Source organism: Anabaena sp. CCY 0017 (genome assembly GCF_963920885.1).
Classification (GTDB): Bacteria; Cyanobacteriota; Cyanobacteriia; order Cyanobacteriales; family Nostocaceae; genus Nodularia.
The window spans coordinates 403559-461229 of record NZ_CAWUDG010000002.1; the positions used below are offsets into that span (position 1 = coordinate 403559).

At 41.1% G+C, this 57671-nt stretch carries 54 protein-coding genes, 1 tRNA gene and 1 pseudogene (2 of these 56 running past the window's edge); 31 read left to right on the forward strand and 25 right to left on the reverse strand.

Translation table 11 applies throughout. The annotated features are described in order from the left end of the window. On the forward strand, positions 1 to 2220 hold the 3' portion of the coding sequence (locus ACM0OW_RS04045) for a tetratricopeptide repeat protein (RefSeq protein ID WP_414548745.1). It extends 348 nt beyond the left edge of the window; only the last 2220 of its 2568 coding nucleotides appear in the window; the start codon falls outside the window, past its left edge; it ends in the stop codon at positions 2218 to 2220. A 56-nt stretch (positions 2221 to 2276) separates the two neighbouring features. Here ACM0OW_RS04045 and ACM0OW_RS04050 read toward each other — a convergent pair whose 3' ends face one another. Further along, the gene (locus tag ACM0OW_RS04050; RefSeq protein ID WP_414548746.1) at positions 2277 to 2888 is read right to left on the reverse strand and encodes a type II toxin-antitoxin system VapC family toxin; all 612 of its coding nucleotides are present in this window, start codon (positions 2886 to 2888) and stop codon (positions 2277 to 2279) included. After that, positions 2888 to 3178, reverse strand: coding sequence for a hypothetical protein (locus tag ACM0OW_RS04055; protein ID WP_414548747.1), 291 nt, complete (start codon positions 3176 to 3178; stop codon positions 2888 to 2890). The genes ACM0OW_RS04050 and ACM0OW_RS04055 overlap by 1 nt, the downstream gene beginning before the upstream one ends. 283 nt (positions 3179 to 3461) lie before the next feature. Between ACM0OW_RS04055 and tumA the strand changes: the two are divergent. Next, positions 3462 to 3692 (forward strand): annotated as a pseudogene (gene tumA, locus ACM0OW_RS04060) (antitoxin TumA). A gap of 169 nt (positions 3693 to 3861) precedes the next feature. Here tumA and ACM0OW_RS04065 read toward each other — a convergent pair. Both ACM0OW_RS04065 and ACM0OW_RS04070 read right to left on the reverse strand, forming a co-directional pair. Continuing rightward, positions 3862 to 4194 (reverse strand): DUF86 domain-containing protein, encoded by a 333-nt coding sequence (locus ACM0OW_RS04065; protein ID WP_414548748.1) that lies wholly within the window; start codon positions 4192 to 4194, stop codon positions 3862 to 3864. Next, the gene (locus ACM0OW_RS04070; protein ID WP_414548749.1) at positions 4191 to 4481 is read right to left on the reverse strand and encodes a nucleotidyltransferase family protein; all 291 of its coding nucleotides are present in this window, start codon (positions 4479 to 4481) and stop codon (positions 4191 to 4193) included. The genes ACM0OW_RS04065 and ACM0OW_RS04070 overlap by 4 nt, the downstream gene beginning before the upstream one ends. 236 nt (positions 4482 to 4717) lie before the next feature. On the opposite strand from ACM0OW_RS04070, the gene ACM0OW_RS04075 reads away from it, so the two are divergent. From ACM0OW_RS04075 to ACM0OW_RS04110, 8 genes are all read left to right on the forward strand, one after another. Further along, positions 4718 to 6127 (forward strand): aspartate ammonia-lyase, encoded by a 1410-nt coding sequence (locus ACM0OW_RS04075; protein WP_414548750.1) that lies wholly within the window; start codon positions 4718 to 4720, stop codon positions 6125 to 6127. Between the two features lie 369 nt (positions 6128 to 6496). Then, on the forward strand, positions 6497 to 7468 hold the full coding sequence (locus ACM0OW_RS04080; RefSeq protein WP_414548751.1) for a DUF362 domain-containing protein: 972 nt from the start codon (positions 6497 to 6499) through the stop codon (positions 7466 to 7468). A 62-nt stretch (positions 7469 to 7530) separates the two neighbouring features. Beyond that, positions 7531 to 7656, forward strand: coding sequence for a hypothetical protein (locus tag ACM0OW_RS04085; RefSeq protein ID WP_414548752.1), 126 nt, complete (start codon positions 7531 to 7533; stop codon positions 7654 to 7656). A gap of 471 nt (positions 7657 to 8127) precedes the next feature. Then, on the forward strand, positions 8128 to 9237 hold the full coding sequence (locus ACM0OW_RS04090; protein ID WP_414548753.1) for an AAA family ATPase: 1110 nt from the start codon (positions 8128 to 8130) through the stop codon (positions 9235 to 9237). Then, a complete protein-coding gene (locus ACM0OW_RS04095) occupies positions 9234 to 9716 on the forward strand; it encodes a hypothetical protein (RefSeq protein WP_414548754.1) in 483 nt (160 codons plus the stop codon). Before ACM0OW_RS04090 ends, ACM0OW_RS04095 begins: the two co-directional genes overlap by 4 nt. 1462 nt (positions 9717 to 11178) lie before the next feature. Next, positions 11179 to 11691 carry an inorganic diphosphatase gene (locus tag ACM0OW_RS04100; RefSeq protein ID WP_414548755.1) on the forward strand — a complete coding sequence of 171 codons (513 nt, stop codon included), beginning with the start codon at positions 11179 to 11181 and terminating at the stop codon, positions 11689 to 11691. 141 nt (positions 11692 to 11832) lie between these two features. Further along, positions 11833 to 12216 (forward strand): aspartate 1-decarboxylase, encoded by a 384-nt coding sequence (gene panD, locus ACM0OW_RS04105; protein ID WP_414548756.1) that lies wholly within the window; start codon positions 11833 to 11835, stop codon positions 12214 to 12216. 12 nt (positions 12217 to 12228) lie between these two features. Then, positions 12229 to 13128, forward strand: a complete 900-nt coding sequence (locus ACM0OW_RS04110) for an MBL fold metallo-hydrolase (RefSeq protein WP_414548757.1) — start codon at positions 12229 to 12231, stop codon at positions 13126 to 13128. Between the two features lie 41 nt (positions 13129 to 13169). Here ACM0OW_RS04110 and ACM0OW_RS04115 read toward each other — a convergent pair whose 3' ends face one another. The 12 genes from ACM0OW_RS04115 to psbQ form a co-directional block, all read right to left on the reverse strand. After that, positions 13170 to 13883 carry an SDR family oxidoreductase gene (locus ACM0OW_RS04115; RefSeq protein WP_414548758.1) on the reverse strand — a complete coding sequence of 238 codons (714 nt, stop codon included), beginning with the start codon at positions 13881 to 13883 and terminating at the stop codon, positions 13170 to 13172. 6 nt (positions 13884 to 13889) lie between these two features. Beyond that, the gene (locus tag ACM0OW_RS04120) at positions 13890 to 14489 is read right to left on the reverse strand and encodes a GNAT family N-acetyltransferase (protein WP_414548759.1); all 600 of its coding nucleotides are present in this window, start codon (positions 14487 to 14489) and stop codon (positions 13890 to 13892) included. A 93-nt stretch (positions 14490 to 14582) separates the two neighbouring features. Continuing rightward, positions 14583 to 15458, reverse strand: a complete 876-nt coding sequence (locus ACM0OW_RS04125) for a helix-turn-helix transcriptional regulator (RefSeq protein ID WP_414548760.1) — start codon at positions 15456 to 15458, stop codon at positions 14583 to 14585. Positions 15459 to 15490: 32 nt separating this feature from the next. Continuing rightward, the gene (locus ACM0OW_RS04130) at positions 15491 to 16561 is read right to left on the reverse strand and encodes an anthranilate phosphoribosyltransferase family protein (protein WP_414548761.1); all 1071 of its coding nucleotides are present in this window, start codon (positions 16559 to 16561) and stop codon (positions 15491 to 15493) included. Between the two features lie 42 nt (positions 16562 to 16603). Continuing rightward, positions 16604 to 17527 (reverse strand): LysR family transcriptional regulator, encoded by a 924-nt coding sequence (locus ACM0OW_RS04135; RefSeq protein ID WP_414548762.1) that lies wholly within the window; start codon positions 17525 to 17527, stop codon positions 16604 to 16606. Between the two features lie 173 nt (positions 17528 to 17700). Then, a complete protein-coding gene (gene hemJ / locus ACM0OW_RS04140) occupies positions 17701 to 18291 on the reverse strand; it encodes a protoporphyrinogen oxidase HemJ (protein ID WP_414548763.1) in 591 nt (196 codons plus the stop codon). A gap of 226 nt (positions 18292 to 18517) precedes the next feature. After that, positions 18518 to 19366 (reverse strand): alpha/beta fold hydrolase, encoded by an 849-nt coding sequence (locus ACM0OW_RS04145; RefSeq protein WP_414548764.1) that lies wholly within the window; start codon positions 19364 to 19366, stop codon positions 18518 to 18520. Positions 19367 to 19407: 41 nt separating this feature from the next. Then, the gene (locus tag ACM0OW_RS04150) at positions 19408 to 20523 is read right to left on the reverse strand and encodes an NAD(P)/FAD-dependent oxidoreductase (RefSeq protein WP_414548765.1); all 1116 of its coding nucleotides are present in this window, start codon (positions 20521 to 20523) and stop codon (positions 19408 to 19410) included. A 108-nt stretch (positions 20524 to 20631) separates the two neighbouring features. Beyond that, on the reverse strand, positions 20632 to 21405 hold the full coding sequence (locus tag ACM0OW_RS04155; protein WP_414548766.1) for a LemA family protein: 774 nt from the start codon (positions 21403 to 21405) through the stop codon (positions 20632 to 20634). Positions 21406 to 21410: 5 nt separating this feature from the next. Continuing rightward, entirely contained in the window at positions 21411 to 22613 is a 1203-nt protein-coding gene (locus ACM0OW_RS04160; protein WP_414548767.1) for a TPM domain-containing protein, read from the reverse strand. 82 nt (positions 22614 to 22695) lie between these two features. After that, positions 22696 to 23958, reverse strand: a complete 1263-nt coding sequence (locus ACM0OW_RS04165) for a TPM domain-containing protein (protein ID WP_414548768.1) — start codon at positions 23956 to 23958, stop codon at positions 22696 to 22698. Between the two features lie 135 nt (positions 23959 to 24093). Beyond that, the gene (gene psbQ / locus ACM0OW_RS04170) at positions 24094 to 24561 is read right to left on the reverse strand and encodes a photosystem II protein PsbQ (RefSeq protein ID WP_414548769.1); all 468 of its coding nucleotides are present in this window, start codon (positions 24559 to 24561) and stop codon (positions 24094 to 24096) included. Positions 24562 to 24886: 325 nt separating this feature from the next. Here psbQ and ACM0OW_RS04175 point away from each other — a divergent pair, with 325 nt between their 5' ends. Further along, a complete protein-coding gene (locus tag ACM0OW_RS04175; RefSeq protein ID WP_414548770.1) occupies positions 24887 to 25315 on the forward strand; it encodes a hypothetical protein in 429 nt (142 codons plus the stop codon). 58 nt (positions 25316 to 25373) lie between these two features. Here ACM0OW_RS04175 and ACM0OW_RS04180 read toward each other — a convergent pair whose 3' ends face one another. Then, complete coding sequence (locus ACM0OW_RS04180; protein ID WP_414548771.1) at positions 25374 to 26402, reverse strand: leucine-rich repeat domain-containing protein; 1029 nt, start codon at positions 26400 to 26402, stop codon at positions 25374 to 25376. A 122-nt stretch (positions 26403 to 26524) separates the two neighbouring features. After that, positions 26525 to 26941, reverse strand: coding sequence for a thiol-disulfide oxidoreductase DCC family protein (locus ACM0OW_RS04185; protein WP_414548772.1), 417 nt, complete (start codon positions 26939 to 26941; stop codon positions 26525 to 26527). Positions 26942 to 27252: 311 nt separating this feature from the next. On the opposite strand from ACM0OW_RS04185, the gene dps reads away from it, so the two are divergent. The 5 genes from dps to ACM0OW_RS04210 all read left to right on the forward strand — a co-directional run bounded on the left by dps (position 27253) and on the right by ACM0OW_RS04210 (position 32683). Then, a complete protein-coding gene (dps, locus tag ACM0OW_RS04190) occupies positions 27253 to 27816 on the forward strand; it encodes a DNA starvation/stationary phase protection protein Dps (protein ID WP_414548841.1) in 564 nt (187 codons plus the stop codon). 355 nt (positions 27817 to 28171) lie between these two features. Further along, complete coding sequence (locus tag ACM0OW_RS04195) at positions 28172 to 28888, forward strand: pirin family protein (RefSeq protein ID WP_414548773.1); 717 nt, start codon at positions 28172 to 28174, stop codon at positions 28886 to 28888. 312 nt (positions 28889 to 29200) lie between these two features. Further along, positions 29201 to 30082: a hypothetical protein gene (locus ACM0OW_RS04200; RefSeq protein ID WP_414548774.1), complete on the forward strand. Its 882-nt coding sequence runs from the start codon at positions 29201 to 29203 to the stop codon at positions 30080 to 30082. 67 nt (positions 30083 to 30149) lie between these two features. Beyond that, positions 30150 to 31694: a pentapeptide repeat-containing protein gene (locus tag ACM0OW_RS04205; protein ID WP_414548775.1), complete on the forward strand. Its 1545-nt coding sequence runs from the start codon at positions 30150 to 30152 to the stop codon at positions 31692 to 31694. Positions 31695 to 31948: 254 nt separating this feature from the next. Further along, the gene (locus ACM0OW_RS04210) at positions 31949 to 32683 is read left to right on the forward strand and encodes a class I SAM-dependent methyltransferase (protein WP_414548776.1); all 735 of its coding nucleotides are present in this window, start codon (positions 31949 to 31951) and stop codon (positions 32681 to 32683) included. A 44-nt stretch (positions 32684 to 32727) separates the two neighbouring features. Here ACM0OW_RS04210 and ACM0OW_RS04215 read toward each other — a convergent pair. Next, positions 32728 to 32800: transfer RNA gene (locus tag ACM0OW_RS04215), tRNA-Arg, on the reverse strand. Between the two features lie 360 nt (positions 32801 to 33160). Between ACM0OW_RS04215 and ACM0OW_RS04220 the strand changes: the two genes are divergently transcribed. The 4 genes from ACM0OW_RS04220 to cutA all read left to right on the forward strand — a co-directional run bounded on the left by ACM0OW_RS04220 (position 33161) and on the right by cutA (position 36506). Further along, positions 33161 to 33820 carry an Npun_F0813 family protein gene (locus tag ACM0OW_RS04220; protein ID WP_414548777.1) on the forward strand — a complete coding sequence of 220 codons (660 nt, stop codon included), beginning with the start codon at positions 33161 to 33163 and terminating at the stop codon, positions 33818 to 33820. A gap of 471 nt (positions 33821 to 34291) precedes the next feature. Next, positions 34292 to 35143 carry a hypothetical protein gene (locus ACM0OW_RS04225; RefSeq protein WP_414548778.1) on the forward strand — a complete coding sequence of 284 codons (852 nt, stop codon included), beginning with the start codon at positions 34292 to 34294 and terminating at the stop codon, positions 35141 to 35143. Between the two features lie 17 nt (positions 35144 to 35160). Then, the gene (locus tag ACM0OW_RS04230) at positions 35161 to 36174 is read left to right on the forward strand and encodes a transposase (RefSeq protein ID WP_414548779.1); all 1014 of its coding nucleotides are present in this window, start codon (positions 35161 to 35163) and stop codon (positions 36172 to 36174) included. A gap of 5 nt (positions 36175 to 36179) precedes the next feature. Then, positions 36180 to 36506: a divalent-cation tolerance protein CutA gene (gene cutA, locus ACM0OW_RS04235; protein WP_414548780.1), complete on the forward strand. Its 327-nt coding sequence runs from the start codon at positions 36180 to 36182 to the stop codon at positions 36504 to 36506. A 225-nt stretch (positions 36507 to 36731) separates the two neighbouring features. Here cutA and ACM0OW_RS04240 read toward each other — a convergent pair whose 3' ends face one another. Next, on the reverse strand, positions 36732 to 37679 hold the full coding sequence (locus ACM0OW_RS04240) for an ADP-ribosylglycohydrolase family protein (protein ID WP_414548781.1): 948 nt from the start codon (positions 37677 to 37679) through the stop codon (positions 36732 to 36734). Between the two features lie 492 nt (positions 37680 to 38171). Here ACM0OW_RS04240 and ACM0OW_RS04245 point away from each other — a divergent pair, with 492 nt between their 5' ends. The 5 genes from ACM0OW_RS04245 (at position 38172) to ACM0OW_RS04265 (ending at position 44141) form a co-directional block, all read left to right on the forward strand. Then, positions 38172 to 38705, forward strand: a complete 534-nt coding sequence (locus ACM0OW_RS04245) for a hypothetical protein (protein WP_414548782.1) — start codon at positions 38172 to 38174, stop codon at positions 38703 to 38705. A gap of 298 nt (positions 38706 to 39003) precedes the next feature. Then, positions 39004 to 40923, forward strand: a complete 1920-nt coding sequence (gene sir, locus ACM0OW_RS04250) for a sulfite reductase, ferredoxin dependent (RefSeq protein ID WP_414548783.1) — start codon at positions 39004 to 39006, stop codon at positions 40921 to 40923. An 82-nt stretch (positions 40924 to 41005) separates the two neighbouring features. Then, a complete protein-coding gene (locus ACM0OW_RS04255) occupies positions 41006 to 42082 on the forward strand; it encodes a TIGR00341 family protein (RefSeq protein WP_414548784.1) in 1077 nt (358 codons plus the stop codon). 6 nt (positions 42083 to 42088) lie between these two features. Continuing rightward, entirely contained in the window at positions 42089 to 42796 is a 708-nt protein-coding gene (locus ACM0OW_RS04260) for a 16S rRNA (uracil(1498)-N(3))-methyltransferase (RefSeq protein ID WP_414548785.1), read from the forward strand. Between the two features lie 256 nt (positions 42797 to 43052). Continuing rightward, positions 43053 to 44141, forward strand: coding sequence for a tetratricopeptide repeat protein (locus ACM0OW_RS04265; protein WP_414548786.1), 1089 nt, complete (start codon positions 43053 to 43055; stop codon positions 44139 to 44141). Between the two features lie 18 nt (positions 44142 to 44159). Here ACM0OW_RS04265 and ACM0OW_RS04270 read toward each other — a convergent pair whose 3' ends face one another. Then, positions 44160 to 44624: a hypothetical protein gene (locus ACM0OW_RS04270; protein ID WP_414548787.1), complete on the reverse strand. Its 465-nt coding sequence runs from the start codon at positions 44622 to 44624 to the stop codon at positions 44160 to 44162. A 721-nt stretch (positions 44625 to 45345) separates the two neighbouring features. Between ACM0OW_RS04270 and ACM0OW_RS04275 the strand changes: the two genes are divergently transcribed. After that, a complete protein-coding gene (locus ACM0OW_RS04275) occupies positions 45346 to 46014 on the forward strand; it encodes an esterase/lipase family protein (protein WP_414548788.1) in 669 nt (222 codons plus the stop codon). On the opposite strand, the gene ACM0OW_RS04280 is transcribed toward ACM0OW_RS04275, so the two are convergent. Beyond that, positions 45944 to 46375, reverse strand: coding sequence for a VOC family protein (locus ACM0OW_RS04280; RefSeq protein ID WP_414548789.1), 432 nt, complete (start codon positions 46373 to 46375; stop codon positions 45944 to 45946). The two genes, ACM0OW_RS04275 and ACM0OW_RS04280, sit on opposite strands and share 71 nt — an antisense overlap. Before the next feature lie 362 nt (positions 46376 to 46737). On the opposite strand from ACM0OW_RS04280, the gene ACM0OW_RS04285 reads away from it, so the two are divergent. From ACM0OW_RS04285 to ACM0OW_RS04300, 4 genes are all read left to right on the forward strand, one after another. Then, positions 46738 to 47547 carry a TIGR00297 family protein gene (locus ACM0OW_RS04285; protein WP_414548790.1) on the forward strand — a complete coding sequence of 270 codons (810 nt, stop codon included), beginning with the start codon at positions 46738 to 46740 and terminating at the stop codon, positions 47545 to 47547. A 161-nt stretch (positions 47548 to 47708) separates the two neighbouring features. Continuing rightward, positions 47709 to 48467 carry a peptidylprolyl isomerase gene (locus ACM0OW_RS04290; protein ID WP_414548791.1) on the forward strand — a complete coding sequence of 253 codons (759 nt, stop codon included), beginning with the start codon at positions 47709 to 47711 and terminating at the stop codon, positions 48465 to 48467. Next, on the forward strand, positions 48416 to 51073 hold the full coding sequence (locus tag ACM0OW_RS04295; RefSeq protein WP_414548792.1) for a peptidase domain-containing ABC transporter: 2658 nt from the start codon (positions 48416 to 48418) through the stop codon (positions 51071 to 51073). Before ACM0OW_RS04290 ends, ACM0OW_RS04295 begins: the two co-directional genes overlap by 52 nt. A 553-nt stretch (positions 51074 to 51626) precedes the next feature. Continuing rightward, positions 51627 to 53105: a S8 family peptidase gene (locus tag ACM0OW_RS04300; RefSeq protein WP_414548793.1), complete on the forward strand. Its 1479-nt coding sequence runs from the start codon at positions 51627 to 51629 to the stop codon at positions 53103 to 53105. A gap of 37 nt (positions 53106 to 53142) precedes the next feature. Here the strand turns inward: ACM0OW_RS04300 and ACM0OW_RS04305 are convergent, their stop codons facing one another. The 3 genes from ACM0OW_RS04305 to xth all read right to left on the reverse strand — a co-directional run bounded on the left by ACM0OW_RS04305 (position 53143) and on the right by xth (position 56450). After that, positions 53143 to 54639: an HlyD family efflux transporter periplasmic adaptor subunit gene (locus ACM0OW_RS04305; RefSeq protein WP_414548794.1), complete on the reverse strand. Its 1497-nt coding sequence runs from the start codon at positions 54637 to 54639 to the stop codon at positions 53143 to 53145. 115 nt (positions 54640 to 54754) lie between these two features. Then, complete coding sequence (locus tag ACM0OW_RS04310) at positions 54755 to 55630, reverse strand: SDR family oxidoreductase (RefSeq protein ID WP_414548795.1); 876 nt, start codon at positions 55628 to 55630, stop codon at positions 54755 to 54757. 37 nt (positions 55631 to 55667) lie between these two features. After that, a complete protein-coding gene (gene xth / locus ACM0OW_RS04315) occupies positions 55668 to 56450 on the reverse strand; it encodes an exodeoxyribonuclease III (RefSeq protein ID WP_414548796.1) in 783 nt (260 codons plus the stop codon). Between the two features lie 457 nt (positions 56451 to 56907). Here xth and ACM0OW_RS04320 point away from each other — a divergent pair, with 457 nt between their 5' ends. Next, a protein-coding gene (locus tag ACM0OW_RS04320; RefSeq protein WP_414548797.1) for a glycosyltransferase family 4 protein crosses the window boundary here: on the forward strand, positions 56908 to 57671 show its 5' portion. The gene runs 304 nt beyond the window's last position; 764 of the gene's 1068 nt are visible here — the first part of the coding sequence; the start codon lies at positions 56908 to 56910; its stop codon lies off the right edge, out of view.

Consider the following 57671-nt stretch of genomic DNA (forward strand, 5'->3'; position numbering starts at 1 on the left):
GAAAATGCTAAATCTGTGCAAGTTGTGACTCCAGCTAATCAAGTTTATGATGCTGAACCTGTGAAGTTAGATAGACAAGATAATCAAGATGATGATTTATATGATTTAGCTAAGTTGAGTTTTAGCAGTAAGAATATTTATCTCGTGGCGGGACTGGCGGAAGAGGATATTAAACCTGGGGAAAGGGTGTTGGCTGGAGGATATGTTAAGGGGAATTTTAAAACTACAAAAGGTCAAGTTAAGTTATTTTTGAATGAGGCTTTAATTAAAGGTCATCAAATTGGTTATGACAATGATATTCAACAGGGGATGAGTGGCGGAGCGATAATTAATCAAGCGGGTAATTTGGTGGGAATTAATAGTAAAATTGCTCGTCCGGTTTTACAAAATGATTTTCGCTATGCAAATAATCAAGAACCTGATGAGAAGACTTTAAAGGAATGGGGTAATTATAGTTGGGGTATTGCGATTAATTTAGTCGATGAAGCTGCACCTGATTTAGCTTTGTTTCCTGAGAGGGTAATAGTTAAAAATGGTGGTGTTCCTGCTGAGGTTTTAGCTATTGCTCAAAAGTCTTCGGTGCAGATTAAAAAGGCTGATGGTGGTATTGGTAGCGGGGTTATTATTGCTCAGGATAATGATGTTTATTATGTGTTAACTGCTGCTCATGTGGTGGAAGATAAACAGGAGTATCAAGTTGTTGCACCTGATAAACAAGTATATAAGGTGGATAATCAGACTATTCGCACGAGAAAGGGACTTGATATGGCTGTTTTACAGTTTCGTAGTTCTCAGAAATATCAAGTTGCTACATTGGGTGATTATGAGTTAAAGGATGAAGTTGTTTTTCTCTATGGTTGGAAAAATCACGAAAAAAATCATCCTTCTTTGTTTAGTGTGGGATTTATGCAAAATGCAGTTGGTAGAGATTTTTGGGCTAAACCGAGAGGTTATGAATTAGCATATAGCAATGAAGCTAATTCAGGTATGAGTGGCGGGGGGATTTGGGATGCAGAGGGGAGATTAGTTGGTATTCATAATTTTGCTGAAACGGATGTTTTAGGATATAGTTTGGGTTTGTCTGTTGAGAGTTTTTTATTCTATCAAAAGGATGGGTTATGGCAGTTACCCCAAGCTAAATTAACTGTCGCTAAAAATGAACCAGAATCATCTGATATTAAAACTTTTATTTTAGCATTAGTACCAAATATTTCAGCACCTGACCCTGTGAATGGTAGTGGTAAAGATTGGCTGAATTATGGGATTCAATTATGGCGTATTGGTAATATAGATAATGCAATTGCAGCAATGGGAAATGCCATTGGCAAAGATCCAAATTCTTGGCAACCTTTTTATAATGTTGCTTGGATTTGGCAAGGACAGGGAAAATCTGATTTCGCTTTAGCTGCTATCAATGCAGCAATTAGAGAACAACCAAGTTTTTATCGTTCCTATTTATTAAAAGGTGTAATTTTTCAGATATTAAAACAATATCGAGATGCTTTGTCAGCACTGAATCAAGGGATTACGGAAGCTAAAAAAGACAATATAGATGATTTTGTACTGTATCAAGTGCGGGGAGAAATATTTGATGATTTGAAAAAATATGACCAGGCTATTGCTGATTATACCCAAGCTATTACCATTAATCCTCAACTTGTAGCAGCTTACAATAATCGTGGGGTTGCTTATGGTCAGCAAGGAAAGATAGAGTTAGCTATTGCTAATTTCACCCAAGCTATCACCATTAATCCTCAACTTGCAGCAGCTTACAATAATCGTGGGAATGCTTATGATGAGCAAGGAAAGACTGAGTTAGCTATTGCTGATTATACCCAAGCTATCACCATTAATCCTCAACTTGCAGCAGCTTACAATAATCGTGGGAATGCTTATGATGAGCAAGGAAAGACTGAGTTAGCTATTGCTGATTATACCCAAGCTATTACCATTAATCCTCAACTTGCAGATGCTTATAATAATCGTGGGGTTGTTTATGATCAGCAAGGAAAGACTGAGTTAGCTATTGCTGATTATACCCAAGCTATTACCATTAATCCTCAATATGCAAATGCTTACAATAATCGTGGAGGTGCTTATTATAAAAAAGGTAATAAACAACAAGGAATTAAAGATTTACAAACTGCTAAACAACTCTATCAACAGCAAGGAAATACACAAAAAGCTGAACGGTTACAAGCATTATTGAATCAACTGTAAGTTATATTTTTATTCGTGATTTTCCCTTCTATTCTCTACCTATAGGTTAAGCAACTCTAATCAAAAACAAGCAAACTAACACCACAACGAGTCGCTGCTTCTGCTAACCGAGTATCAAGAGTTGCTAATGGTAACTTTAACCGCAATGCCAATTCTAGATAAGCAGCATCATAAGCAGCTAAACCTTCCCGTCTTGCTAGTCTCACAGTTGAATCTAAAGCATTTTCATCTGTAGCGGTATCAACTTGAATTAAGAGAGACTGTAAGGGTGCATCCCAGTTCTTATTCCTCATTAGAAGAATAATCTTGTCATTGCGAGGAGGAACGACGAAGCAATCGCATGGACTCGTTCTTAGTGAGAGATTTTGCGATTGCTTCACTCCACTTCGTTCCGTAAGTCCTTCGGACACGCTACGCGAACGCAATGACGGGCTAAAAAAGTGGGATGCTCCCGACTGTAACAAAGTAATAGCTTCCTCAGATTGTTCTTGCGTCATGCGGTTACGTCGTTCAGCGACGACAAGAGTATTAGCAACCTCTAGCGACCAAATTCCTGGTACAAATGCTTCAGAATCTAGCATTATTGATAGTATGCAATTAGCATAATCATTATTTTCATCTACCAAGCACCAACTAATTGCTATAGAACAATCTAAAACAAACTGCATTAAAATCTTCTTCCTTCGTCAATCATTTCGCGGATTGAGTTTTTATCTAAGCCTACTTCTTGTTGTAGCTGTTGCATTTTAATAATTGCTGCTTGAATGGATTTTTTAGTGGTGGGTTTTCCCCAACCATTATATTTGGGTAAACTTGCCTCAGTTGGTGAATCTTCTGGATCATCTAATGGTTGTAAAACTACCAATATTTCTACAGATTTATCTTTAAAATTTGTAGGAGTTTGGATTTTTAATATACCATCTGTGCCAATATGTGCCAGCAATTTCTTTGTTTCCATTTCTTACCTACAGGAAATTACAAAAGGCTTTGTCTCTGATTATAGCAATTAATTAATGTGGCTTAATTTATTTATGATCAAAAAATTCAATGCGTAAACTCTTAAATGACATATAAGAACCCCACCCCCAACCCCCTCCCCGCAAGCGAGGAGGGGGCTATGATGTGATTTTTTCAAGTGCATATCGCTATAACAGTAAGTGTTTATCAATGCTAGAATATAGGATTTTTTAGATTTTGAGTTTATAATAGTGACAATTATTGAGATAAATATTAAAAAAACAATACGTAAACATACTATTGAATATACATCACCGTTAGATGCCTTGGTTGCTGTTACTAAACGATTAAGTATATATGAAAATTAACAAAAAATGGATTCTGAAGAATTTTTCTATCAATATAATCAAGGTCAATTATCAGATGATGCCCTATTTATAGAATGGGCAAACGATTACCGTCACTACCTGGGTTTGCGTCAGCAATTAGAGCAAAGATTAAACTATGCTGCCTAATATTATATCTGTTTACCTCAATCAAGTTGAGCAGTTGAGCAGACTAGCCCTGGCGACTAGAAGTCGCGGCTATACAGACTAAACCCGCCTGCGCGGGTTAAAAACCTTAATTTTTCATTCCGACATTTTTTATTTTTATTCGGTTTATCATTAAAATACTGCCAATTCGTTATAAGTTCTCTAAAATTTCTGCAACTTGTGTTTTTAATTCAGATAAATTCTGTTCAATAATTTGCCAAACTAAATTAATATTCACTTTTAAATAGTCATGAATTAAAACATCTCTTAAACCTGCCATCTGTTGCCAAGGAATATCGTAATATGCACTTCTCAACTCAGGTGATAATCTTTTTGTTGCTTCACCAATGATTTCAAAATTGCGAATCACTGCATCTTGAATCATTTTGGTTTGCATAAATTCTTCCTTACCACCTTTTGTATATTCTTCTATCCGTTCAATACATTCTTGAATATTGCTCAAATATAAACGCTCATCTTTCATAATGGCACAGCTTCACTTAATATTTTATCTCTAATTAACTCATGTAAATTATTAGGTTCAGCAATATCCACTTTTCTTCCTAGCAATGTTGCTAAATCCTGCATTAAGGCAATGTAATCAAATAAACTACTTTGTGGTTGAAGTTCTACCAAAAAATCTACATCACTATCTGGTGTTGCTTCACCTCTAGCAACTGAACCAAAAACTCGCATATTGTATGCACCATATTTAGCCGCAATATCTAATATATCTTCCCGAAATGGTAGTAATAATTCTTCAATTCCCATAATAATGATTGAACTATACTGTCTAATATTTTAGCTGATTACCTCAAACACCCCACCCCCAACCCCCTCCCCGCAAGCGAGGAGGGGGCTATGATTTACCTTATGTGATTAGGAAAGGCTATATTTACGCCGACTTGTACTAAGTATATGGGAAAGATTATATAAAAATCTTGAGATTAGGATTTTAGGGTATTTGCATGGCATGATCTGTATTTTGAGATTATCCACACAAGACTATGACTGAAAATACAGATTTTCGGATTGAACGCGATTCGATGGGCGATCGCCAAATTCCCAGTAGCGCTTATTACGGCATTCAAACATTACGTGCAGTAGAAAACTTCCAAATTAGCGGCATTAAGCCTTTATCTACTTACGTAGATGCCTGTCTGATTATTAAAAAAGCTACCGCCACCGTTAACGGCGAGTTAGGTTGTATTCCCCAGGATATCAGTGAAGCAATTATCCAAGCCGCTAATGAAATACTGGCGGGAAATTTACGAGATCAGTTTGTGGTTGATGTCTATCAAGCAGGGGCGGGAACTTCTCACCACATGAATGTCAATGAGGTTTTGGCAAATCGGGCTTTAGAAATTCTCGGCGATGAAAAGGGTAATTACAAACGGGTTAGCCCCAATGACCATGTAAACTACGGACAGTCTACCAATGATGTGATTCCTACCGCCATCCGCGTTGGTGGCTTATTAGCACTTACTCATACTTTACAGCCAGCTTTAGAAAAGGCGATCGCATCTTTAGAAAACAAAGCTGTAGAATTTCAACATATCGTCAAATCTGGCAGAACCCACTTACAAGATGCTGTACCTGTGCGTTTGGGTGAGAATTTCCGGGCTTGGGCGCAGATATTATCAGAACACCAAAACCGCATCTATACAGCCTCTGGGGATTTAATGGCCTTGGGTTTAGGTGGTAGCGCTGCTGGTACGGGTATGAATACACATCCCCAGTATCGCGCCCGTGTGGTGGAAGTTATTGCCCAATTTCTAGAATCGCCCTTAGAACCAGCACCCCATTTAATGGCTGCAATGCAGAGTATGGCTCCTTTTGTCAACGTTTCCGGCGCTTTACGCAACTTGGCACAGGATTTAGTCAAAATTTCCCATGATTTGCGGTTAATGGACTCAGGCCCCAAAACTGGGTTTAAAGAAATTCAACTCCCCCCAGTACAGCCAGGTTCCTCAATTATGCCGGGTAAATATAACCCAGTCATGGCAGAGATGACATCAATGGTATGCTTTCAGGTAATGGGATATGATAGTGCGATCGCCTTAGCAGCCCAAGCCGGACAATTAGAATTAAACGTGATGATGCCGCTAATTGGCTATAATTTGATTCACAGCATTGAAATACTCGGTAACACCATCGCCGCCCTCACCGAACGCTGTATTGAAGGAATTACCGCCGATAAAGAACGTTGTTTAGCTTACGCCGAAGGTAGTTTAGCATTAGTCACCGCACTAAACACCCACATCGGATATTTAAACGCTGCTGCTGTAGCCAAAGAATCCTTAGAAAGTGGTAAATCTCTCAGACAAATAGTATTAGAACGAGGCTTAATAAGTGAAGCAGAATTAGCAACCGTCCTCAACTTAGAACAAATGAGCGCCATTGTTCCTCTTGCATAATTCGTAATTTATCATTAAATACCAATTACGAAAGTTAGAGAGGTAAACCCCAGCCAAAAGTTTACTAACCCAGTAATATTGGTTTGGGGTATGCTCTTCAGATACGTGTTTGTTCAATAATCAAATAGTAGTCCTATAGTAATCCTAAATCATGTGAAAACTTCCTGCCTTCTTCCCTTGGCGAACTTGGCGGCTTGGCGGTTCGATATAATAAGATGTTAGATAATTTAAAAAACACTAAAATAACTACATCTCCTCAACTCTTGTACTTTGCGTCTTTGCGCCTTTGCGTGAGACTAATTCATACTTTCACACACCAAAGCTAATTTCTTCATATAATTAAACATATATTAATCTAATATATTATCCATGCAGACACAAAAACCATCAGTCAGCCTGATTCGGGCTACCTCCTACGAAAGCGAGGCTTTACGGGCATCATTAGTCACCCTGCTAGAACCTTTTGGGGGGATGTCTGCCTTTGTCAAACCAGGAAATAGAGTATTACTCAAACCAAATCTCCTCACAGGTTCCCGCCCTACCAAAGAATGTACAACCCGGCGAGAACTGGTTTATGAAGTAGCTCAGATGGTCATAGAAGCTGGTGGTAAGCCATTTTTAGGCGATAGTCCCGCCTTTGGTAGCGCCAAAGGAGTAGCAGAAGCCAATGGCTATCTCCCGCTTTTAGAAGCATTGCATATACCTATCATTGAGTTTCACGGTAAGCGTTACGAAACTGTCAACGAAGACTTTAATCACCTGCGACTATGCAAAGAAGCGATGGAAGCCAATGTAGTGATTAACTTACCCAAAGTCAAATCACATACACAGTTGACATTAACGATGGGAGTAAAAAATCTGTTTGGTTGCGTTCCTGGTAAAATGAAAGCTTGGTGGCACATGGAAGCAGGGAAAGATGCTAACCGATTTGGTGAAATGTTAGTAGAAACTGCCAGAGCAATTAATCCCAATTTAACTATTTTAGATGGTATTATCGGTCATGAAGGTAATGGCCCTAGTGGTGGCGAACCTCGTGATTTAGGTATTTTAGCAGCCGCAGCAGATGTATTTGCTTTAGATAGGGCAGTATTAGAAATTCTCAATGTTCCACCCGAACAAGTTCCCACAGTTGCAGCGTCTCAAAGGTTGGGAGTTTGTCCAGAATTAGCTGAGATAGATTTTCCCCATTTACATCCTGATTTACTCCAAATTGAAGATTGGCAATTACCAGATAAGTTAATGCCAATTGATTTTGCCATGCCTCGTGTGATTAAGTCTACATTTAAACACCTTTATATTAAGTTTCTTAAGGAACCGATGAGTGCTTATGGTAAAGGCTAGAGTCATAAATTTTATTGAATAACCCCAGCAATCGTAGGGTGGGTTAGTCGCATAGGGTAAATATGACACTCAACAAAATAACTTGTTTGCGACGTAACCCACCTTTAACCGTCAATATTGGTGGTGGGTTACGCGGTCGCTCTAGTGTAGCCATTATACCCACCCTACGCCTGAGAAACCATGTATAATCTTGCAAGCGATACATAAACCCAACTATAGATCACATTGTTGTTAAAACGTTTTTTAATAAAAAAAATAAAGGTGAATGTATGGAAAGAAGCAAATTTGAGGGAATGTTAGTTGAAGTATGTCATTTTAATAAACCTAGAACTAGAAATACTATCAGAAGTAATTCTATTAGATTAATTCATTGGCTAGAATTTGCAGGTATAATAGAATATCAAGTTATTTCTCCTACGAGTGGGTTTATTTATAGACCTATTAGTGAAGGTAAAAAAAGGGTAAATTACGAGATATACAGCCAGATATTTGGTAGTTTTTGAACTCTCTCTATCTGAAAATCAATCTTTGCAACAGTGGTGATGATAAATATCCGAAACACAGACGGAGTTCTCTCTAATAAATCGGCTGTCTGAACTTATAATAGGTATATCCTATGAAAAATTTCTTTACTTCCCACTGAGGGGAATATTTCTATTATGCTGCAAAGATTATATGTACACAACTATCGATGTCTAGAAAACTTTGAACTTACCATGAAAGAGATGTCATCTGCTCTCTTAATTGGCAAAAATGGTGCTGGTAAATCAACTATTTCCTCGGCATTAGAGGTACTTCAATCTATTGGTAGAGGTATCAATAGAGTTGGACAACTTGTGCAGTCTAAAGATTGTGCTCGTGGACGGTCTGATGTTCCTATTCGGTTAGAAATAGAAGTATTATTAGCAGATAAATTATATAAATATGTCCTAGCTTTAGAGTTACCAGAAAAGTTTAAAGAACTGCGAGTATTTGAAGAACAACTATTAGTTGATAACAATATACTTTACTCTCGAAAAGAAGCCCAGGTTAATCTTTATTCTACCTTCCAGAATCGGGAAGCTCAATTTTTAGTCGATTGGCATTTGGTAGCCCTTCCACTGATTCAGGAGCAATCTGAAACTGATCCGCTTCACACTTTCAAGACTTGGCTGGCTCATATCATTATTTTAGCACCAATTCCCAGCTTAATGACTGGAGATTCCTACGGCGAAACTTTAGAACCAAAACGGGATGCTTCAAATATTGGCGAGTGGTTTTCTGGGTTACTTGGTAGATATCCTGCTGCTTACAGAGAAGTTGATAAATATCTGAGAGAAATTATGCCAGATTTTCAAGATTTTCTCAACGAACTTATTGGTAAAGATTTCAAAAGCTTGGTTGTTCGATTTGAAGAAAACAATGCAAATCTCAGTGTGAACTTTGAAGACTTATCTGATGGGGAGAAATGCTTTTTTCTCTGCGCGGTGGTGTTAGCAGCTAATAAGTTCTATGGACCACTTTTTTGCTTTTGGGATGAACCGGATAACTATCTTTCTATCTCAGAGGTTGGACATTTCATTACATCACTGCGACGCTCATTTAAGAACAGTGGACAAATTTTAGCAACTTCTCATAACCCAGAAGCTATCCGCAAGTTTTCTAATGAAAATACCTTTGTGCTTGATCGAAAAAGTCACTTAGAGCCTACTTTAATTAGACCGCTTAGTGATATATCTATTCCAGGAGATTTGATCAATGCTTTAATTTGTGGCGATATCTCACTATGAGCATTAACAAGAATAAACCGCACCTTTTTATCTTACCTGAAGATGATGCTAATCGCCAGATTGCCAACGGATTTATTCAAGATTTAAACGTGAATGCTCGTGCTATTCAAATTCTACCAATTGCTAATGGGTGGAAAAAAGTTGTGGATAAGTTTATGAATGATCATGTCCGTAAAATGCGACAATATCCACAAAGTATGATGGTGTTACTGTTGGACTTTGATGAGTGTGAAGATAGACTAATTTATGTAGAAAGCCATATTCCCGAAGATATCAAAAATAGAGTGTTTGTTTTAGGAGTACAATCTAACCCAGAGAGTTTAAAGAGAGATATTCAAAAGAGTTTTGAGACTATTGGAGAATCTCTGGCGACAGACTGCTCTGAAAACAAGAATGAATTATGGGGACATCCGCTTCTCATACATAATAAAACTGAGTTAGAACGAATGATTGTATCTGTTAAACCCTTTTTGTTTTAAAAATAAACATAATAATATGTTAGACCAATATTGGTTGATAGGGGAGAGATTTATAAGTTGCGGTAATGGAATTACTGGTATGGGCGGGCATCTTTGCCCTCCACACAAGAGTTTATTGTAATTTACAGCGATTTTCAGGTAAATGAACCACACTTTAACATCTCACGCATACCGCAAGCGGAACCCGCAGGGTAGGCGCAAAGACGCAAAGAACAGAAGAAAGGAATTCAGCTTAGTCTCACTAAGGAATGGGATGACAGGCTCGATTTAGTATCTACCTATATATAGATTGACAAAAATGATTTCGTATTACTCAGATTTAGCTTTGATGATGCTGAAAGATTTTTTCAGTGCGATCGCCTAACTGAATATAATCAAATATGACTGTTATAATTGTGCTTTTTCAGTAATACTTAATGTTGAATATAGTTGTATTTACATAGAAGTATTTGATTGGCGATACTTAAGTTATTACTGTCGCTACATTGTTCAAAAATAAATTTACATTTATACCAATTCACTGTATTTTTTACTATATTCTAACTTCAATAACTGCCTAAAGGTAGTCTATGAGGGTCTTTATAGCTGTTTTCATAGTAACAGTGTTAACTAATTTAGGTTAATAATTATATAGATGCTCAGATAGAAAATGTGATTTGTTTAGCTAATACTTAACCTATTCTTAACCCGTAAATCATAAACTATAGTGCAGGAGTGTAACTGATTATTCGCTAAGTCAAGATGCTTATATTTTTCGGGAAATTTGTATCAAAAATGGCAGTTATAAATTTGCTATTGTGACAATTGCCAAACTGGTTGAACTTTTTGGTTGCTATATAGTTGACAGTGAAAAAATAGTTAGAATAGCATCAATACTCTCTTTTAGAGAGTCCACCTCCAAAAAAAGTGACGAATTTCAAATTTGTATGGACGCAAATAGCCAGTCTGCCAGCCCTACCGATACATATTCCCATCGTTTGGCAGACATTGTGGGAACGGCGATCGCTCTAGTGACTCTAACACTACCTGTGTTTGTCATTGCCCACTATTCGACCGATGTTTCAAATAACCCCCAACCCCGAACCTATACACTGCCAAGAAGTGGAAATTAAACAACAGGTGCAAGTAGCATTTCACAGCAAGTTCGCTCGCAGAAGGAGAAAACACCTTGTGATCTGATATTTTGGATATGTAGTTAACCCGGCATGATCTGAATCTGTATTGTCTTCTGACTGATTTAGATATGTGTAGTTGAAGTTTTTTTGTTTCTCACCAGTCATAAATATCTGAGTAGAAAGCGTTGCGGGCAGTCCTGACAACGCTTTTTACTTCATGTATACTTGCGATGTTGAACAGTGATTCAGATGAATATCTTGGGAAGAAGTCCATCTTGGCTTTAAAATTTTACAGAGGGAGCCAAACTCAGTGCTACCTTAATTTACTGTTATCAGAGGATTTTTTTGTGGACTTATCCCGTATTCCTGCCCAACCAAAACCCGGTATACTCAATGTTTTAATTGAAATCCCCGGCGGGAGTAAAAATAAATATGAATTTGACAAGGATTTGGAAGCCTTCGCGCTGGACAGAGTGCTTTATTCTTCGGTACGATATCCCTATGACTACGGCTTTGTACCTAACACTTTAGCTGATGATGGCGATCCTCTGGATGGAATGGTGATTATGGATGAACCAACCTTTCCAGGCTGTGTGATTCCAGCCCGACCGATTGGGATGCTAGAAATGATTGACGGTGGCGATCGCGATGAAAAAATTCTTTGTGTTCCTGACAAAGATCCACGCTACGCTGACGTAAGATCACTCAAAGACATTGCACCCCACCGCCTAGAGGAAATTGCTGAATTTTTCCGCAGCTATAAAAATTTGGAGAAAAAAGTTACACAAATCCTCGGCTGGCAAGATGTTGACAAAGTTGCAGCCTTAGTAGATAAATTCGTCCAGGCTGCTAAAGCATAATAGAAAAGTTATGAGTTATAAGTTGTGAGTTATGAGTTTTTATCTTAAACTCCTAACTTCTAACTCTAACTGTCCTTGTAAAGACACAAACAGCTTTTGCTGGTTGCGATTTGCAAAAAATGCTACAAAACTTTAAAAAAAATGCAGCGCACTCTTCTTTTAGCAAAAATTCACAACTGTACCCTCACGGGGGCAAACATTAACTATGTGGGTAGTATCAGCATCGATCAAGTTTTATTAGACAAAGCTGGCATTTTACCCTACGAACAAGTTCAAGTAGTGAATAATGCTAATGGTCAACGTTTTATTACTTATGCGATACCTGCCCTAGAAAATTCTGGCATAATTGAATTAAATGGGGCAGCAGCACGTCTAGGCATTACAGGCGATCGCTTGATTATAATGGCTTACGGGCAGTTCACTCCAGAGGAGTTAAAAAATTACTCTCCTACGGTAGTCATTGTGGACGAAAAAAACCGACTTCTGGAAGTGCGGCACTACGATGACCTGCTCAGTAAGGTCTAACTGTCAAGAAATATGTCAAATTTTGAACTGTCGGGTTCTCAAAGCTACGTCACAGAAGAGCCAATAATTCCCCTACGTAGTCCTACGGGTGAATTTTTGGTAAAGTTTTGGGGTGTGAGAGGTTTAATTCCCACTCCATGTAGCAGTACTCATCGTTATGGCGGTAACACTGCTTGTATTGAAATATATGTAGCTGGTAAGCACCTGATTTTTGATGGTGGTACAGGTTTACGCATACTGGGACGCACTTGGCAAAAACTACATGAACCACTAGAAGCTCATTTATTTTTTACTAACTCCCAATCAAATCATATTCAAGGCTTTCCCTTTTTCGCCCCGGCATTTGTGGCAGAAAATAGCTTCCATATTTATGGTATACCTGCCTCGAATGGAGCTTCCATTAAACAATGTCTGTGTGACCAAATGCTCCAACCTCTGTTTCCGTATCCTTTACAGGCAATGCAATCTAAATTGCAATTCTATAATTTAACTCCAGGGAAGGAGGTAAAGTTAGATGATGTCACCATTACCACAGCATTAATTCATCAAAGTCAGAAGTCTGTGGGCTATCGCGTCACTCACCAAGAATATAGCGTTGCTTACGTTACAGATTTACACAAACACCTTGAGCAAGTCGAATGCGATCGCATTTTACAAATTATTCAAGATGCTGATTTACTAATTGCCAATGCTACCTACAATCCCCCAACGGCTTACAACCATGAGGCCACTGATATCCACTGGAAAACTGCTGTAGAGTTAGCAAAAAGTGCAGGTGTGAAACAGTTAGTCATCTCTCAACACCATCCTGATGATAAAGATGATTTTCTTGACAAAGTACAACTAGAAGTTCAATCTGTCTTTCCCAAAGCATTACTAGCCTCTGAAGGTTTAGTCTTATCGGTTGGGTAAAACTTAGGTGACTTTTTTACTGAAGATGTTCTCAAGGCGTTTTAAATACACAGAGAACGAGCTTCATCAACTTTCAGCGTTGTTCCGGTAATAAATTTGGCATCATCGCTAAGTAGAAAAACCACAATTTTGGCCAGTTCTGCATAAGTTGCAGGTCTTTTCCACATCAAGTCTGGAGGTACGTTCCACCCCTCTAACTCACTGAGGGAATCGGCGACGAAAAAAGGGGCGATAGAGTTCATGCGGATGCGATCGCTTCGATAACGCTGGGCATATAATTTTGTGAATCCCTCCATTGCTGCCCGCAACGTACCACTAAATGGTGTTCCTAGACTTGGTTCTTGTGAATCACAAGCAGAAATATTGACAATTGCGCCCCCTCCCTGTTTTTGCATTGGCTCTGTAACTAATCGCGCCAGCCGCACAACACTGAGAAATAACATTTCAAAATTTTCGATCCACATTTCATCAGAGATAGAAAGCAGATCCGGTCTAGGCGGATCGCCAAAACTATTGACAACAGCATCAATACGTTGAAACTTTGTCAAGGTTGTTTCCACCAATCGCTGCAAATCTTCTGGGTTAGTAATTGACCCCTGCATAGCAATTCCATCAAGTTCAGTAGCTAAATTTATAACTTGTGAAGAGCGGGACATCAGTGATACCACATATCCTTTAGCCGCCAGTTCATGCGCACATCCGGCTCCAATGCCTCGACTACTAGCCGTGACAATCACAACTTTTCGTTTATTCATAGATTTTCAAAGAGAAGTTTGCGCGTCTCGCCACATACCAGTGAGGAGCAGTTGATCTCCAATCGGTAGTGGTGAGAGTTGTCGAAATCCGTGTTTTTCATAAAAACTAATACTGCGGGGATTGGAAGCAACCAGATAACATCCGACTTGGTGACTATCGGCATACTGAAGTACGGGTTGTAAAAGGTTTCCCCCCAAACCTTGCCCACGGGATTGTGGCAATAGTGCTAACCAAAATACCTCACAGTGCGGCGGGCCGGGTTCCGTACTGATTATGGTTTCACCCAATTGCTGAAAGCGACTCACTGCTTCTAAGCCGCCAAATTTTTCCACAATAATCGCAACTTCACTCAACAATTGGTCAAAATTGTGGTCGAAAATCAAAACATCAGCAGGATACCAAATGATTGCTCCCTGATCTGCTGGTGCTAAGGTAACAGTTCCTCGGTTGCAACCGTCTTTAACAAACAGTTGAAACCAATTTGTTAAGGCTTCCACACGAGTGTGAAAGTCAGGAAACAGAAAAGCTAGCATGGGATCATTGACAAATCCCTCAGCTAGAACCCTTGCGGTTGTTGGAATTATGGTTTCTGTCTTATTCAACACTTTAGCTAACTCCTGAATCATTCATAAATCTATTGAACGATTCCATAACTCAAACTGTCTTGCCTATTTTTCCGATTTTTAGCACGTTTTTATCTACTTTTGGGCGAGAAATCGTTTAGGTGTTACCCCAACCAATCTTTTGAAGTGGCGGGTGAAATGACTTTGATGGGCAAACCCAACCTGATTAGCAACCTCGGCAATCTCATATCCATTGACCAATAGCGTTTTTGCCTTTTTGATCCGTTGGTACAAGACATACTGATGTGGCGCAAGTCCGGTGGATTGCTTAAACTGTATGGCAAAATAATTGGGGCTGAATTGAGCGATCGCGGCCAGTTCTGCTAAGGTCAAATTACACTCAAGGTGAGTACCAATGTAGTCCAATACTCGCTTGAGGGTGGAGTTTGGCAAACCTACCTTTTGAATTTTGCGTGTTTTGTGAGTACAGTAGTGGCGGGCTATGTGTAGGGAGATGGTAGTTAAAAGAGAATCCAGATATAACTGTCCATTGAAACCGGGATTTTCTACTTCTCGCTGCAACGTAACTCCCAGATGATACAGCAGAGAATCAGGAACAAAGAATTGGGGATGTAAGTCGATTTCATCCCGGTGATCAAATTCGCCTAACTGTTGCTGGAAAACTTGCGGTTCCACTGCTAGGAGTAAATAATAATGCTCTTGATCCCAGTTGGCTGTACAGTCTACGCCAGCCGGAATAATAATTGTATCGCCAGTTTTCAGTTCCCCTGCGGAAAAAATACCATCTGTAACCATCTCGTGATAGGTTGCTGGGGGAACATCTGTATGAATGAAAATTAGATGATCTTCGGTTCTGCCTGATTCTTCTCTGGGGGGGTGTTGTAAGTGGGCAAACTGGATACCAGGTGCTAAAAAGTTGTGCTGTAAGTAGGTGGCACTCAGTCCATAAATTTCCCGGATATCGGGGTGGTTGACAGGTTGAATGTCCAAAATATTTACTTTTGCTAGAAGTCTATATAATTTTATACTCGATTACCAACTGTTTGGGCAGCAGAATTGACTGCCTGTCTCAGTTCTTGGAGTTTGGCAGCTACAGCCCCATTATTGAGTAATTCGGCTGCTTTGGTTAATCCTGATTGCATATCGAAACAAATACCACTGCGCCAGAGATAGAAACCACCATTCCATAAGGCTGTTTGCATTAGTTCCCCTGGTTCACCAGCTAAAACTTTTTGGATTTGATTTAACAGTTCCTCGGTACTTCCTAGAGGTACATTCTTGCTAGTAATACCATAATCATGGGGTGAGAGCAGCAATCTTTCAATTTCTTGGGGCATTTGAGACAAAGCGATAATTGCAGTGCGATCGCGCGGTAAATCGCAACTACCTTCTAATCCCTTAACTAAGGTGTATTTGTGGACTTGTCGCAATTCCAAGGCTACGCGAAACATGGCTTCTGTAGGCGGATGGACAAAACCAGCCACAATATGAGCGTCCCCAGAGTATGGACACCAAATTAATTCCATTGTCGCTAAAGGAGGACGCTTACCGAGTTGGTCGCGATATTCCCACATAGCGTTAGTTAAGGGAAAATGCACAGGTGTATAAACGAAGCCGATGTTTGTTTGTGCAAATACCTGCTGGGTTTGTGCTAGTGGTAAAGCAGTCCAATCAACACCCAACCCTTGCCATATTTCTACTAAAGGTAAACCATATTTTGTGGGTAAGCGATCGCCTCCGTGCATCACTACTGGTTGTCCGGCGGCGGCGAGTAGTAATGCGGTAACTGGGCTAATGGGTGCGGTGCGGGTTCTGCCATCATAAGGTATTCCCAAAACCATCGCCGGGCGTGCAGCAGCGACTGGTTGCAGTTTTGGACCCAATTCTTCATAAGCGTCTAGCATCCCTGCTAACTCTTCCCCCGTGGGTCGCCTGATACGGTGGGCGATTAAAAATGCGCCAATTTGCGCTGGTTTGGCAACACCTTGCAGCATCATTTTAGTAGCTGTGGCTGCTTCCGCACGAGTTAAATTCTCGTTTGTGTGGTTTCCGCTACCTACTTTTTTTAGTAGTTCCCTAAATACTTTACTCATACCAGCCATTAGTCAAAGGTCAAGTTTTGACTAATCATAACTTTAGGAAGCGGATCGCTGCTGCTGAAATTGCGGTGGGATATGTTCCAACACAAGTTGCCAAAAGTTCTGGATCGGCGGGATTTGCAGACGGTCTTGAGTTGTTACCATCACTACCTGACGTGCGAAACCAGAATTATCAGCTAAGGGACGCACTGCTAGTGTAGGATCTTTCCGTGCTTCCATCAGGGCTGAATAAGGCAACAAAGCCACTAGTTCGCCTTGGCGCACGACTCCTCGGAAAGCATCTAGAGTATTTACTTCTAACGCTGCTTGCAGTTTAGCTTCCAAGCGTTCAAATTTATCTTGTACTAAGCGTTGCATCCCATAACCGTCTTTGAAAACTACTTGGGGATACCGGACTAACTCTGACCAAGGAATACTTTCATATTGGGCTAGGGGATGATGGGCGGCTGTCAGCACTTCTATTGATTCTTCATATAAGGCTTCTACAACCATGTCTCTACCAGTGGTTAAGAAGCGATTATTCATCACAATTGCTAAATCTACTAATCCATCTTTGAGGACTTTTAAAGCGCGATCGCTACCTAATGATGTGACTCGCAATTGGACTTCGGGATAATCATGACAAAATTGCTGTAACACTGGAGGTAGGTAAGAAGCACACAGCGAATGAATCGCCGCAATACAAAGTTCTGGTTGCTTACCGTCCATTAAATCTGTTAATTCTTGTGTAGCAGTTTCCCACTCTTGGCATATTTTGCGGACACGAGGTAGCAAACATTCACCGCCGATAGTTAGCTTGGCATAGCTGGTACGGTGAAATAGTTCTACGCCCAAATCAGCTTCTAGTGACTGAATTTGCCGACTGATAGTCGATTGAGTCACACCACATTTTCGGGCTGCTTGTTGGAAGCTGCCGGTTTGGGCGATCGCCAGAAAGGCTTGCAACTGCTCTAGCCGCATTTTATGTAGCCTGAATTACATTTATTGACTTGACTAAGTTAACGGTTTTTTACCTGCAATTTAGTAAAGTATGTTACATAATTTTTTCTGGGAAGATGCTGTTAAAACAAATGTAGAGACATTTCATCAAATATCTCTACATTCTTTCTCTTACCTTTTCTAGCCTTGCTGAACTAACTTTGTTCTTGAGGAACTTGTCCTATTAGTCCTTCATTCATCAGCTTTTCTTTATCGCGTCGGCGTTTTTTGGCGTAAAGCTGAATTGTCACCGCCATCAAAATGACTAAACCAAAAATGCCCCAAACTGTAATATCTGTTGGTAAATTATTCTTAAACACAGCCAGTAAGACAATCACCAGTAACATGACTGTAGGTGCTTCATTTAAAGCCCGCAACTGTTGACCACTCCAGCGACATTCATCTGCGGCTAACTGCCTCATCAGACGCTTACAGTAATGATGATAGCCGAGTAAAAGGGCAACAAATAGCAGTTTAATATGCAACCAACCTTGTTTTAAAACTTCCGGTTCAGTGGTTAATAAACCTATAGCCATTGCTACCGTCAGCAACATTCCTGGAGTAGTGATGATATGGTAAAGGCGCTTTTCCATAATTTGATACTGATTTTTCAGTATCGTTTTTGCTGGTTCTGGTTCTTGGTTCGCTTCTACATGATAAATAAATAGACGTACTAGGTAAAATAACCCCGCAAACCAAACTACAATCCCAATTAGATGAAATGCTTTAAACCAGGAATAAGCCATGAACTAAAATCTCCGTCAGTGTGGTTTTGAACCCTTTTTAGCTTTAATAAAAAAGTTTACAAATGCAGTCTTAGGTAATATTATAAATCCGCAGCAAAAGTATTATTCACTAAGCTTAACCATACTTAAATTTAGAGAAAAACAAATAATTTATTGCTGCTTCTCTGTATTTATGTATGGGATCTTGTTTATAATATCGATTTTCTCCAGATTTATTATCTGATTATTAAGTATTTATACGTCTGACAAAAGGCAAAAGGTCTTCTAGAATCGTTTTGTGGTAGTGTTCTTGAGGATAATGCCCCACATTATTAATTTTTATTAATTCGGCATTCGGTACAGAATCAGCAAACTTTTGTGCTACCTCTATAGGTAGCCAAGGGTCAATCATCCCCCACTGAATCAGAATTGGCTGTTGCCATTCTTTAAATCCCGATTCTATTTCTGACATGGCTTGGTCTAGTTGCAAATTCCGCACAGTGGCCAGAAGACTCCGCCCCGCAGTGGAAGCTTTTAAAAATGGTTTGCGATAAATATCTAAATCTTGATCTTCAATGCGGTAACGACTCCCACCTTCTAGAGTCCGATCAACTAAGAGGGGGTCTTGAGTCATCATTTCACCAGCCAATGGTAAACCCAGTTGTTTAATTTTCCAAGGCAATTTGGCAGTTGTGGAAATCGGTGCATTCAAGATGGCTATGTTAGCAATTTGCTCAGGATGGCGCAAAGCATATTGTAAGCCCACAGAACCTAGAAATCCTTGCACAACTAAAGAAAATCTTTCTAGTTCTAAGGCTTTGACAAATCCTTCTAAGGCAGTAATAAATTTATCAGGTGTGTAATTAAAATCCCATTTTTCCGGCTGGGAAGAAAAGCCATAACCAATCCAATCTGGTGCGATCGCTCTGTTTCCCTGACTCCCTAAAGCGGGCATAACGTGCCGCCAGCTATAACTTTGTGATACTAAACCGTGTAGAAATAATACAGGTAGCAAGTCAGTTCTGCCAATGGGTTCACACTCGCGATAAAACCATTCTAGAGAATCTACTGTAATTTTATGTTCTGTTAAAGACACGCTCTTTTCCTAATACAACGCCAAAGCCCAAATACTAAAAGCTATTTTTTATAATGACTAAAAGTAATCATCTCACGAATTGCGTCCGCTGTTGCTGGTGCTAGTAAAACACCATTGCGGTAGTGTCCAGTAGCTAAGAGAATATTGCTAAATCCTGGGAGTTGATCAATGACTGGGGCGGGACGACCTTCAGGACGGGGACGTAAACCCGACCAAGTGCGGATAATTTCGGCTGGGGCTAAATCTGGGCAAAAGGCGATCGCTTGTTGCCAAACTTCTGTTAGCATTTCTTGATTAGGTAGGATTTCATCGGCGTTACGAGGAAACTCCACTGTTGCACCTACCCAGTAATCATTGCCCCCGATAGGGACAATATGCACATCATTACCAGTAATCACCGGCTGAAAGTCAGAATTACCTAATGGTTGATCTAAATGTATGTGTAATGCTTGCCCCAAAACCGGGCGGATATCTAGCATCTGCTTTAACTTTGCCGTCAGAGGTGTAGAACCCAGCCCCGCAGACAGTACAATCCAATCGGCGGCAATTTTTCCCTCTGTCGTCTCCACAGAACTGCATTTACTAAGTTTTTCAATTTCTGGGGTTGGGTTATCCATCCCCAAAACAGTTACACCAAATGTAAAAGTTACCCCATTGTGTTGGGCAGCCTCAACTAAAGCTAAAGTCAAAGCAGTAGGATCTAGTTGACGGTCTTGGGGAGAATAAACCGCGCCTATAATTTTGGTGTGATCAACTTGAGGACAAAAATTTTTGAGTTTGGCTGTATCCCAAAGTTCCAATTTCCAGCCTTGAGAATGTCGAACTGCGGCCAGGTTTTCCCATCCTGTTAAATTCTCTTCTTCCCAGACAAGACTGAGAATACCTTGGCGATTGAAAGGGATTTTACGCCCTGTAATGGCTTCTAATTCGGGAATTAAAGTTTCGTAGCGTTGAATGCTAGTTTGTCGCCGTTGCCAAGCTTGACCCTTAACTTTATGACTAATTACACCCATCAAAACGCCCAAGGCTGCACCTGTGGAAGCTTTGGCGGGTGGTTGACGGTCGATAACTGTGATTTTTAAGTTTTTAACTAGGCTAAGTTCATAGGCGATCGCAGCCCCAACTACACCACACCCGATGATAACTACGTGACTCATTGTTTTTTGGAGAATGTTTTTGAGATTAAACCACAAATACACAGATATTATCGGTGTTTAGCTGTGGTTTCTTTGTTCCCAATTTGCATTTTGCCAGAAGTTGATGAGTTATTGCCGTGGTATTTGGGGAGTCTCAGTGTTTGTGACTGGGAAAAATTCCTGCTTTTCAAAGCCAAAAAAATTAGCTACCAGGGAGTTAGGAAAACTTTGCATTTTTTGATTATAAGCTTGTACTGCTTGGTTGTAGCGCATCCGTTCCACAGCCAGACGATTTTCAGTCCCCGTTAGCTCATACTGAAGATTTGTAAACAATTGGCTAGATTGCAACTGGGGATTAGCAATTGCATAATTACTAAAACGCTCAATTGCTTGATTAACTTGTGCCGTCGCCTCTGCCTTTTCTTCAGGAGTGGCGGCTTGTAAATAAGCTTGACGCGATCGCTCCAATAAAGCAACTAACTCTTGTTCTTGTTTGGCAAAAGCTTGTGTGACATTTACCAGATTGGGGATTAAATCGGCACGTCGCTGGAGTTGGTTTTCAACTTGCGCCCAAGCTGCTTCCACTCTGCTACTACTGCTTTGGATTGAGTTGTAAGTCCAACCAGTCCAGACAGTCAAGGCGGCTACTATACCTGCACCAATAATTAGTAGCCTTTGGCGAAGATGTGCTAACTTTTGTTGTGTAGCTTGTTGTTGCTGCTGTCTTAGCTGTACATCTTGGATTGCTTGCTGAATAAATTCTGCGGGAATATCAACTTCTGTTCCAGCTGCTACTAATTCAGCCGCAGAGTAACTTTGAGTGTGATTGGTATAATAACGCGAAGCTAATTCCAATACCTCTGGGGCAATTTCTTCAGGAATTCTTTCTTGTGGATTGTTCATAACATTTACCAACTACCACCAGCACCGCCGCCACCGCTACTACCACCACTATAACCACCGCCACCGCCACCGCCACTATAACCACCGCCACTATAACCACCGCCGCTATAACCACCGCTAGATGGGGGAGGTAAAGGGGGAATTTTTTTCTCCATTGCGTGGTGATAAGTACAACAATGGCATTTATCGATAACCTGTTTGATTCCCGAATCAAGGCGCGTGGGTTTTTTAGTAATTTTCTCAGTGCGAATTATAGTCAATTCTTTACAATGGGGGCATTGTTGAAATCGAGATGAATTACTCTCAAGAGCAATTAAATTAAATCCCTTACCATTTGGTATTGGGCTACAATGGACACATTTCCACCCTTGAAATTTGACACTACGGATATTTTGTGCTGTTTTTTGCGGTTTGTTTAGATATGGCTCAATTATGGTTGCGTCTACTTTTTTCATGGGCCGTTGGCAATCACCACACAAAAAAGTGTAGGGGCGCTGTTTTTGACGTATATCCTCTTCTCGTACCATGAACATTTTCTTAGGGATGAGCAGAGGGGAGATAATCAGAAAAATAACACTTCCTGTTACCAATATTAAATTCCCGACTGTTTGAGCGAATACTCCCCAGTTCCATCCATCGGCAGTAACTTCTGTTGTAAATAGAGTAGCAGATTGAGCCGGATCAGAGCCTAAAACCAATACCAGCGCTTTGGTTCCCGCCAGTGTCCCACCTGCAAAATCACCTTTTTTAAATTCGGGGATAATTTGACTGTTGATAATGTTGCCGACTTTGGCATCAGGTAAAATGGCTTCGATACCGTAACCAGTCTCAATTTCGACTCGGCGATCGCCTACTGAAATTAAAAACAATACACCATTATCTTGTCCTTCTTTACCAATTCCCCAATGATTGAATAATTCCGTGGCAAAATTCTTGGGTGAAGGTGCTGGCGAAGTCGTTGGTACTGTAACTACCGCCATTTCCGTGCCATTTTTAGCCTCTAAATCAGAAATTAGCTGATTAATTTGGGCTTCTGTCTCATCGCTGAGGATATCTGCCATATCAGTTACCCAACCACCCGATACTTGTCGAGGATTTGGCACTTCTTCCACCTTTAAGGCGAGGCTAGACAATGGAGAAAGAACTATGGATGCTGAGAATATACCTAACAGAAAAATCCGTTTTGGTTTGAGAAAATTGAATTTCATATTTTCCCCCATCTGACATCAGTCGGAATTGACTCTTAATTAATGAATCAATTCATAAAGGAGGAATTACGGAAAATAGCATTTACCAACTATCACCAGCACCACCGCCGCCGCTACTTCCACCGCCATAATCACTACCGCCGCCGCTACTGCAATCACCACCGCTATAACTATTGCCGCTACTGTAATCACCACCAGTATAACTACTACTGCTACTACCACGACTGCGTGGGGGAGGTAAAGGGGAAATTGTTATCTCACTTTCTTGGTAATAATCACAACAATGGCATTTCTCGATAATCTGTTGGATTCCCGAATGACGCTGCGTGGGTTTTTTAATAGTTTTTTCAGTGCGAATAATAGTGAATTCTTGACAATTGTAGCATTTTGGAAATCGAGATGAATTAGGGTCAAAACCAATTAAATTAAATCCCTTACCAGTTGGTACTTGCTGACAATGAAGACATTCCCAGCCCTCAAATTTGACACTACCTATATTTTGTGCTACTTTTTGCTCTTTACTGAGATGTGATTCAATTCTGCTTGTGTCTACTTTTCTCATTGGCTGTTCACAATCAGCACATAAGAATTTGTAATTTCTCCGAAATATTCTGTAATTTACTGGTTTTTTAGGCTCAGATCCTTCTTTTTTTAGAAAAATTTCCGGAGGGAGTCTCTGCTGGCGTATCTGCAAAAAAATAGACCCTACGAATAGTGTGAATATCCCACCCCCAATTATTCCAGCGAATACTCCCCGTCTGGAGTTATTAGGCGTAACTTCTGTGGTGAATAAAGTGGCGACCTGATCTGGATCAGATTCTAAAACCAATACCAGCGCTTTGGTCCCCGCCAGTGTTCCACCTGCAAAATCACCTTTTTTAAATTCTGGGATAATTTGACTATTGATAATGTTGCCGACTCTGGCATCAGGTAAAATTGCTTCAAGAGCGTAACCAGTTTCAATTTCGACTCGGCGATCGCCTACTGAAATTAGAAACAATACACCATTATCTTGTCCTTTCTTGCCAATTCCCCAATGATTGAATAATTCCGTGGCAAATGCTTTGGGAGAAACTGCTGGGGAAGTTGTAGGTACTGTGACTACAGCCATTTCTGTGCCATTTTTAGCCTCTAAATCAGAAATCATCAGATTAATTTGGGCTTCTGTCTCATTGCTGAGGATACCCGCCATATCAGTTACCCAATCACCAGATTCTTGCCGGGGAGTAGGAACTTCTTGAACCTTTAAAGCCAAGCCAGACAGAGGAAAAAGAAGTAAAACTGCAAAAAATATCCTGATACTCAGCCAGAAAATGCGTCTGGGTTTAAGAAAATTAAATTTCATTAATTTTGCCTCTAGCAGGCAAACGTCTGGAATATATCTAATTCCAATCAGTGTATCAATTTCATAGGCAGTTAAGGAAATAGGGGCAGAGAGAAAACCGGAAAAAACTTTCCCTCTACCCATTTTAGCTAGTACCTAACTTACTTCTGGCTGACTGCTTGTATCAGGAAGCAGTTGTAAAAATTTATCAATGTCTTCCATAACTTTTTGGTAGCTACTCAAAGCAAGTTGGCTATCACTCTGTACGGTCGCTTGATCAATCTTAACTAGGTCGTTAAGTAAATCTCGCGTTTTTTGCCGTGCTACGGGTTGGACAGAAGGAAGGAGATTGGGAATAATATAAGTCATGCTTGACCTAGCTTCGGTCATTGGTCCATGTATAAAATTACCTACATCAATCCAATCCTTTTTGTTGATCAAGGTTTTTAGTTCGTCTGCGCGATCGCGCACAGCCTGAATTTTGGGAACGTATTCCTGAATTCTCTCCAGTTGAGTTGCGGTATAAGTTGGAGGTGCAATTGTAGCACTCGGTCCACCACAACTAATGAGGAATGTTGCCAATAATACTAAAATCAGAGAAAAAATCGAGCGGTGACGCGCCATAAACTGAACTTATTTTTTTGTGTGTATGCCCATTTACAGTGTAATTTTAGATCGTTGCGGTAATCGATAGTTCTACTTGCCAAGGGATTTTCCTGAAAATTTTGGTAATCAAGGCAGATATTATTGTGGAACAGCCTAGTTCCTGGGTGTTTTGGGAAAAATTCAGTATAATTACTCAAAATAGCTAAATTGTGAGGAAAGCCTAATTTTATATTTGCGAAATCCCAACGGTGTTGATAAGCTAAAACACCAATATAATCAGCCTTCTGGCGGTTTTCTGTCGTCACATCCCCTCTAGATGGGCAAAATATAGGAGTGTTTTTTTGTGAACGCATCTGAACAAGCAACAAATCTTGAACTGGCCAGCAAGATTGCTACTGTAGTAAATTTATTTAAATTAAAATTTCCTGATGCTAAATCGGATCTCAAACCCTGGAAGGATGACCCAGAAACCAGAGATTTGTTAGATCCAGATTCTATAGATATCGGCTTTCATTTTCCCGGAATCAGCAAGTCTTGGCGCAGTCGTAGTGTTTTGATTCAAATCCGCTTTTACCAAGATCCTATAAATGACTCACGACGGGCTATTGGTTTAGAGGTGGCGGGGTTTGATCATCGCGGTGAAGCGTGGCGACTGTCTACAGTAGAAAATTGGAGTTTTGTGGGCATGGCTGAACCTTCGCCACAAGTCGCGGACAAACTCAAGGAAATTTGTCGCCACATTTTAGAGGTGTTTAATAAAGGTAGTGATTAATTTGGGAATGAGGCGATCGCCCACAGACGATAAAATAAGTAATTACAACCAATAAATCTTAATTAAACACACATATCGACTCTGGTTTAACAGGACAAATCTGACGTGTGATCGGGTTATTTTTAATATCTAGATGTGTCAAATTAGTCAGGGCTGATAAGGGCTGGATATTGCTGATTTGATTTGAGTAGAGTAATAGTGTCGTCAAGTTCATCAGCATCGATAAGGGCTGGATATTGCTGATTTGATTGAAGCCGAGCCAGAGATAAGTCAAATTGCTGAGAGTTGATAACGGTTGAATATTACTAATTTGATTAGATTCGAGCCACAGATAAGTCAAATTGCTGAGAGTTGATAACGGTTGAATATTACTAATTTGATTAGAGTCCAGCGTGAGATGAGTCAAATTAGTCAGAGTTGATAACGGTTGGATATCTCTGATTTCATTGGAGCCGAGGCTGAGGTCAGTCAAATTGCTGAGAGTTGATAACGGTTGAATATTACTAATTTGATTCTTATTCACCCAGAGAGTCCTCAAATTAGTCAGGGTTGATAATGGCTGGATATCTCGGATATGATTAGCACTCAGCCAGAGAGTCCTCAAATTAGTCAGGGTTGATAATGGTTGGATATCTCTAATTTGATTGGAGTCTAGCCTCAGATAATTCAAATTAGTCAAGGTTGATAACGACCGGGTATCTCTGATTTCATTGGAGTCTAGTCTCAGATAAGTCAAATTAGTCAGGGTTGATAACGACCGGGTATATCTAATTTTGTTACCATTCAGCTTCAGATAAGTCAAATTAGTCAGGGCTGATAACGGCTCAATATCGTTTATTTTATGAAAATCCAGCGAGATATGCGTCACTTTGCTAAGTATTCTATCTGCTTTCTCACAGTCTTGGGTTTTAGCTTCTGTTAACAGAATCTCAACTGTCTGTCTAGTGTCTGGAGGTAATATTGGTTTTTGCTCACACCAATTCCTGAAGCTTTTGCTAGTGACTGAACTAGCATCAACAGTATTTGTGTATGATGGCAAGACCAAACCAATCATCAAACCGATGATTACGGTCAATTTTATTTTCATGACTTCCTGGGATATTTTGGATTTGGAGAAAGTAACTTGCAAAGGAGAAAACCCGAAATCATCTAGAGCGGGAAAACCTGGAAGTGAGAAAATTGATTTCTGAGTGATTTCAAAAGCTATAATTATTGATCATGTTCTGGTTTACAGCTACCATCGGCACAATAACCTGATTGATAAGTACTCCCACGCTTGCCAAAAAGAGTATAGCGGTTATCGCGGATTTGTTCATAGAAGCGATCGCCTACCCATTTCATCCCCGGTAACGCCCGATAAGCTTCCACAAATACACTTCCCATCGGCAATAACCGCCCAATCTCCTCAGCCGCATCACTACCTTGCCAACGTCGTTCGGGTGCATTAGCATCAATTAAAATCATCCCTTGTTCGCAATCTTGGGGCGTAACTCCCCACTGTTGCAGTGTTTCTTCATCTTGCATAGGGGCGTAACGAAACAGCTTTCCTTGGTCTAAATTTTCCAGCAACTGCACTAGGGTGACGCAGAGATTGCAATTTCCATCATAGATAACGTAGTAATTCATCAAAATAATATTTCTTTAGGTATAGTTTAAAATTTACAATATCCTGACAAAAATAGTCAAATTTAACAGACTTTATGCTATGGTTTTTGGATAATCGAATAATCTGTGTAACCCTTGATGAGTAAGAACTTAACTGCCATCAAGAGCTATTGTATTTGAGCTATTTAATTGAAAATCTTTAGCTAATCTAAAGACTATAAATAAACAGAATAATCGATTCAGGCATTAATGCCATCTGCCTAGAGAGAGTTCCAAAAAGTTATCTACTATCTGTAGACTGTTTGTGTCGCTCCAATTGAAGTAGAATTTTGATTAATAACAACACACTTACATCACGTCTGTACCCTACCCGCATTGATATTCCCTCAGAAGTGCGAGAGCAAATCGTGGTAATTCTCAATCAAACCTTAGCAGCTACTGCGGATTTAAAAACCCAAGCGAAGCAAGCACACTGGAATGTTAAGGGTAATGACTTCTTTCAGCTGCACGAATTATTTGATGAACTGGCAGGGGAATTAGAACAGTATGTTGATATGGTGGCTGAACGTGTCACCGCTTTGGGTGGTTATGCTTTAGGGACAGCGCGCGCTGCGGCTAGTAATTCCATATTGCCAGAATATCCCTTCGATATTTTAGAAGGTAAAGATCACGTAGCAGCTTTGGCGGATCGTTTTGCAGCCTATGGCAAACATATCAGAGATGCGATCGCGAAAACCGATAGCTTGGGCGATGCTGACACCGCCGACCTCTACACCGAAATTTCCCGCACCATTGACAAACGCCTCTGGTTCTTAGATGCTCATCTACAAGTAGCAGAAGTCAAGGGCGAAAATGGTAAAGCTGGTAATACTCAAAAGACAGCTGTATTCAGATAAATATTCTTTGTAGAATCAAGGCTCAAATTTGCGAATTGTCTTGAGACGTGTAAATCCCCAAATTTCAAAACTCCAGTTCATAGCAGAAACTGGGGTTTTTGGCTATTCCGGATAACTACAGCACTTTGCAAGTAAATGAAGTACACATATTTAATACTATAAATGTTGTGGGGGAGGGCAAAGATGCCCGCCCTGTACCTACTCAGATGAAATGTGCTGTAAGTAGTTTCTTTTTGGTAACTACCGTACTTTTCATTTGGGAGGTATGTATTTTATTATATAAACAAGTAAATAATTAATTTATTTAAATCAGCACAGTAATAAAATACTCAACTTTCTAAAGCGAGGTGCAATTATGTCTCAAAACACAATTAACTATTTAATTCATGATAGAAACGCTCGTGGTCATGCTCAGTTTGGCTGGCTCGATAGTCATCATACATTTTCCTTTGGTAGTTTTTACGATCGCGATCGCATGGGATTTCGCACCCTGCGAGTAATCAACGATGACCGCATCGCCCCTGGTGCTGGATTTCCGCGCCACAGTCACCGCGATATGGAAATTCTCACCTATGTTCTATCAGGAGCAGTTGAGCATAAAGACAGCTTGGGGACTGGTTCTATAATTCGCCCTGGTGACGCACAAATAATGAGTGCAGGAACTGGAATCGCTCACAGTGAATTTAATCCTTCACAAACTGAACCACTGCACTTGCTGCAAATTTGGATTTTACCAGACAAGCAAGGAATAACACCCAGGTATGAACAAAAATCATTTCCTTTAGAAGAAAAGCGCGGTCAACTACGCTTAATTGCGGCTAAAGATGGGCGGAATGGTGCGGTAACAATTCACCAAGATGTTGATTTGTATGCGTCTATTTTAGAGGCTGGTGATGTTGTGAATTATCACGTTAAACCTGATCGTTATGCTTGGTTACAAATAGCTCAAGGTGTCGCAACTTTGAATGGTGAGGAACTCAGAGCCGGTGATGGGGTGCAAATTGGTGGGGAAGAAAAACTGCAAATCAGTACCGACATTAGCACAGAATTTCTACTTTTTGATTTGGGTTAATCGGGATTACTAAGCATCTAACCCTAGCGATTGAAATCGCGGCTATACAAACGAAGTCCGCCTACGCGGACTACTAGAAAATCAAAGTTTTTAACCCGCGTAGGCGGGTTTTGCCTGTGTAGCCGTGACTTCCAGTCGCCAGGTACAAGATAGATATGAGTTATGGGAGATGTCTATTTAAATTCTGGTGCAATGCGTTATTTACTCGCTACAGGAGGAATATTGCGCTACAAGGCGGAAAACTGCATACTGAAGATGTATCAAGCATAAACCTTCATCGGTAGCAAAATTCTGAGCGCCGGGATTTAAATAATGGTAAAAATTCAGCAGACTTGGCAAAGTGTAATTCCTGGACTCTGGCAAAAATTAGGAAAGCATGGCGAAACAGTAGAGTCGGGAGCAGAAGTTACTAAAGCTGGCTTGGAATTGGCGATCGTACTGGGTATACTGGCAAGTGTTCCATCAGCACCTGTAGCAGCAGCCGCATTGTCTTTTGTAGGTCTTACTCGCAAAGGATTAGACCTGCTACACGAAAAAATCAACCAGAAAGTTAAAGTAGAACAATGGGTAGCAGTTGCTTATCCTCTGGCTTATATCCAAAGCTTTGATGCTTTAGTTCAAAGGAATGGCTGGTTAAAACAAAAAATAGATGCAGAAAAATCAGAGCAAGGAGCCAAGCAGCAAATTGACCAATTAGGAGAATTTGAATTAGATGAAAATTTGGCTGATGAAGCATTAAAAAATTTCTCAGAATCTACATTATGTCAAGCTTTAAATCATCAGTTATCTAATTATTTACAACAAGCTGGAATTGACAAGAATATTACACCCATCATAACCGGGTGGGTTGCCTGGGAGACTTACCAGAATGTGGAATCACTTTTCTCAGTTGAGCCAGAGAATGTAAGTCAAGCTTTAAATATGAAGATGACGGCAGGCAAAGAAATCAGAGCTAATCAGAAATATGCCGATATTGAATCATATTTAAAAGAATACATTTCACCAAATCCTAGTGATCCAATTTTACGTGACCGATGGAAAGTAATAGATGAAGAATTTACATTTCCTGAAATTTATGTATTTTTACAAGCCCATTTGTTGGATAGTAATGGGAAATTGCAAGAAGAGGTGGATTCTGTTAACTTAGACACTTGGGCAAAAGATTATTTAACCAAGCTTTTTAGTAACTGGTAGAGAATCGGCTTTACAAGGGCTTGAAAATCGTGTACCTACCAATTTAAAAAGGGTAGAAATTGCCTTAATGAATGACAATCTCCAAGAACAATGGTTAGAAAAATGGGGTAAATTAGTTGGACAAGATAAAGTAGAAGCATTTCAAAAGTTTTTAACAGCAGATAGTTGTCCAAAGCGTGTACAAGAATTAGCGCGTGAGCCGTTGTTATTGTATTTGTTAGCAGCCATGCACCGAGATGATCAGTTAAATACTGAAATGTTTAAAGATAGTAGCGGCGCTCAAGCTAAGATACTGATTTATCAAACTACGATGGATTGGGTACTCACGAAACAGCGTCCGCAAGAACTTAACGATAAAATTACTGAATTTGAGACAGAAGATTTGCGATTTATTTTGATTGAAGCTGGATTGTGTGTTACCCAATCTGGTAGAGAATGGACTTCAATTAAAACAATTGAAGAACGCCTGAAAAATGATAAATCAGTAAAAAATATCTTGGAAAAAGCCCAACAAAATTTAGGTAAAAATCCTTTAAGAAATGCGTTAGCAGCATTTTATTTAAGACCAGCAAAAGCTTCTGATTCAACCGAGGGTGCTGTAGAGTTTATTCATAAGAGTTTTGGCGAATTTTTGTGCGCTCAAAAAATTACCGAGAGTTTGAAAAAATGGGTAAGTTTAGATCCTGCAAGTAGACGTGATAAATTTCTCATTGATGATGAACAGCTATCAAAAGAAATATATGATTTACTAAGTTATGGTGGCTTGACTTCAGAGATAGTAGAATATTTAATGACTCTACTTGAAGCTGAAGAGAACTTTCAATATATAAAATTATTTGAACGTTTGGAGTATTTCTATCTTGATTGGTGTCAAGGCAAATTTATTAGTAGACACCCGAACAATCTGCCTCTAAATCAAATGCAAATATTCAAGGAACAAGGCATACTGCTTGATTTAAGAGAAGTAGATATTTATGCTGGGCTGAATGTGATGATTCTACTGCTGGAAGTACATCGGTATGCTCAAGCTAAGAATGAATTAAAAGATCAGATTATTTTTTATATATGTGGTAGAGAAGACTCTGATAATTTTTTTGATGATCAGCGATTACTTCGGATTATTAGTTACAGCAACAGTGTTATTTTAGATACTTTCTCAAAAACTGTTGGTTATTTCCTCTTAGGCGTTAACCTCGTAGGCGCTAACCTCGTAGGCGCTAGCCTCGAAGGCGCTAACCTCGAAGGCGCTAACCTCGAAGGTGCTTTCCTCGAAGGCGCAAACCTTGTAGAAGCTTACCTCTCAGACGCTAACCTCGAAGGCGCTTACCTCAATGGCGCTTACCTCATAGGTGCTTACCTCAATGGCGCTAACCTAGTAGGCGCTAACCTCAATGGCGCTAACCTCGAAGGCACTTACCTCAATGGTGCTTACCTCGAAGGCGCTTACCTCAATGGCGCTTACCTCGAAGGCGCTTTCCTCTCCAGCGTTAACCTCGAAGGCACTTACCTCAATGGTGCTAACCTCAAAAATGTCATTTGGGATGAGTATACAAACTGGAATGTGCGAGGATTAGATTCAGCCGTTAATGTCCCTGACGGCTTACGCTCATAAATCAAACTCATCTGCTCAACTTTCTCAATTTCCAAATACTCAGCCTTCATCTAAAAAAACAGCTACTACGAATCAAAAGATCCCCGACTTCTTGAAGAAGTCGGGGATCTGAGCGTGTTGGCAAATCAAATAAGATAGATATAAAAACCTGCAAGATATCTTCAAAAGGCTTGATTTTTCCTTACCAGTTCCCAATCTCGATTTAGCTACACTAGAACTTAACCTGAACATAATCTAGGAGCAGCAGAGACAGAATGTCTAAAAAGCGGAATTCACCAGACCCAATTGAGCTTTTTCCCTCCCAAACTCCCTATAACTCAGAAAACTGGCAGGAGAGAGTGGCGCAGGTGGGGTATCGCTTTAACCGACAGTATCAAAAGCAAGACTTGGAATTACCAGCAGAAGTACAGGAAATGCCCATTTATCAAGAATGGGTGACTGGTCTGTTATCTGGGAAAATTGCCTCTCCATTTTGGGAAATTGCTCAACCGAAAAAAAACCAGCACTGTTTGGATATTGGCTGTGGTGTCAGCTTTTTAATCTATCCTTGGCGGGATTGGTTAGCATACTTTTATGGGCAAGAAATCAGCACCGTGGCACGGGATACCCTCAATTCTCGTGGTTCGCAATTGAATTCTAAGCTGTTCAAAGGTGTGGAGTTGGGGCCAGCCCATCAATTAAACTACTCCGCAGACCAATTTGATCTGGCGATCGCCACAGGATTTAGCTGCTATTTTCCCCTAAAATACTGGAGTGCCGTCTTAGCAGAAGTTAAGCGCGTCTTAAAACCAGACGGATATTTTGTATTTGACATCCTCAATCCCGAACACCCTCTAGCAGAAGATTGGGCAGTTTTAGAAACATATCTCGGTGCTGAGGTGTTTCTCGAACCTGTGGCTGAGTGGGAAAAAATGATTAAAGCTACTGGTGCAAAAGTCGTAGCGAAACAATCAGGAGAATTATTTGATTTGTATAAAGTCAAGTTTTGAAATTCTCACAAAAAAGCTGCTGCAAAGTTGGGATTTATTTAAAACGGGCGTGGCAGGGATCGAACCTGCGACCAACGGATTAGAAATCCGTGGCTCTATCCACTGAGCTACACGCCCAAATCAATAGTCTGGCTCTCAAAAGAGTCATCTAAGCAATTATATCGTTATCCTCTACTAATAAGCAAGCAAAAATTGCATAATTTTCACTAGCAAGGCTATGATCTAAATCACTAGTTATTTAATTTACAGTAAAAACGCAGCAAATGGGCTATTGATTAGCTATATTGTGTTGTCAATAGGTTATTTGTGTGTTGATGTAGATGCCCTCTGGGCGGCTTACTTTAGGTTAGCTTCTAGCGATCGCGAAGTTTAACCCCATAACACCCTGGGTAATCGCACTTTTGGCGATGTTACCAAATCACGTCTTATAGATCGCATTATCCACAAAGCCCCTGTGAGGAGTTATTTGCTAGTGCCATGTTTATTCTCAAAAGGCAGGATGTTGAAATATCGAGTATTCAGCACCCAAAAAAGGATCAGCAAGTGCCGATCCTCAATTATCAGGGGCAAACCTTTCGTTTAATTACTGTCTTCAAAGCTAGCCAAGAAGAGGAAGCTAGAGCCTTATGGAGAGATTTAACTGATAACCGAGGTAAAGCCTGTGTCTTGCTAGAAGAACCGGATCGCTTTAGCGTTTGGGGCAAAGTCCGCTTAGATCAAATAGAGCAGGATACTGGTGGTCATAACAAGAACGGCACTTACATCCAAGGAAGTCTTTTGCTACTGCAAGCGGTTTATCTGGATATTGACGAGTTATTAGGCACTCGGCAAGCAGGACTCTTTGAGAAAGATATTGCTGACTTGTTACAGAAAGAACAATTTCCTGAGATAAATTCCTTAGAAGCCGTCAACCATTTGGTAACAACAAACCCTCTAGACTTAGCCAAACTTCCTCCCTGGCAAGAAAAACACCTGATTATTTTATTGCAAGAACTGCATAAACTCGGAAAAACATATTTTGGTAATGCTAACTTTGCCCATCAACTCACCGATACCTTACAAGATATGCCAGAACCAGAGCGATCGCTGTTTATGACTTGGCTAAATCAATCGTCACTGAGTACACTGTGGCAATAACATGGAAAGTTTGGGGAAAACTGCGGCTACTAGCAGTTATTCTGGTATTGAACCTCACACGACTAAAAGTCGCGTGATTCCTACTTCAACGATCTCCGCCTGAATTGCTCCAGGTCTTACAAGTTCTCCACAGGCGTTTCAAGTCTCTGGCGCACCGACGGCGACTTTTAAACAAGTACCTAAAAACTCTAAGTATGTTTAACCTCTGTAGCTTAAAGATTTTACCCACTAGAGGAGCGATAAAAATATCTATTTCCTAGTAGAACCCCATATCTTTAGTTGTCGTGGTTCAGATTTAGCTTGGTTTTCGCTATACACTAATTTTAACAGAATAGGTCGTGCCTAACTCCTGACTGGAAGTCACGAGTGTGCGGCTTGAAGACATCAACTGGTGTATTACTAAACAAGTAGGCCGATCCTATTGGTTCTGAAACCCAAAATTTACTGAGTGCATTTACTTACTTAATTTCCATGAGTAGCTCTTCCAAAAAATCCTCCCGTTCTCAAACCCTCCTCACCAATCAAAATCTCATCTTGGCTGGCATCGCCTGGGCTGTGCTGGCACTGTTATACTTTTTATTATTTAGCGCCAAAGTCCCAGGCGAAGATGGTATAGAAAGTCGTGCCGATTGGTATGTGCTTGGTACAAATATTTTTGAAGCGTTGGCTTACTTGGGTGCTGGTGTTTTATGCTTGAGGAATTGGCGTAGCCCGCAAATTGTCAGTAGCCGGAATATTTGGCTCGCAATTGGTATTGGTATGTTTTCTTATTTCCTGGGAGGGATATTTTTCGGTTACACAGAAATAATTTTGGACGAAGAGCCGGATGTGTCTATTGCCGATATCTTTTTTGTCCTCACTTATATTTCCCTTGGCGTAGGCATGATTTTAGCTGTAGCTTCCAGACGAATTAATTTAGAAAAATGGCAATTGCTGATTGTGTCGGCAATTGCTGTCTTTGGTAGCCTGTTAGCATGGTGGATTTCTATGCAGCAAGAGGTGAATCCTGACCCGCTAGCTGCTGGCTTGAATTGGTTTTACGTAGTTAGCGATGTAGTCTTGCTGATTATTGCTACCACCTTGTTACTAGCTTTTTGGGGGGGACGAGTTGCCCAATCTTGGAGAATGATTGCAGCGGCCGCGTTTTCGCTCTACATTGCAGATATGTGGTTTAAATATGCTCAAGGGACAAACTATGAAAGTGGGGAGATACTAGAAGTGTTTTGGGTATTTAGTGGAGTTTTATTTGGTATGGGCGCTGTCCTAGAACATGACGCATCATTGAGCCGAACTCGGCGGGAGCGCGGGCGCAAACGAGCTTAGAATATTTGGTGTCTACCGTGAGAAAATTAACAGATCCTGACAAACAAGAAATTCTGAAGTTATACCGAGAAACTGCCGAAACAACCTCAACTTTGGCAGAACGCTATGGTGTGAGTAACTCGACAATTAGTCGCCTGCTCAAAAGTACCTTACCAGAAGATGAATACGAATATCTCGTTTCTCTTAAACGTGCTGCCAGAACTCCTGAAGGCAGAGCGCAGGTAAGTTACGAGCAGTTGCCTTTGTTAAGTCAACCAGAAAAAGAGCCTGAGAAAGAACTGCCAAGCCAGGAAAAAGCAACTCCTCGCTTGAAGTTACCAGAGATTTCGCCGCAGAAACCAGTCGTAGAAGAACGCTATCCAGAGGAGGAGGAAGATGATGAGGATGAGGACTTTGCCCCCTCGATCAGAAGAGTCCGGCGACGTTCCTCAGCAGAAGAAAAACCAAAGCTACGCACAGCAAAGCGATTAGAAAGAGTCGAACCCAAGCCACTGGAAATCAGTGGTGTTCCTAGTCCAATTTTAAAGGACGAAGTTCCCGAAGTAACTGTCATTGCCCAAATATTGGGAGAAGACTTGCTAGACGAGCCTGATGATTTGTCAGATTTAGACGATGATTTAGACGATGACGATTACGAGGATGATTACGAGGACGAGGAAGACGACTTAGACGATTCAACACCTTTAGTTACAAGACGAAGGGTAAGTGAAGCACCAGTTCAAGTTTTACCATTCTCGGCGGCACAGTTGCCGAAAAGTTGTTATTTGGTAATCGATAGATCCTCTGAGTTAATTACCAGACCACTTAAGGATTTTGGTGACTTGGGACAAATTCCTAATCTGGAAACCCTGCAAAAAACTTTGCCCGTGTTTGATAACCATCGCGTGGCCAAGCGCTTCTCTACCAAACGCGATCGCGTGATTAAAGTCCCCGACAGTAAAGTACTCCATAAGGCTAGTACTCATCTGCAAGCCAAGGGCATTACGCGGCTATTAATTGACGGTCAGGTTTACTCTCTATCTATGGTCTAAAAGTTATGGAGATACCTGCTGATTATGGTGTAGTACTGGTGACAACTGCCAACAAGCAGGAAGCAGAAACAATTGCAAATGCTCTTGTGGAGGCTCAACTAGCTGCTTGTGTGAGTTTGTTGCCAATCCATTCAATTTACGCTTGGCAAGGAGAAATATACAAAGAGTATGAGTGGCAGTTACTAATTAAAACTGATTTGGCATTATTTTCCACTTTGGAAGCCAAAATACGAGAACTCCACTCTTACGAAGTCTCAGAAATCATCGCCTTACCCATTGTTGCGGGTTCGCAAGCCTACTTGCAATGGATTTCTGAACACGTTAAACGTTAGGAGTTGTCCCGGAACCCCTCCCCTCTTTCTCCCCTCGTCCCTTGTCTATGGTGTACACACAAGTCGGTAAATTCTCTTTTGTGTTCAGAGACCCCACCCCTAACCCCTCCGGTGCAAGCGAGGAGGGGAACTGGATTTCCGGTGAAATTCTGTTTTGAGGACGGGAAATCTCTTTGGCTCAGGATGTGTGTACACGGTAGCGCTGAGGGCAGGGGTGGGGTGATTCTACATTTGAGCGTCCATAGCCTCTGCAAAGCGCTCTGATAGCTTAATGATGTCCTGTTTGCGGGCAATTTTGTTGATCCATTCTTGAGGAATATTTTCCACACCGTAGTAAATGCCTGCTAACCCCCCAGTCACAGCAGCAGTAGTATCCGCATCGCCACCCAAGTTGACAGCTTTCAAAACTGTCTCCGAGTAAGACGAGCTATTTAACAAACACCACAGGGATGACTCTAGAGTATCAATCACATATCCGCCAGAATTAATCTCTTCCACTGGCACTTTAGCTATGTCACCACTGAATATCCTGTGAAAATGCGGCTTTTCTAAAATGTATTCCCGGTCAACATAAACTGATTGGATATTTTCTAACCCTTGTAAATAAGCCGTTTGCGGGTTAGCCCCTTCTAGTAAAGCTATGGCAATACTAATATAAATCCCGCAGGCCATTTGCGATCGCAGATGAGCATGAGTAATGGCAGAAACATCATGCACCCGCGCCATCAATTCCTCAAAAGTTATGCTTTGATGACAATAAGCCATCGGCAAAATTCTCATTAAAGACCCATTACCATTGCTATTTTCTACCTTACCTCCTGCCTGATGAGGTACAATCCCCTGCTTCAGGCGCATAATTGCTTCATGGGTATTTTGACCAATATCAAACAGGTCGCCACGGGGAGTCCAATAAGCTTGCTTATACCAGCGCCAGAAAGAATTGGCTATAGCATCCAAAGAATATCCTCTACACAGGCTTTCTGCCAAGCAAAACGTCAATGAACTGTCATCAGACCAAGTTCCCGGCGGTTGATTCCATGTACCATAACCTAGCATCGTTGTCACTGGAGATTTCACTCTTTCCGTGCGGCTAGTAAACTCAACTGGCACACCCAACGCATCACCGACACATAAACCCATCAAACCAGACAATGTTTTTGTAGCGGTTAGCATTATTCACTCTCCATGAGAATTACCAAAACTTAACTTTATAGATTCCCTCTCAAGCTTGTTGCCATAGCTGCTACAGCCTATTATTTGATCATAAGTGAATAGCTAAACTAACGGGTATTAATTAACTATTTTTATGTACTATATCTTCTCTAAATTTTATTTTTCGGGTTGTGCCAGTTTATCAACTGCCTATTTGAAGAGAAAATTACGGATAGTAAAAACCAGTGCAGCAATATGAAAATTTTAGTTGTATAGCAACGGCAAAGTCGGAGAGGACAGTGTTGATTGCTCAAAGCCTTACGGATGTGTTGAAGACAACGCCGTAAGTTAATTGGAATTTTCTGATTTCCAAAAGTTACACCTAACCAGTATTGAACTCTTGTGCATCAATGATGACAAGTCTTTCCAAAAAATTAGAACTTATCTGGAACCTTTTGATGTTGTTTTCGACCTTGAATATATAAGCAAAACCTACAATTCTTTTACAACATTATGAAAAATATACTCAAGTCTTTTGTAGTCATTTCTGCATTGTCTTCTTTGGTAGTTGCCCCTCTTATTATTAATGCAGGTCAAGCTTCTGCCCAACCAAAAAGAGGTACAGATGCCAATTATGTTGGTGCTGGTATTACAGGAGGTCTGACTGATGGTGGAGACGAAAACAATGCGGCTAACTTTGGTGGTAACATCACAGGCCGGGTGAAAGTGGGAAATACACCAGTGTCGGCACGCGGTAATGTGATTTGGAATAATGAGACGACTGCTATTATCCCAGAAGTTTCCTTCGACGTACCGATTGCTAATGGCACTAATGCCTTTGTGACTGGCGGTTATTCGTTTATAGAAAAGAATGGCTTACCTACTCCTCTAGGCAACAAAGATTCTGTAGTGGTAGGTGCTGGGATAGAATCAGAAGTTGCGAAGAATTTTCTAGTTTATACCAATGCCAAAGTCGGAATCCGCGCCTACGAAAATAGCGGTGGTTCTGCTGTCAGCGTTAATGGTGGTGTAGGCTATCGCTTTTGATAAAGGGCAGGAAGAAGAGGCAGGGGAGAAGAGGCAGGAGGGCAGGGTGCAGGGGGGAAGAAACTTACTCAAAACTTTCTTCACTTATAACTTTCTGCACTCAGCACTCAGCACTCTCCCCACTCAGCACTGAGTAAAGCCGATTTTTTGAAGTGTTAAATCACTGATAAAGTCGGCTTTTTGGCGTGTTAAAATTAGATGATTCCTCTTATCTCCGACCGGATTACCGGGAATCACTCAGCCGAAAAAATGCTTCGGCGTTGACCGATGCCTTATTGAGAATACTATAACAATTCTGATGGTTAAATCTGCTCCTGCCCCCATTGCTAATCGTGACAAGCCCTCTAAAGTAGAAGGCATCAAGGAAAGAAGTAATTTTTTACGCGAACCTGTAGCTACGCAAATCCTTGAAGATACAACTCATTTTACCGAAGAAGCAGTACAACTGATCAAATTTCATGGTTCCTACCAGCAAGATAACCGCGATAACCGTGTCAAGGGACAGGAGAAAGATTATCAGTTTATGCTGCGGACAAGAAATCCTGGTGGGTTTGTGCCGCCGCAGTTGTATCTAGCTTTAGATGATTTATCTGATGAACACGGAAACCACACTTTACGAGTTACTACACGTCAAGGTTTTCAGTTGCATGGGATTTTAAAAAAGAATCTGAAAGCGGCGATCGCCTCTATAGTTAAAAATATGGGTTCCACCTTGGGCGCTTGCGGAGACCTCAACCGTAACGTCATGGCTCCACCCGCCCCTTTTAAGAATCGCCGAGATTACCAGTACGCCTGGGAATATGCCAATAATATCGCTGACTTGCTGACACCGCAAACCGGAGCATATTACGAAATTTGGTTAGATGGGGAAAAAGTAATCAGCGCGGAAGAAAGCCCAGAAGTCAAAGCCGCAAGACAGCGTAATGGGACTGGCACGATTATCCACGACAACGAAGAACCGATTTATGGGACTCACTATATGCCCCGTAAATTTAAAGTTTCTGTAACTGTACCTGGCGATAATTCTGTAGATTTATATTCCCAAGACCTGACTTTGGTAGTCATGACTAATCAGGAGGGAGAATTAGCAGGATTTAATGTGTTTGCCGGTGGCGGTTTTGGGCGAACACACAATAAAGAAGAAACCTTTGCCAGAATAGCCGATGAGATTTGCTATGTGGACAAAGATGATGTCTACCAGCTAGTTAAAGCGATTGTTGCCACTCAAAGAGATTATGGCGATCGCACTGACCGTCGTCATGCCAGATTAAAATATTTAATTAACGAATGGGGTGTAGATAAGTTCCGCACCCAAGTAGAAGATTATTTCGGTAAACCAGTCGCACCCTTCCAACCACTACCAGAGTTTAAATATTACGATTTCCTGGGCTGGAATGAACAAGGTGATGGCAAGCTATTTTTAGGCATTTCCGTTGATAATGGTCGAGTTAAAGATGAAGGTTCCTTTCAACTGAAAACGGCTTTGCGGAAAGTTGTCGAGCAATTTAATTTACCCATACGCTTGACACCCCACCACAACATCATTTTTTACGACATTGAGCCAGAAAATAAGTCAGCCATTCAGGAAATTTTGCACCGTTGTGGTATCGTTGATGACCCCGAAACCATCGAACCTCTAGTCCGTTATGCAATGGCTTGTCCGGCTTTACCCACCTGCGGTTTAGCTATCACCGAATCAGAACGGGCAATTCCAGGTATTTTAGAACGGATTCGCACCCTACTGGATAAATTGGGTTTACAAAAAGAGCATTTTGTGGTAAGGATGACAGGTTGCCCCAATGGTTGCGCTCGTCCTTACATGGCAGAATTAGGTTTTGTAGGTAGCGCTCCCGAATCTTACCAAGTTTGGCTGGGAGGTTCGCCAGATCAGACACGATTAGCGCAACCTTACATAGAAAAGCTACACCATAACGACATCGAAAGCTTTTTAGAGCCGATTTTCGTTTACTTTAAGAATTTTAGGAAATATGAGGAAAGCTTTGGTGATTTTTGCGATCGCCTGGGTTTTGATGCTCTACGTGAATTTGCTGCTACTTACCAACCCCAGACTACCACGACTGCAAGTAAATCTCGCCATCGTATCAGTATCAAGGATGACGTATATATCAAGCTGAAAGAAGCCGCCACTAGCCAAGACAGACCAATGACTGAGTTGGTAAACGAAGCGCTAGACGCTTACTTCCAAAATCTGCCGTAAGTCAGAACTTTGTACTTAATTGCCAACCAACCTACTCTCGATTACTTTTAATAGAGGGTAGGTTGCATTTTATGCTGTTTATTTGAAAAATCCTCCAATTTCCGGTGAGCTAATGTGGTTAATTCATAAAGTTAATGCTTGGGGTAAACAACGACTCACCGACCTAAAAGATAGTAACAGTGGCGAGTGGCATTGGTTAGTGGAAAAGCCTATCCCCATAGCTGGACTTAATCGCAGTCTGTGGCGAGGAGCCGTTTCTTCCAAAAACTTTTATATTCTGTTATTTCTGTCTGGAATTATCTCGACTGTAGGACTGCTGGCAAACAGTGCTGCGACAATAATTGGAGCGATGATTGTTGCGCCTTTGATGGGACCGATAATTGCGATCGCTTACAGTATGGTAGTCGGAAATCAGCGTCTATTAAAGCGTTCTAGCTTTACCCTGTTCACGGGAATTGTCTTGACTATTGTTACCTCAATGCTGATTGCCAGAATTGTGGGGATTAAAACTTTTGGCCCAGAAATTTGGGGGCGAGTTAGTCCGACTTTACTCGATTTGGTGGTAGCCCTGGCCGCAGGTGCAGCAGGTGCTTATGCTAAATCACGTCGTCGTGTTGCTGATGCTTTGCCCGGAGTCGCGATCGCTGTGGCTCTAGTTCCACCTTTAAGCGTAATCGGGATTGGCATCGCTATAGGTTCCCAATCGGTAACAGTTGGGTCTTCGTTACTATTTTTGACAAACTTAATCGGAATAATTTTTAGCGGCGCACTGGTCTTTTTAGCACAGAACTACGGTTCCTTAGAAAGAGCGCGTCAAGGTTTAATTTTATCAATTGGGGCGATATTTATTTTGGGTTTACCCTTGGGATTCTCTTTAGAAAACTTGCTCCTGAAAGAACGCACACGGCGCAGTGTTGAGTATTTGCTCTACCGCCGAACTATGACATTTTCTAGTCAAGACATTCGCCGGATTCAAGTAGAGCGAGAGGAAGATTTGTTGGTCGTTGAACTAGAAGTAGCGGCTCCCATCGGTTCAATTTCGGAAAATCAGATAAATATGGTCAGAGATTTCTTAGAGAAAAGCTTAAAACAACCGTTAACTTTAAATGTACGGGTCATTCCTGTACAGGAATTTACAGCCCCGGCTCCTAGTAATTAAATTAGCATGGCGCAACTACAACGAATTGCGATCGCACCCTCTCAAATTCAAGAAACTCTGATTACCTTGACCAAAGAGCAACAACATTATCTCAGAAGAGTGTTGCGGTTAAATGCAGGCGATCGCTTTATTGCGATGGATGGTCAGGGAAAATGGTGGTTAGCGCAATTACAATCAGAGCAATCCCAGATTTTAGAAACACTGACCGTAGAAACTGAATTACCTGTAGCAATTACGCTCATGGTAGCCTTGCCCAAAGGCAATGGATTCGATGAAATAGTCCGTTATTGTACAGAATTGGGTGTAACTTGTATTGCTCCGGTGTTGAGCGATCGCACCTTAAGAAATCCCAGTCCGCAAAAACTCGAACGCTGGCGACGTATAGCCACAGAAGCTGCTGAACAATCAGAACGAGCTTTTGTACCAACAATTTTAGAACCCGTAGCTTTTAGTGCTGGGATTACTGCTAATCAAGCCACTCACCGTTATATTTGTGAAGGACGTGGCGATTATCCCCATTTAAACAACGAGATTAAATCTAACAGTCCAGAAATTGTCATTGCTACAGGCCCAGAAGGGGGATGGACAGAAGCAGAAATTGAGAATGCGATCGCATCTGGATTTCAGCCAGTATCCCTTGGTCGCCGAATATTGCGAGCAGTCACAGCACCAGTAGTAGCCTTAACCTTAATTTCCGCAATTTATGAAGTATAAATAATTTAAGGATATCCCACTCAAAATAATTCGTAGTTGCAATCCAGCGAAGCTTCTAGCTCTTACAAGTATTTTCAGGTAAATAGACCACACGGTAAAGGCGCAAAGCCTTGCGCCCCTAAGATATACAGTATTTGATAAAAATCTTGTGGGGTGGGCATCCTGCCAGCCCTTGTGTACCTCACTCAAATCAAATGTGCTGTATATGGTTCAAACACATGAAAACTGATGTAATTACGAATTACGAATTATTAAGATGATCAAACAAGTTGCCACAGCCTTTGAGCATAAAGATTATCAAACAGCTGCCAAATTAATCAAACAGTTGTTAAAAGAAACACCAGAAGATCCTTGGGTGCATTTTTATTTAGGACAACTACATGAAGTATCTGGAAAGCGCCAGCAAGCAGAAAAAATTTATCGCCAACTGCTACGGAATACAACCAACACCAAAATAGTTAACCAATCCCGCCAACGTTTACAGCGACTCCAAGAAATTGAGCAAGAAGAAAGACAACGCGCCATCTCCAAAGCCACATCTGAACCCAGTCATGCTGAACCAGGCGTATTAGTCCTAGAACCCTTAGCCACTGAATTGAAAACTACGGCCGCACCAAAATTTGCTCAAATTATGCAACTAGACCCTTACAGTGCAAGGCTAATGCTACCAAGTCGCGGCTGGAGACTATATCGGACTGGACAAGTAGGAGAACTCCAATTTTATGGACAACAGCTACAGCAAGTTGGCATTCCTTGCTTCTGGACAACCATAGCTGCAATCAAGCAAATTCAAGTTTTTCAAGTTAAGCATTTTTCAGAATCTGACCCCAAACCTACTGTTGTCTGTCGCAACCAAGAAAATCAATTTGGTTCCCTCACCTTTGACTGGTCAGAAGTCACAGCCAGAGTGGTAGGAATGTTACCCATTTTTGAGCAAGTGATAGACGTTGACAGCCGACACCAATTAGAGTGGAAAACCAAAACCCAAGACCATGCTCAATTTTGTGATTTACATCTACCCAGTAGAAATTGCATTCTCCGACTTTATGATCATGGTTATGAATTCCAGAAAGGTATAGAAATTGCTGACCAAGCTAGCCAAAATACCATCACAATTAATTGGAATAGCTTAGTGCAATGGATTTTTAAACAAATTCCCCAAGTTAAAACTTGGTCAAATTTCACACACTTCGCCGAAACAGCATTAGATCAAACAGAAATGCTGGGCAACATTCAGCCTCACATTCACCTATTGCGTAGGGAAAAGACTAATTGGGACCCAGCGTTTCATTTATATAGTGGCTTGGTATTTGTGAACGAATTGAAAAATTGTCTGGGGAGTTAAATTTTTTCGTTCACTTACTTAGTTAGAAGAGTTAGAAGTTTTCATCTGACGAGCCATATCTAAGTAAGAACTCATATTCGCACCTGGACGACGACGATTAGAGCTAGAACCTGAAGGAGCCAGATATTTGGGTGCAAATGTAGTTTCATCAGCAGGTGCTGGTTTTTTTCCATTAGATGTGGCTGCTGTGGCTGTAGCTGGTTCAGCTTTAGGCGCTTTGCCATTTTTTGATGGCTCTGATTTGGTTGTTTTGATCGCCGCAGGTGCATTTGCTGGCGCATCTAATGCTACTGAGGCCGCAGCTTTTGTACCATTAGTTGTAGCGGCTGGGGATACCTCTGGAGTTTTAGGTGTAGCTGCTGGTGGTTTCTCAGAAGCAGGTTCATCTAACTCCAAGTAATAGCCATTGCCTTTTTTGCCAGGTAACAACCCAGTGATGAAACCCAAAATCCCTGTAATTAACTTTTTGATAAAACCAAACATGAAAATTTCTCCTGTCTTTATATATCTGTAAACCTGACCGTGGTGTTAAAAAAACCACATAATGTTACATTTTTTTGCGCCAAGGATGCCATTGGGGTGAAAAAATTTATAATTTTCTACCTAATTAACATTGTAGTAAAACTACAGGACGAATAGTCTTAACTCTTTAGTGCAAGCACTCGCAACTTGTAGACATCAAGAACTAATTATTAAATTTTATGGGATCTAAGCGCAAGATTCTGAAATAATGCTTAATCAAAATTAACATTTTTTGGTTTAATTAACACAGATTTACGCAAAAAATTAGCTGTGTCAATCCGGTAGCGGACTGACAAGCCTAAAATAGTGCATTAAACGTAGGTTGGGTTAAGCGCAGCGCAACCCAACGCTGCCAATTATGTTGGGTTTCCTTACGTCAACCCAACCTACAATTTTTTGCAACATTTTAAGCTTGTCAATTCAGTAGGGTGGGTTAGGACATTAGTCCGTAACCCAGCATAAACTTAAGGATAATGGTCGGTTGATCTGCTATACCCACCCTAGAATTTTTGGATAATTTATTTTTTGGTGTTCCCTTAGTCCCCCCAGCCAGTTACTAGCCAAAAAATCTTGAATAGCATCGAATTTCCGACCAGTGGGATAAGTGTCATAGCCAAATGGCAGTTAATAAAAGTATTCAGTTAAATTTCCTACAGACTCTTGATGCAGGCAAACTTGGGAGATGAACAGCAAAAACCAACAGGACAACTCCGTATTATTGATACATGGTATCGGAGACACTGGAGCCGTTTTTAATATCATGGCTAGGTATCTTAGACAATTGGGTTGGTCTGTGTATACACTGGATCTCGTTCCCAATAATGGTGAAGTCGGTCTTGATATTTTGGCACAGCAGATAGCTGATTATATTGTCAAAACCTTTGCTCCAGATGAACCAATCGATTTGATCGGCTTTAGCATGGGAGGACTTGTCAGCCGTTACTATGTTCAACGGTTAGGAGGAATTAGCCGTGTAAAGAGGTTTATCACAATTTCCTCACCTCATCATGGAACAGTGATTGCTTATGGTTCCCAACGTCACGGCTGCTTGCAAATGCGCCGCAAGAGTGAATTCATCCAGGATTTAAATAGTGATGCTGTGATGTTAGAGCAACTTAATTTTACATCTATATGGACACCCTATGATTTGATGATAGTTCCAGCAAAGAGTTCACAAATGCCACTGGGAAAAGAAGTAATCGTTCCGGTTGTATTACACTCTTGGATGTTAACAGATTCCAGAAGTTTGGCGGCAATAGTATCTGCCTTGGCAGAACCAATTAAGCCTGGTCTCCAATCTGGGTATACTGAGAACTTCCAAAAATCGCCTCTGGGTGGCGGTAATATTTAAATTCCATCAAGTTATAAAAGGGATCTTCTAAAAAGAAAGTGCGATGTTCCAAGGGAGAATCAACAAAGCGATTTTTAGGTGATTCCCGAAAACTCAGATTTTGCTTCTCTGCTTTTTCTAGTAATTCTTCCCAGTCATGTTCTTGAATGAAAATTAGCCCAAAGTGTCTGGGGTATATAGTCCGTTGGGGTAATAAAGTTTCTTTAGTGACGTGCGCTACCAACTGATGACCGTAAAGGTTAAGAATCAGCGCTTGAGGACTTTCACGCCCAGGGATGCAGCCGAGGGCATCGATATAATATGCTTTGGTTTGGGCAATGTCAGTCACGGGAAAAGCTAGATGAAATAAAGCTTTATTCATATCTTAAGTCAGTAAAAAATATTGCTCATATCATAGATGAATAGTGAATACATCTGAAGTTTTTTATCTAAAATCTCAAACCTAAAATTTATACTGTTAATTTGCACACAGTTTTAAATAATTTCAACTTATATCCTGATAACGATGTTTGCATAAATTGGGGTGGAGACACTGTTAATTGAGTCTTTACAAGTAGGGAAAGAATATTTTTCTTGTTTTCCCTGTTTCTTCTCTCGTTGACGTGTAAGAGGAATATAACCTGGGCATTTTTTGCATGAGGTAGTGGCAGTAATTCAACATCCCAGTTCTAAAATTGGTTATTCTGTGGATATTCTGGCAAAACTATTCATGATTTATCGCCGATGTTATCTTTTATCGACTCTGCAAATCCCTGGTTGATAGCAATAGGATTGAACACAATTTTATTGGGTTTAGTATGGATTGCGCCTAAACAGCTACTCACTCCAGCCGGAATACTGCACGCCTGGTTACTAGGAGTACTCATTTGGGTAACTCTCGGCTGGCAAGGTTATCTAGTGGTGGGTTTCTATTTTTTAGTTGGTTCTGGTGTAACACGTATTGGTATGGCACAAAAAGAAGCAGCAGGAATCGCTGAAAAGCGTTCTGGAGCGAGAGGCCCGGAAAATGTCTGGGGTTCGGCTCTAACTGGGGCTTTGTGTGCCTTGGGTGTAGGTATTTTAAATTCGGGATTAGTCATACCCAATCCCCAGTCCTTAGTCCCTAATCCGCAGTTGCTACTGTTATTAGGCTATGTAGCGAGTTTTAGTACAAAGCTTTCTGATACCACTGCGAGCGAAGTTGGTAAAGCCTACGGTAAACGCACCTTTTTGATTACTACACTCCAACCAGTACCTCGTGGTACAGAGGGAGCAGTGAGTTTAGAGGGAACCTTAGCAGGTGTGGTGGCTTCGATTGCGATCGCTTGCGTCGGTTGGGCTGTTGGTTTGATAGATTTATTCGGAATAGGTTGGTGCATATTGGCTGCATTTATCGCTACCAATTTAGAAAGTGTCATAGGCGCAACATTGCAATCTAAATATGACTGGCTGACCAATGAAGTAGTAAATATTTTCAATACATTAATCGGTGCGATCGCTGCTATCTTACTCGCCTTATTCTGGACAATAATTACTTCTTCATTCCCTGTCTAAGCTCTTTCTAAAAAATTACAAGTAAATTTACATAACACTCTTGGGGTGTAATTTCCGTGTACCTAGACAACGGTTGATATTTTCGATTGTCTAAATTTTAAGCTTGCTCATATATATTTTGTAATATATCAAACTTTAGCTGTTCTTTATCAGATTAGTTCATGGAATCTTCATCATTTTTGACAGTCAATGACCAACCAATTTTTATAAAACAAGCAGTAAAATATCTGCAAGCCTCTGGAAAATTAGCGCATTTCATTGGCGACATTCTCCGCCAGTATGTGATTGAACAAGAAATCCAAACACGAGATGACATCGAAATCAGCCCCGCTTTAACCGAACAGACTATCATTGATTTCCGCCTCAAAAATCAACTAAATGACCCCAAAACTTTTCAAGAATGGTTACAAAACAATGTTACCGATTACGCTACTTTTTACGAATCAATTGCCTTTAGTTTCAAATTAGAAAAACTCAAGGTTTTAATTACAGAAGCAAAAATCTCAGAATACTTTATTGAACGCAAAATTTTTCTAGATCGGGTAATAGTTTCCCGGATTGTTGTTGACAATCGAGAAATAGCTGAAGAACTACAAACTCAAATTGAAGAAGGAGGTAGTTTTGAGCAGCTAGCAAGAGAATATTCCTTGTCAGAGGATCGCATGGTCAACGGCATGATGGGGCCAGTGAGTCGAGGCACAATGCCAGATCAACTAAGAGCAGTTATTGACATAGCTAATCCTGGACAAGTTGTCGGTCCTATAGAAATCGAGGGACGTTATGGCTTATTTCGCGTAGAACAATTTTTGCCCGCGTCTTTAGATGATATGCAACTCCAACAAGCACTACAAAATGAATTATTTGAGAAATGGCTAGTCGAGAAAATTCAAAAGCTGACGGTCAAACTACAAATGAGCTAAAAGTTCTGGATAATCAATCTCTACAAGTAAACGCCCTAGATTCTATACCTTGGAATCAACCGCCCTTATGTTGGCTGACTTCTGAAGAAAAATCCCAATTGCAAAATCAAGCCCAAATCCGTCAGTATCGTCTAGGAGAAAAAATTTGGTCTACAGAAGCAGGCGGTGAGCAATTTTGGATTTTTACTGGTAAAGTCCGTTTGCGGGAAGAAGGAGAAGGTAAACCATTAGCAGCCCTACAAGTAGGGGATTGGTTTGGCGACTTATATCAGATGGCTGTGGATTGCAAAGCCGTAGCTGCTAGCAAAGAAGTTGTAGTAGTGTGTTGGCATATAGCGATGTGGGCAGAGTTTTCCACTCCCCAAATAGACGAGTTTTGGCTAACTGCCCAGGAACACCAGAAACCGGGGGATATTAAACAAATTAAGCCCGAAATTAAGGAAATCCAGAAACTCCTCCCATCTTCCACTGTCATCAAATCTGGTTATCCCTTCGTTTCTAATTGGAATACAGGTGCGGCTTGCTTAACAATGGTGGCGCAACACTTAGAACATCCGGTGAAATTGGAATGGGTGCAACGCCAACTCCGGGGACAACGCCCGAAACATCTGGTGGAAGCCGGGGAAAAGTTAGGCTTAGTGTTGCGAAGGTTGCAAGTTAGTTGGGCGGATTTGCGGCAGTTAACCTTTCCAGCACTACTACAATGGCAATTAGATTCATCATCACCAGCTTCCTGGGTGGTAGCCTATGGAATGCAAGGATCTAATCTGGTTATTGCTAATCCCCTCAACGATGATTATGCTTGTGAAAGTTTTCCTCAGTCAGTGGTTGAGGCGGCTTGGGATGGTAAACTTTGGCAAGTTGAACTGGTATCCAAACAAGACACATTTAACCTGGGTTGGTTCACTCCAGCAGTTTGGAAGTACCGGAAACTGTTAGGAGAAGTATTACTCGCGTCTTTTACGTTGCAGCTTCTGGGTTTGGGGACACCACTGATTACCCAAGTTGTGATTGACAAAGTGATGGTGCAGCAGAGTTTGCCCACTCTTGATGTCATGGCGATCGCACTCTTAATGATCGCTTCCTTTGAATCTATACTGGGTATACTGCGGCTATTTATCTTCACTCATACCGCCCGGCGTTTAGATTTGAGCTTATCGGCGCAACTATTCCGCCATCTGATGCGTTTGCCTTTAGCTTACTTTGAGTCGCGGCGTGTGGGAGACACCATCGCTAGAGTTCAAGAACTAGAACAAATCCGCCAGTTTCTCACCGGGACAGCATTAACTGTAATTTTAGACAGTATCTTTGCTGTGGTGTACTTGGTATTGATGTTTTACTACAATGGCCAACTCACCTTTGTAGCTTTAGCTGTGTTGCCGTTATTTGCAGCTTTGACAATTATTGCTACACCAATTCTGCGTAAATGGCTCAACGAAACCTTCAATCGCAGTGCCGACAGTCAATCCTTTTTAGTAGAAACAGTCACAGGGATACACTCGGTCAAAGCCCATGCAGCCGAACCAGTAGCACGCGATCGCTGGGAAGGATTATTTGCCCGTTTTGTGCGTACAGGATTTAAAGCATCTACTACTTCTAATATTAGCAGTAATATTGGTAACTTTCTCACCAACTTTTCCTCCTTACTGATTCTTTGGTTTGGTGCGAAATTAGTGATTGAGCAAGACTTAACCATTGGGCAACTTGTCGCCTTTCAAATGCTATCGGGAAGAGTTACCGGACCACTATTGCGTCTAGTGCAACTATGGCAAAATCTGCAACAAGTTCTACTTTCTGTAGACCGGATTGGTGATATTCTCAACATCGCCCCAGAAGCAGAATTAGGTACAGGCTTAGTTTTACCATCTCTAAAAGGTCAAGTCACCTTCGAGCAAATCTTTTTCCGTTACCAACCACACATTGAACCTGTCCTCAAAGGTATCTCCTTCAACGTAGAGCCAGGGCAATTTGTGGGAATTGTCGGCCGCAGTGGTTCTGGTAAAAGTACCCTTTCTAAGCTGTTACAACGCCTTTATCAAATTGAATCAGGACGGATTTTAATTGATGGATTTGATATTAAAAGTGCTGATTTAGCCTCACTACGGCAACAAATTAGCGTAGTTCTCCAAGAAGACTTTTTATTTAATGGTACTGTCTTGGAAAATATCACCCTCGGTAATCCTGATATTGGTGCAGAGGAAGTAGTCGAAGCTGCCAGACTAGCTGTAGCACATGACTTTATTAGTCAGTTACCCTACGGTTACGAAACCAACGTGGGAGAAAGAGGAACGGCTTTATCTGGTGGACAGAGACAACGCATCGCCTTAGCGAGATTATTTCTTTCCCAAGCGCCAATTTTAGTTTTAGATGAAGCTACCAGCGCCTTAGATTCTGAAACAGAACAGCAAGTTTTGCAAAACTTACAAAAGGTTTCATCTCACCGAACTGTGTTTTTAATTGCTCACCGCTTCGCTCCCCTCAAACGTGCTGATATGATTTTAGTTTTAGAAAGAGGCGTAATAGCTGAACGTGGTACTCACTTAGATTTGTTACAACAAAAAGGTTTGTATTGGTCATTATATCAACGCCAACAAGCAAATATTTAGCACCAAATTCGTAGTGGCGTGACCAGCTTAAAATGTTGTAAAAAATTGTAGGTTGGGTTGACGTAAGGAAACCCAACATAATTGGCAGCGTTGGGTTGCGCTGCGCTTAAACCAACCTACGTTTAGTTTAATGCAACATTTTAGGCTTGTCACGCCAGTAGGCTAACGCACCTTGAATTATTTACACTGAGCGCTGCTAAAGTATTGACGGTGCGTTGCGCTTCGCGACAACACATCCTACAAGAAAATTACGTATTTGGATAATTTATTTTTGGGAAGTTGCTTACAGGTATTTTCAGGTAAATAAACCAAGTAGGGGCGCAAGGCCTTGCGCCCCTACAACAGATGTGGTTCAAAATACATGAAAAATAATAATTTGCAGGAAGATTACACTTTTAACCATGTAGTTTAGTTAAAAAAGTTTCATTTTGCTATTTCATTTCATAGTAGTTTTTGTCAGAGGGGGTAAACTCACCCTTTACTTTAAAATCTTGGAAACAGATTTTAACAGTTAGTGTTGCCAAAAAATACTCTGTTTGAGGAGAATATTTATATGTCAATTGACGATGTTAGTCACAATTTGTTTCCTCATAACGGACTAAATATTAACGCGATTCCCTCAGTCGAGGATACATTTCCAATCCAGAATGAATATAGTTTTAGTGGTCGTAGTAGCTTTAATTCAGCCAGTGATATTACGGCAACTTCTGTCCAAGCTGCTAACTATAATTTCACGTCTGGCTATGGCTTGGTTAACGCTGGTGCAGCAGTAGCTAGAGCTGTTGGTCAGAATACTTTTGGTGATGTTCCTCGTCTTGGGGGTAATAATTGGGGAGCAGATTTAGTTAACGCCCCAGCCGCCTGGGCGCAAGGATACACAGGTAAAGGTACTGTGATTGCTGTGGTAGATACTGGGGTTGACTACAACCACGCAGATTTGAAAAATAATATTTGGACTAACCCCGGAGAAATTCCTGGTAATGGTATCGATGACGATGGTAATGGCTATATTGATGATACCCAAGGCTGGAGTTTTGCTGACAATAGCAGCAACGTTATAGACGTAAATGGTCACGGGACTCATGTAGCAGGAACCATTGCTGGGGCAAATAATGGCTTTGGAGTGACGGGTATTGCTTATGATGCCAAGATTATGCCAGTGAAAGTGCTGAATGACGAGGGATCTGGTAGCAGTAATTCTGTGGCTGATGGTATTTACTATGCAGTGAATAATGGCGCTAATGTGATTAATCTCAGTCTGGGCGGTAATTTTGCTAACAGCACCCTGGAAGCTGCGATTCAATACGCTAGTAGTAAAGGTGCTGTGGTTGTTATGGCCGCAGGTAATAATGGCTTCCCATTGACAAACTATCCAGCTCGCTATGCTAACAACTGGGGATTGGCAGTGGGGGCAGTTGATAGCAATAATCAGATGGCTAGCTTCTCTAACAGAGCCGGGTTAAGTGCGTTTCCCTATGTGACTGCGCCAGGAGTGGGTATTTATTCCTCAGTCCCTGGTAATCAGTATGCTACATATAGCGGTACATCTATGGCTACTCCCCACGTTGCTGGTGTGGTGGCTTTGATGCTGAGTGCTAATCCCAGTTTGACTGATGCTCAAATCCGACAAATCATTATAGAAACATCAGGAAATAGTACCCCAGCCACAAGTTCTAACTCGTTCAAAATCAGTCCGGTCATTTCTGGACCGATTGCAGATATGGTAGGCAATGGTACATCACCTACTACCATTAAGTTGGAATTACAAGTAACGATTTTAACTGATAGTAATACAGCCGTTTCTAATTTGCCTCCCACTGCTTCGTTTGTCCGCAGAGGTTCATCCATGAATTTAGGAAATATGTCTTGGTATGACGATAAAACGCTGAATGCTTTGGGCAGCATCGCTAATAACATCTTCAATACTGATAATGTTGACAAAAAAAATGAGAATCCTACAGATATCGAAAAAATTCTGAATCAATTGCAGCAGCAAATAGAAGAATTTAGAAAATTTTTCCCTGGCTTCTAATTTCCCAGGGGAGTTCCAAATCCCCCCTGCTGCTTCATTATCTGACTGAAAAGGCTTCGCTAAATCTACGGGTTACAGGCTCAATGATGAAGGTTAAAACTGACTTTTGACGCGTGACAATTTCTCCGTTGGCTGACATTCCGGGAGTAAATGCTACTTCTTCTCCCCGGACTTTTATTGAGTGTTGACTGAGCTTGATTCTGGTGGGGAAGACTAAACCTAAGTCTTGATCGACGACTGCATTCGGACTAATTTGCACAACTTTACCGTCAATTGTGCCAAATTCTTGAAAGGGAAAGGTGGCCATTTTCACTTTTGCTGTCATCCCTGGACGAATAAATCCAATATCGCGGTTGAGAACTTTTACTTCTAATAAAATGTCTTCTCCCGCAGGCAAAATTGACAGTAATTCTTCACCTGCTTGGACTGGCCCTTGGGTGGCTTTAATTTTGTAAATTGTCCCGGCGACTGGGGCTGTGATTGTTTCCCCAGCTTGCTGTTTTCTGGCTTGTTCTAGTTGACCGTTAATATTTGTGAGTTCTTCTTGGCGCTGTTTTATCTGGGTTAAAATCTCGCTTTGGCGCTCAGATTTCAAACGCTGCGCCTGCTGGCGAACACCTTGATAGGCTTGCTCGGCTTGGCGAATGTCTTGGGCTTGGGCAGCAATCTCTCTGGTTAAGGATGCTATTCTGTCTTGAGATTCTGTGACTCTATTTTTGGCGTTTATGACCTCATCTTTGGCTCTGGTCATTTCTGCGTTGGCGCGATTTAATCTTTCTTGGGCTTCTAGGTAATCAATTCTAGGTAATGCACCAGGCGCAATGAGGGTGCTGAGGTTTCTTTCTCTTTGTTGCGCGATCGCAATATTTTTTTCAATTCCGACAACTAAATTTTCCGCATTGACTACGTTAGCTTGAGCATTTTTAAAGCTGCTTTGAGCATTTACCAGGTTTTCTTGTAACCGTTGTTGGCGTTGTTTTACCTGTTCAATAATTGCTAGTTGGCGATTTGCTTCTGCTTCGGTTACAGCTTGACGGGCTTGGTAATCTGCGAGGCGCGATTCTAAAAGTTCATCTTGTAGTTTTGTTCCAGATGTTGTCGTCCCAATGCGTTCTGCTTGCAAACGCTGTAAGTCTTCGCTGATTAATTTGGCAGATTGGGCGAGACGGGTAACGTCTGTTTGTTGTAAGTCTGTGTCGCGTTGAATCAAAACTTGGTCTTTAGTGACATGATCGCCTTCTTCTACATTCACATCCACAATATAACCACCACCCAAGGATGTCACTGGTCGCACTTGTGTAGAGGCGATTAATTCCCCTGGTGCGATCGCTACTTCATCGATTTGAGAGAAATTTGCCCAGGCGATCGCCCCAAATACCACTAAGCTCAGTGTTCCGGCTAAAACCCTGGTATATAGCGGTGGTAATTCCTGTACAGCTTTACCTACTTCATAAGATAGTTGGTCTTCTGGTTTAGCAAATTGTTGTCTTGTTTGTCGGGCTTGAGCAGCATTTGCAAGTAAGGAATGTTTCATAAAAGTTTAGATTATTGGGGGACTGGGGACTGATAACTGGGGACTGGGCGGGTTTAGTCATATCCTCGTTGATCTTGAATGATATTTGTGAACCCGCCCTACCTACTCCCTACCTTCAAACTGCGAGATAGCGCCGCAGAAAGTTTTCTAAAGTTTCCAAGTGAAAATTGAAAATTCTTTCTAAGTTGGCTATTTCCTCTTTTCTACAGAAAAACTCATTGGACAGTAATGTTCTATAGGTTCCGAAAGCTGTTTCTGCTTGGGGGTTAAATAAACCTAATCCACTGCGTAACCCATCCACTACAAACAAGGGTGAATTAATTACTACTGGTTTTTTGTGGAAAATGCGACTAAAAATTTGGGGAATATCCTCACGCAATAAAATCTCTGGTCCTCCCACTGGTAATATTTGGTTGCGTGCGCCTTCAGCTGTGATGGAATTAACTACTATCTTCGCTAAATCATCTGTACTGACAACCGAAGTCCGATTTTTAGGATCACCAATCAGCAAATATAAACCTGTTTCCCGAAACTGTTCTGCTAATGACAGTAAATTAGATGCTAATCCAGATGGGCGTAAAATTGTGTAATTCAAGCCACTAGCTGCTAAATATTGTTCTACTGCTCGTTTAGCTTTGAATACGGGAGCATCTTCATAGCCCCGTTCTGCTCCCAGGACAGAAATAAAGACGAAATGCTTGACTTCATTAGCTTGAGCCTGATCAATCAGTTCAATATTGGCGCGATAGTCCAGAGATAAGGAGTCACCATCAGAACCGTGGGCGCTGATAATGTACTCGACACCCCGACAAGCTTTAGCAATATCCTTGTCTCGTCGCAAATCACCGATAAAGATTTCTGCTCCTCGGTGTTCTAACTCGTTATAACGCGAAGTGAGGCGGACAAATCCCCTCACTGACTTTTCCTCTAGGCGTAGGAGTCGCACGACTCGGCGACCAATTCCTCCCGTTGCTCCAGTTACCAGAAACATAAGGATTTTCGGTGATGAATTCCATCTACACACTAATCTAAAATTCGACGATTACTGGGGTATGGTCGCTGGGTTGGGGTAATTTTCTGGGGGTAATGTCAATTATGCAGCTTTTGGCGCTTTCGTACAGCACGGGAGTGAGATAATGATGGTCAATTCGCCAACCCCGATTGCGTCTAAAGCCGGCGGCGCGATAGTCCCACCAACTGTAGTGTCCGCCTTCGGTGGTAAATTTGCGAAAGGCATCAGCAAATCCTAATTCTAGAATATCTCGTAAAGCTTGGCGTTCTGGTTCTGATGACATTATATGATTGTCTGGATTGGCGTTTTCGTGAATGTCTTCGGCTGCTAGGGCGATGTTGAAGTCACCACACATACAGATTCCCGGATGTGACAGTAAAAGGGTTTGCAAATACTCTCTTAGCACTGTCAGCCAGCGCAGCTTGAATTCGTATTTTTCGCTTCCCACAGATGAACCGTTAGGGACATATAAATTTACAATGCGAATGCCATCCATTACGCCTGTAATCACTCGCTTTTGCTCATCCCACAGTGGATCGATATTGGGCAAAATGGGGGTGAAACCGGCGCTGACATCGAGCAGTGGTTGGCGACTAATCAGGGCTACGCCGTTATAAGCTTTTTGTCCAGAAAAATAGACGTGATAGCCTAATTCTTCAAAAGGCGATCGCGGAAAGTCAGCATCTACAACTTTTGTTTCTTGCAAGCAGAGAACATCAATGGAATTTTCGTTTAACCAAAATATCACCTGTTCTAGGCGAGTCCGAACTGAGTTAACATTCCAAGTGGCAATTTTCATTTTTTAGTTTTCAGGATGGAAAATCAATATTAATTTTTAATAAGTTATATTTTGACAATTGTTTAACTTTGACGTAATTTAACCATTTTGGTTGACCGTAATTTAAGGAAAATTGATGATATCTTATAATTTTAGTATTCTCAGCTACAAAAACTATTATTTTGTCAGTTTAGCTACCAAAGATTTTCATGGTTGCATGATCCCCAAGGTAGATGAAACCGCTATAACCTAAGCTATATTTTAAAAGTGTAGCTGCTTAGTAGCTATTGTTGATGTTTGAATTAATGTTTTAAAATGTATTGGTAGTGGTTGAAGGTACGGTTAACCAAGATTGCCCTCCCAAGAGTAAATCAGGTGAATTTAAATCTGAACAAGGTAAGTATAAATCCTCTGGTTTTCAATAAGAGAATATTACTTGCTTTGCAGGATATTTTCTCGGCTGAACCGAAACAATTTTATGAAGATCGCTCAAGTCGCCCCATTATGGGAACGAGTTCCGCCTCCTAGTTATGGAGGAATTGAACTGGTAGTGAGTCACTTAACCGATGAACTAGTTCGTCGCGGTCATGAAGTTACTTTGTTTGCTTCTGGTGACTCTCAAACCTTGGCTGATTTAAAGGCAGTTTATCCACTTGCATTGCGCTTGGACAAATATGTTCAAGATTATGCAGGGTATGAAACTTTAGAACTTAGCCAAGTTTACCAACACGCTGCGGAGTTCGATATTATTCATTCTCATGTAGGAATCAGGGCATTACCTTTGGCAAGTTTGGTATTAACTCCCACTATCCATACTCTGCATAGCAGTTTTACCCAAGATAACCAAAAAGTCTTTAGATACCATCACCAACAACCTTATGTCAGCATTAGCAAAGCCCAGCGTCAAATAAAATTAAACTATGTAGCTACGGTTTATAACGGCATAGAACCAAATGATTATCCATTTGTAGCCCAACCACAGGAACCGCCATATTTAGCATTCTTAGGCCGCTTTTCTCCAGAGAAAGGACCCCAGCAGGCGATCGCTATTGCTAAACAGACTGGTTGGCGGTTGAAAATGGCCGGAAAAGTTGATGTCGCTGATTCTCAATTTTTTGAACAAGAGATTGTCCCCCATATTGATGGTCAGCAAATTGAATATTTGGGCGAAATTAACCACGCCGCTAAAGCTGAACTCCTGGGAAATGCGGCCATAACTTTGTTTCCAATTAATTGGCAAGA

Bases quoted from the DNA above. Each gene is read 5' to 3' on its own strand.
- ACM0OW_RS04050 (WP_414548746.1), bottom strand. From the start codon at position 2,888: ATGCAGTTTGTTTTAGATTGTTCTATAGCAATTAGTTGGTGCTTGGTA.
- ACM0OW_RS04055 (WP_414548747.1), bottom strand. From the start codon at position 3,178: ATGGAAACAAAGAAATTGCTGGCACATATTGGCACAGATGGTATATTA.
- ACM0OW_RS04065 (WP_414548748.1), bottom strand. From the start codon at position 4,194: ATGAAAGATGAGCGTTTATATTTGAGCAATATTCAAGAATGTATTGAA.
- ACM0OW_RS04070 (WP_414548749.1), bottom strand. From the start codon at position 4,481: ATGGGAATTGAAGAATTATTACTACCATTTCGGGAAGATATATTAGAT.
- ACM0OW_RS04075 (WP_414548750.1), top strand. From the start codon at position 4,718: ATGACTGAAAATACAGATTTTCGGATTGAACGCGATTCGATGGGCGAT.
- ACM0OW_RS04080 (WP_414548751.1), top strand. From the start codon at position 6,497: ATGCAGACACAAAAACCATCAGTCAGCCTGATTCGGGCTACCTCCTAC.
- ACM0OW_RS04085 (WP_414548752.1), top strand. From the start codon at position 7,531: ATGACACTCAACAAAATAACTTGTTTGCGACGTAACCCACCTTTAACC.
- ACM0OW_RS04090 (WP_414548753.1), top strand. From the start codon at position 8,128: ATGCTGCAAAGATTATATGTACACAACTATCGATGTCTAGAAAACTTT.
- ACM0OW_RS04095 (WP_414548754.1), top strand. From the start codon at position 9,234: ATGAGCATTAACAAGAATAAACCGCACCTTTTTATCTTACCTGAAGAT.
- panD (WP_414548756.1), top strand. From the start codon at position 11,833: ATGCAGCGCACTCTTCTTTTAGCAAAAATTCACAACTGTACCCTCACG.
- ACM0OW_RS04110 (WP_414548757.1), top strand. From the start codon at position 12,229: ATGTCAAATTTTGAACTGTCGGGTTCTCAAAGCTACGTCACAGAAGAG.
- ACM0OW_RS04115 (WP_414548758.1), bottom strand. From the start codon at position 13,883: ATGAATAAACGAAAAGTTGTGATTGTCACGGCTAGTAGTCGAGGCATT.
- ACM0OW_RS04130 (WP_414548761.1), bottom strand. From the start codon at position 16,561: ATGAGTAAAGTATTTAGGGAACTACTAAAAAAAGTAGGTAGCGGAAAC.
- ACM0OW_RS04135 (WP_414548762.1), bottom strand. From the start codon at position 17,527: ATGCGGCTAGAGCAGTTGCAAGCCTTTCTGGCGATCGCCCAAACCGGC.
- hemJ (WP_414548763.1), bottom strand. From the start codon at position 18,291: ATGGCTTATTCCTGGTTTAAAGCATTTCATCTAATTGGGATTGTAGTT.
- ACM0OW_RS04150 (WP_414548765.1), bottom strand. From the start codon at position 20,523: ATGAGTCACGTAGTTATCATCGGGTGTGGTGTAGTTGGGGCTGCGATC.
- ACM0OW_RS04155 (WP_414548766.1), bottom strand. From the start codon at position 21,405: ATGAACAATCCACAAGAAAGAATTCCTGAAGAAATTGCCCCAGAGGTA.
- ACM0OW_RS04160 (WP_414548767.1), bottom strand. From the start codon at position 22,613: ATGAAATTCAATTTTCTCAAACCAAAACGGATTTTTCTGTTAGGTATA.
- ACM0OW_RS04165 (WP_414548768.1), bottom strand. From the start codon at position 23,958: ATGAAATTTAATTTTCTTAAACCCAGACGCATTTTCTGGCTGAGTATC.
- psbQ (WP_414548769.1), bottom strand. From the start codon at position 24,561: ATGGCGCGTCACCGCTCGATTTTTTCTCTGATTTTAGTATTATTGGCA.
- ACM0OW_RS04180 (WP_414548771.1), bottom strand. From the start codon at position 26,402: ATGAAAATAAAATTGACCGTAATCATCGGTTTGATGATTGGTTTGGTC.
- ACM0OW_RS04185 (WP_414548772.1), bottom strand. From the start codon at position 26,941: ATGAATTACTACGTTATCTATGATGGAAATTGCAATCTCTGCGTCACC.
- ACM0OW_RS04195 (WP_414548773.1), top strand. From the start codon at position 28,172: ATGTCTCAAAACACAATTAACTATTTAATTCATGATAGAAACGCTCGT.
- ACM0OW_RS04200 (WP_414548774.1), top strand. From the start codon at position 29,201: ATGGTAAAAATTCAGCAGACTTGGCAAAGTGTAATTCCTGGACTCTGG.
- ACM0OW_RS04205 (WP_414548775.1), top strand. From the start codon at position 30,150: ATGAATGACAATCTCCAAGAACAATGGTTAGAAAAATGGGGTAAATTA.
- ACM0OW_RS04210 (WP_414548776.1), top strand. From the start codon at position 31,949: ATGTCTAAAAAGCGGAATTCACCAGACCCAATTGAGCTTTTTCCCTCC.
- ACM0OW_RS04220 (WP_414548777.1), top strand. From the start codon at position 33,161: ATGTTTATTCTCAAAAGGCAGGATGTTGAAATATCGAGTATTCAGCAC.
- ACM0OW_RS04225 (WP_414548778.1), top strand. From the start codon at position 34,292: ATGAGTAGCTCTTCCAAAAAATCCTCCCGTTCTCAAACCCTCCTCACC.
- cutA (WP_414548780.1), top strand. From the start codon at position 36,180: ATGGAGATACCTGCTGATTATGGTGTAGTACTGGTGACAACTGCCAAC.
- ACM0OW_RS04240 (WP_414548781.1), bottom strand. From the start codon at position 37,679: ATGCTAACCGCTACAAAAACATTGTCTGGTTTGATGGGTTTATGTGTC.
- ACM0OW_RS04245 (WP_414548782.1), top strand. From the start codon at position 38,172: ATGAAAAATATACTCAAGTCTTTTGTAGTCATTTCTGCATTGTCTTCT.
- sir (WP_414548783.1), top strand. From the start codon at position 39,004: ATGGTTAAATCTGCTCCTGCCCCCATTGCTAATCGTGACAAGCCCTCT.
- ACM0OW_RS04260 (WP_414548785.1), top strand. From the start codon at position 42,089: ATGGCGCAACTACAACGAATTGCGATCGCACCCTCTCAAATTCAAGAA.
- ACM0OW_RS04265 (WP_414548786.1), top strand. From the start codon at position 43,053: ATGATCAAACAAGTTGCCACAGCCTTTGAGCATAAAGATTATCAAACA.
- ACM0OW_RS04270 (WP_414548787.1), bottom strand. From the start codon at position 44,624: ATGTTTGGTTTTATCAAAAAGTTAATTACAGGGATTTTGGGTTTCATC.
- ACM0OW_RS04275 (WP_414548788.1), top strand. From the start codon at position 45,346: ATGAACAGCAAAAACCAACAGGACAACTCCGTATTATTGATACATGGT.
- ACM0OW_RS04280 (WP_414548789.1), bottom strand. From the start codon at position 46,375: ATGAATAAAGCTTTATTTCATCTAGCTTTTCCCGTGACTGACATTGCC.
- ACM0OW_RS04285 (WP_414548790.1), top strand. From the start codon at position 46,738: ATGTTATCTTTTATCGACTCTGCAAATCCCTGGTTGATAGCAATAGGA.
- ACM0OW_RS04290 (WP_414548791.1), top strand. From the start codon at position 47,709: ATGGAATCTTCATCATTTTTGACAGTCAATGACCAACCAATTTTTATA.
- ACM0OW_RS04295 (WP_414548792.1), top strand. From the start codon at position 48,416: ATGGCTAGTCGAGAAAATTCAAAAGCTGACGGTCAAACTACAAATGAG.
- ACM0OW_RS04300 (WP_414548793.1), top strand. From the start codon at position 51,627: ATGTCAATTGACGATGTTAGTCACAATTTGTTTCCTCATAACGGACTA.
- ACM0OW_RS04305 (WP_414548794.1), bottom strand. From the start codon at position 54,639: ATGAAACATTCCTTACTTGCAAATGCTGCTCAAGCCCGACAAACAAGA.
- ACM0OW_RS04310 (WP_414548795.1), bottom strand. From the start codon at position 55,630: ATGTTTCTGGTAACTGGAGCAACGGGAGGAATTGGTCGCCGAGTCGTG.
- xth (WP_414548796.1), bottom strand. From the start codon at position 56,450: ATGAAAATTGCCACTTGGAATGTTAACTCAGTTCGGACTCGCCTAGAA.